This window comes from Stenotrophomonas sp. INTA L402-1, from assembly GCF_059295135.1.
The window spans coordinates 1-57,671 of record NZ_JCAFWP010000005.1 but is presented as its reverse complement, the minus strand read 5'-3'; the positions used below and the strand labels follow the sequence as shown (position 1 = coordinate 57,671).

Genomic DNA, 57,671 nt, shown 5'->3' with positions numbered 1-57,671 from the left:
TACCCAGGCGGAGCGCTCGACCACGCGGCGCTTCGGCGGCAGTGGGCTGGGCCTGGCGATCTGCCGCGAGCTGGCGATCTCGATGGGGGCGGAGCTGCAGCTGCGCAGCTCGCCCGGGAAGGGCACCACGGTGTGGCTGGATCTGGACCTGGATGCCTGTGAGGCACCCGTGGCCGCGCCCGCGGCGGCGGGTGCGGACGAGCGTCCATTGCCGGCGGCGCGCGTGCTGATGGCTGAAGACCATCCCACCAACCTGCATCTGCTGGAGCAGCACCTGTGCGCGCTCGGGCTGCAGGTCCACGCCTGTACCGATGGACGGTCGGCGCTTGAAGCATGGCAGGCGCAGCCGTTCGACCTGGTCATCACCGACTGCCACATGCCGGGCATGGATGGCTTCGCGCTGGCACGGGCGATCCGTGCCGATGCCTGCCCCTCGCGTGCGCAGGTGCCGATCATCGCGCTCACCGCCAGCGTGATGGAAAGCACCCGCGAAGCCTGTCGTGCAGCTGGCATCGACCACTTCCTGGCCAAGCCGGTGGAGCCGCACGCACTGCGGGCACTGTTGGCGGCACTGCTGGTACCGGACTCAGTGGGCCAGTAGCCGCACGATGCTGGCGGCGGCATCGCGGCCTTCGGCCACGGCGGTCACCACCAGGTCAGCACCGCGCACCGCGTCACCACCGGCGAACAGGCGCGGATGCGCGGTCTGGAATGGCAGGCGGTCCTTGCCGCCGGCCACGATGCGTCCGTTGGACTGGCCTTCCACGCCCAGCTCGCCCAGCCACGCCGGCACGCTCGGCGAGAAGCCGAAGGCGATGATCACCACGTCCGCTTCCAGCAGCGATTCACTGCCTTCGATCGGCACGGCGTTCTGGCGGCCGTTGGCATCGGGCTCGCCCAGCCGGGTTTCCACCACGGTCACGCCGATCACTTCATCGTCGGCGCCGGCTTCGATCGACAGCGGCTGCCGGTTGAACAGGAAGCGCACGCCTTCTTCGCGGGCATTGGCCACTTCGCGCGCGCTGCCGGGCATGTTGGCTTCGTCGCGGCGATAGGCACAGGTGACCTTGGCCGCGCCCAGCCGCACCGCGCTGCGCACGCAGTCCATGCCGGTATCGCCGCCACCGAGCACCACCACGCGCTTGCCGTTGAGGTCGGGCAGGGCAATGGTGTCTTCCCAGCCGGCAATCGGCCGACCCTTCGGGTCATCGCCGCCCACAATGCGGCTGTTCTGTACCAGGAACGGCAGGGCCGGCAGCACGCCCTTCAGGTCCTGGCCGTCGAGGCCGCCATCGGTGTAGCGGTAGGCGCCGGTGCCGACGAACACCGCATCGTGGGTCTCCAGCAGCTGCTGCACGCTCAGGTCACGGCCGATCTCGACGCCAAGGCGGAACTGCACGCCCATGCCCTCCAGCACTTCGCGGCGGCGGTGGATCACGTCCTTGTCCAGCTTGAAGCTGGGAATACCGAACTGCAGCAGGCCGCCGATCTGCTCATAGCGGTCGTAGACCACGGCGGCAATGCCAGCGCGGGCGAGGCGATCGGCGCAGGCCAGGCCGGCCGGACCGGCGCCGATCACCGCTACGCTGTGGCCGCTGGGCTGCACCGCGCCCAGATCCGGGCGCCAGCCGCTGGCCAGCGCGGTATCGACGATGTACTTCTCCACCGCACCGATGGTGACCGCGCCGAACTCCTCCAGCGTGCAGCTGCCCTCGCACAGGCGATCCTGCGGGCAGACCCGGCCGCACACTTCCGGCAGCGGGTTGGTGCTGTGGCATAGCGTGGCGGCTTCATGGATGCGGTTCTCCTGCACCAGCTGCAGCCACTGCGGAATGGCGTTGTGCACCGGGCACTTCCAGCTGCAGTAGGGGTTGCCGCAGTCCAGGCAACGGCCGGCCTGGTACTGGGCGTCCTCCTTGCCGAACTTGCCATACAGCTCGCCCCAGTCGCCGGACGTGCGCAGTTCCACCGGAATGCGCTGCGGCATGGTGCGGGGCAGGTCGAGGAACTGGAAGGCGTGCTTGCGGCTCATGGCGGGCTCTGTGGTGTTTTGCGGTTGCCGGCCAGCGGCCGGCACTACGTGATCCTGGGATGCCGGCCAGCGGCCGGCACTACCGTTACGCAGCGCGTCGCAGGGTTTCGGTCAGCGACTCGATGCTGGCGGCCTTCGGTTTGACCAGCCAGAACTTGCCGATGTAGTCGCGGAACTCGTCCAGGATCTGCTGCGCCCAGATGCTGCCGGTCAGCTCGCGATGGCGGCCGATCAGGCGGTGCAGGTGCTGGCGGTAGTTCTCGAAGCCTTCGGCGGAGACGCGATGGATGTCGATCAGTTCGTGGTTGTAGCGGTCGACGAAATCGCGGTCGACGTCCAGCACGTAGGCCAGGCCACCGGTGAAACCGGCACCGAAGTTCAGGCCGACCTTGCCCAGCACCAGCACCACGCCATCAGTCATGTACTCGCAGCAGTGGTCACCGGCGCCTTCCACCACCGCCAGCGCGCCGGAATTGCGCACGGCGAAACGTTCGCCGGCACGACCGGCAGCGAACAGTTCGCCGCCGGTGGCGCCGTACAGGCAGGTGTTGCCGATGATGGCGGTGCTGCGTGCCTCGAAGCGCGCGCCGCGCGGCGGACGCACCACCAGGCGGCCGCCGGCCATGCCCTTGCCGACGTAGTCGTTGGCTTCGCCTTCCACTTCCAGATGCAGGCCGCCGACGTTGAACGCGCCGAAGCTCTGCCCGGCACTGCCGCGGAAGCGCAGTTCCAGCGGTGATTCGGCCATGCCCTGGTTGCCATGCGCGCGTGCCACCGCACCGGCCAGGCGGGTGCCGATGCTGCGGTCGGTGTTGTGGATCAGGAAGCGGTGTTCGCCGCCGCGCTTGTGCTCGATGGCATCGGCCAGCAGGCCATCCATCTGCGTGGCCAGGCTGTCTGGCGATTCGTACAGGCGCTGCGCGGCACAGTGGCTGCCTTCGTAGCGGCTGTCGGCCAGCAGGCGCGACAGGTCCACGCGCACGCCGTCGCGCGGCGCCGCCTCGATCTGCCGCAGCAGGTCGGTGCGGCCCACAATCTCTTCCAGCGAACGCGCGCCCAGGTAGGACAGCCAGCCGCGCACTTCCTCGGCCAGCAGGCGGAAGAAGTTCTCCACGCGCTCGGGCTGGCCGGTGAAGTGGTTCTCGCGCAGGCGCTCATCCTGGGTGGCCACGCCGGTGGCGCAGTTGTTGAGGTGGCAGATGCGCAGGTACTTGCAGCCCAGCACGATCATCGGCGCGGTGCCGAAGCCGAAGCTGTCCGCGCCCAGCAGTGCGGCCTTGACCACGTCCAGGCCGGTCTTCAGGCCGCCATCGGTCTGCAGCAACGTGCGCCCGCGCAGGTCGTTGGCCAGCAGTGCCTGGTGTGCTTCGGCAATGCCCAGTTCCCACGGCACGCCGGCATAGCGGATCGAGCTGACCGGTGACGCGCCGGTGCCGCCATCGTGTCCGGAAATGGTGATCAGGTCGGCGCCGGCCTTGACCACGCCCGCAGCGATCGTGCCGACACCGGCATGGCTGACCAGCTTCACCGACACCAGCGCGGTCGGGTTGACCTGCTTGAGGTCGTAGATCAGCTGCGCCAGGTCTTCGATGGAATAGATGTCGTGATGCGGCGGCGGCGAGATCAGGCCGATGCCCGGCTTGGCATAGCGCAGCCGCGCGATCAGTTCGTTGACTTTATGGCCGGGCAGCTGGCCGCCTTCACCGGGCTTGGCGCCCTGCGCGACCTTGATCTGCAGCACTTCGGCGTTGACCAGGTATTCGGCGGTGACGCCGAAGCGGCCCGAGGCCACCTGCTTGATCTTGCTGCGCCGCGCGGTGCCATAGCGTGCGGGATCTTCGCCGCCTTCGCCGGAATTGCTGCGGCCGCCCAGGCGGTTCATGGCGATGGCCAGCGCTTCATGCGCTTCCGGAGAGAGGGCGCCGAGACTGATGGCGGCAGTGTCGAAGCGCGGGAACAGTTCGCTGGCCGGAGCCACGTCATCCAGCGCTGTCGGCGCAGCGGCCGGTACCAGTTCCAGCAGGTCGCGAAGCGCCGACGGCGGCCGTGCATGCACCGCATCGCAGTACTGCTGCCACGCACGTGGGTCGCCACTGCGCGCCGCGCGCTGCAGGGTGGTCACCACGTCCGGGTTGTACATGTGGTACTCGCCGCCGTGCACGTACTTCAGCAGGCCGCCGACGTCCACGCCCTGCTGTGCATCCCAGGCCTGGGCGCACAGTTCGCGGGCGTCGGCATCCAGCCGCGCGAAGCCGGCGCCACCGATGCGCGAGGCGGTATCGGGGAAGCACAGATCCACGACTTCCGGTTCCAGGCCGATGATCTCGAACAGCTGCGCGCCCCGGTAGCTGGCCACCGTGCAGATGCCCATCTTCGAGATGATCTTGGACAGGCCCTTGTAGACGCCCTTGCGGTAGCGACGGCCGATCTGCGACTGCTCACCGCCCTTGCTGAGCTTGAGGATGCCGCGGCGGCCGAGGTCGAACAGGGTCTGGTAGGCCAGGTACGGATACACCGCGGTGGCACCGAAGCCGAGCAGGCAGGCCATGTGGTGCGGATCGCGTGCGGTGCCGGTTTCGACGATCAGGTTCACGTCGCAACGCAGGCCCAGCCGCGACAGGTGGTGGTGGACGGCACTAGTGGCCAGCAGCGCATGCACCATCGGACGCCCGGCCACCGGGTAGCGGTCGGACAACAGCAGCATCACCATGCCATCGCGCGCGGCCTGTTCGGCTTCGGCGCAGATGCGTTCGATGCCGGCACGCAGGCCCTCGTCCTCGCCGTAGGACAGGTCGAGCAGGCGGTTGGCCTGCACGTACTGGTCCATCTTCAGCAGCTGGCGCAGCTTGCGCTGGCTCAGCACCGGCGAGTTGAGGATGACGTGGTTCACCGTCTCCGGGCCGGCATGGAAGATGTTGGTCTCCCTGCCGAGCTGGGTGGACAGCGACATCGCGCAGTCTTCGCGCAGCGGATCGATCGGCGGGTTGGTGACCTGCGCGAAGGCCTGCCGGAAATAGTCGTACAGCGGACGACTGCGCTGGCTCAGCACCGCCATCGGCGTGTCGTCGCCCATCGAGCCGGTGGCTTCCTGCTCGGTCTCGGCCAAGGGCCGCAGCACCTGCTCCACTTCCTCGCTGCTGAGCTGGTACAGCTTGTGGTAGCTGCGCAGAGTACCTTCGTCGAAGGGCTCTTCCACCAGCGAGGGGTCGATCAGTTCGGTCTGCAGGTAGGTCACGCCCTGCTGCAGCCATTGCTTGTACGGCGCGCGACCGCGGTTGATGCGGTCCACCGCATCGGAATCGAGGAGGTCGCCGCGCTTGAGATCGATGGCGATCATCTCGCCCGGGCCGAGCTTGCCCTTGCGCACCACGCGCTCGGTCGGCACTTCCCACACGCCCGCTTCGGAGGCGACCAGGAAATGGCGGTCGGCAGTCAGCATCCAGCGCGCCGGGCGCAGGCCGTTGCGGTCGAGGGTACATACGGCGTAGCGGCTGTCACAGGCAACGATGCCGGCCGGGCCGTCCCACGGCTCGCTGTTGAGGCCGTGGAATTCGTAGAACGCGGCCAGGTCCGGGTCCTTGAATTCCAGCGACTGCGTAGCCGGCGGCACCAGGATGCGCAGGGCCTGGATCAGCTCCATGCCACCGGCGACCATCAGTTCCAGCATGTTGTCCAGGCTCTGCGAATCGGAGCCATGCATGGAGATGACCGGGTCGAATTCACCGATGTCGAAGCGCGGCGTCTTCCACACCTTGCTGCGCGCCTGGGCCCAGCGCCGGTTGCCTTCGATGGTGTTGATCTCGCCGTTGTGGGCGAGCATGCGGAACGGGTGCGCCAGCGGCCAGCGCGGCAGCGTGTTGGTGGAGAAGCGCTGGTGGAACACGATCGCGCTGGAGGCCAGCTCGCGGCGCTGCAGGTCCGGGAAGAAGCGGCTGAGCTTGTCCGGCAGCACCATGCCCTTGTAGCTGATCGCATCCGGAGTGAGGGTGGTGACGTAGAAGTCGGCGTGTTCGCGCAGCTGCTGTTCGCTGCGGCGACGGGCCAGGAACAGCGCCAGCGCGAAGCCGGCATCGTCCTGGCCGATGCCGGCGTCGACGAACACCTGCTCGATGCGCGGCAGCGTGTCGCGCGCCAGCTGGCCGCAGACGCTGTCATCGGTGGGCACCTCGCGCCAGCCGGCGACCTTGCAGCCGACCGCTTCCACCTGCGCCTGCAGCTGCGCGCGGCAGGCCTGCGCCGCGTCGGCGTCGTGCGGCAGGAACACCAGGCCGGCGGCGAAACGCGCAGCGACCGCGATGCCGGCTTCGCTGGCCAGCAGTTTCAGGAACGCATCGGGGCGGCGCAGCAGCAGGCCGCAGCCATCGCCGGTCAGGCCATCGGCGGCGACACCGCCACGATGGGTCATGCGCGAAAGCGCGGCGATGGCGGTATCAACCAACAGGCGCGATGGTTGATCGTCGAGCTGGGCGACCATGCCAAATCCACAGGCATCGCGCTCGGAACGCGGGTCGTAAAGCCCTTGGCGGTTGCGGGGGGCCATCTCTACCTCGATGCGGAATGAATTGAACGGGGACACTCAAGCCCGCTCAATCCCTGGAGCGCATCGTGAGGCCACCGGATGCCTCGACTAGATCACAGGTTGCTGCAACGCCGCAATACACGGTTGCAGGTGCAACAGAACGCGCCGGCAACCCAGTGCCGGCGCGGGGCCGGACTCAGCCGCAGCGCGCGCCGCTGACGGCGCCCTTGGCGTCCACTTCGATGTTCAGGCGGTCGCCGAGGAACTCCATCGTGGCCACGTCGTTGGGCTTGAGCACGCGCACCTGGTTGGCGCCGGCATCTTCCTGCGCCTGCTTGCCCAGCGCGTCGGTGTAGGTCTGGCCGACCAGGCTCTGCACCTGGCTGGCATCGCAGGTGCCGACCGGCGGAGCCTCGGTGGCCTTGCCGGCTTCGTCGGCCGGCGCCTTGGCGGCTTCGGCGGCCTGCTGGGCGTGGGCCGTGGCCGAATCCTGTTCATCCAGCGCCGGTGCCTGGCAGGCGGTCAGCGCCAGCACGGCCGGCAGCAACAGGGCGGAGAGCGAACGGGCGCGAATCGGGAACGACATCATGACTCCGGAAGGGGTTGTGAAGACCCGAGCATAGCGGCGAACCGGCCCTCACGTGTTTGTCTTGTGTTATCGACAGGATCGCGGCAGGGCGACGGCGACACTGCGGGCATGTCAGCCACCTCAACCCCCGAACGCCAGGCCGCCCGCGCCGCCGGCCTGCGCTATGTCGATGACACCCAGCCGGGCATCAGCCGGCGCCGCGCCGGCAAGGGCTTCAGCTACCGCGATGCCGATGGCCGCGCGCTGCGTGATGCCACCACCCTGCAGCGCATCCGTGCGCTGGCGATTCCGCCGGCCTACACCGCGGTGTGGATCTGCGCCCACGCCAACGGCCACCTGCAGGCCACCGGCCGCGATGCACGCGGACGCAAGCAGTACCGCTACCACGCCGACTGGGCCAAGGAGCGCGACGCCGGCAAGTTCGACCGCATCATCGCCTTTGGCGAGGCCTTGCCCACGCTGCGGCGGCGGTTGTCGCGGGATCTCAAGCGACCTGGGTTTCCGCAGGAAAAGGTGCTGGCCATGGTGGTGGCGCTGTTGGCGGACACCCTGGTTCGGGTCGGCAATGAAACCTATGCACAACAGAACCGTTCGTTCGGACTGACCACGCTCCGCAACCGCCATCTGGAACTGCTGCGCGGCGGCCGGGTGCGCATGCGCTTCCGCGGCAAGTCCGGGCAGCTGCAGGAGGTGACCGTGGGCGACCGCAGGCTGGGACTGCTGGTGCGGCGCCTGCAGCAGCTGCCGGGGCAGGCGCTGTTCCAGTACCGCGATGACGACGGTGCGCTGCAGCCGGTGGATTCCGGCGCGGTGAACGACTACCTGCGCGAGGTGATGGGCGAGGACTTCACTGCCAAGGATTTCCGCACCTGGGGTGGCACGGTGGCGGCGGTGCAGGCGTTTGCCGCCACCGAACTGCCGGAACCGGCCAGCCAGCGTGCCCTGGCCCAGGCGCAGCGCGCGGTGGTGTGCGAGGTGGCGTCGCTGTTGGGAAATACCCCGGCGGTGTGCCGCAAGGCCTACATCGACCCGTGCGTGTTCGCCGGCTGGGAGCGCGGCGAACTGGCGAAGCTGGCCGGCCTGCGTGGGCCGCGGCAGTGGGAACAGGCCACCCTGCGCGTGCTGCGCAGGGCGCGCCGGCTCAGCCGCAGTAGATTGCGGTGATGTTGTTGGTGCGGCCCTTTTCGATGGTCAGGCGGTCGCCGCCTTCGCTGGCCGGCGGCACCCGCGGGCCGTCGTGACGCAGCACCCGTACGTGCAGGCTGTCGCTGTCCACGCGTGCACGGGCCACGGTGGCGTCCGACGCGGCCAGGCCGACTGCGCCGCGCACCATGTCGCTGTGGCACTGGCCGGAAATCACGCCGTCGATAGGCTGCACCTGGGCCATCGGCGTGCTGCTGCAGGCGGCGAGGACGAGACAGACGGCGGCGGTGGCGATGGCATGTTTCATGGAGGCGTTCCTTGTGTGGTTGAGTGCAGCGTGCGACGGCGCACGTGGTGGCGGAATGAATACCGTGCACATCGTGGACACGGTGCGCTCACCGCCGCCGACAGCCTGGGTGGAGACACTGAAGGCGCGGCGGATGCCGCCCCCGGTAGTGCCGGCCGCTGGCCGGCAGCCCCTTTCCCTCCCGAGGAGACCTGCATGGCCACCAGCAAGAAGACCCCCGCCCGCCGCAAGGCCTCGCCCAAGGTGCGCAAAGGCAGCACCGCGGCGAAGACCGTTGCCGACTCCGCTCGCCCGCGTGTGGTGAAGACCGCAACCCGCAAGGCGGCGGCCAGCGATCCCCGCGCCGCCCGCGTTGCGGCCCGGCAGCGGCGCCTGCAGGACCAGGAGAAAGCCAAGGACGTGCGCGCAGCGAAAAAGGCCACAAGGAAGACCGCTACCCAGGCCGGTGCACGCCGGCAACCGGAAGCGATGCCGGCGCAGCAGCTGGCCAAGCCCGGGCATGAACACGAACTGGAGCTGGCGCCGCGTTTCCTTGCACCGGACTACGCCGGCAGCGGCAAGCTGCAGGGCATGCGCGCGATCGTCACCGGTGGCGATTCCGGCATTGGCCGTGCGGTGGCGGTGCTGTTCGCACGCGAAGGCGCCGATGTGGCAGTGCTGCACCTGGACGAGGCCGAAGATGCGGACATCACCCGCCAGCACGTGGAGCGCGAAGGCGGCCGCTGCGTGGTGATCGCTGGTGATGTGCGCGATCCGCGCTTCTGCAACAAGGCGGTCAAGCAGGTGGCCAAGGCGTTCGGCGGCATCGACATCCTGGTCAACAATGCCGCGTTCCAGCTGCATTGCGAGCGGCTGGAAGACCTGGAAGACGCGCACCTGCAGGAGACCCTGCAGACCAACATCGGCGGTTACATCCAGATGGCGCGCGCGGTACTGCCGCATCTGGGCGAGGGCGCCAGCATCATCAACACCGGTTCGGAAACCGGCATTTTCGGCAGCAAGGCGCTGATCGATTACTCGGCCACCAAGGGCGCGATCCATGCCTTCACCAAGGCGTTGGCCAGCCAGCTGCTGCCGCGGGGCATCCGGGTCAACTGCGTGGCGCCGGGGCCGGTGTGGACGCCACTGAACCCGGCCGACAAGCAGGCCGAGGACGTCGCCGAGTTCGGCAGGGACAGCGACATGGGCCGGCCTGCACAGCCCGAAGAGCTGTCACCGGCATATGTGTTCCTGGCCTCGCCGGTCTGTGCGAGTTACATCAGCGGGGTGATCCTGCCGGTGATGGGCGGGCCGCGAGGGTGAACAGCACTACTGCGTGGAGTCTGCTGAACGGGGCTTCGCGCAGGTGTGTGGCGTGTGTCAACGGCTGCGCCGGTGCGGTGGGGTAGGCTGGACTCCCATACCGATCACGTTCAGGGAAAGATCATGCCGGAGATGGATATCAACGCAGCGGCCGATGAAGTCGTCGCCCTGTTGCGGCAGAACGACGCCCGTGGCGCGGCCGCCCGCCTGGAGGCCCTCCACAACGGCCAGAGTGCGGTGGTGCAGGAATCGCTGGATCGCTACATAGCGGCGCGGGGCGCCGCCGAGCTTGAGGCGCTGCGACGGAGCGGTGGCGTATCCGCCACCGACGCGACCACGGTCAACCCGATGCTGGATCGCCTGAGCGACGCGACGCGCCCACCGCGCATGCCCGACGCCGCGGAGACTGCGGGCCTGAGCCAGGCCCAGCAGTACGACGTGTATGGCAGCATCGTGGCCCAGCGCGGCAACGCCGCGGCGAACAATGCGATGGCCACGCAGGATCGCGTGGTGCTGGGGCTGCGCGACGAGAACCGCACCACCGAGGCGCGAGGGCGTGGTGTCTACGACGACCGCATCGTGGTGCTGTGGAAGGATGCGCAGGGCCACGGCCATGTGCGCGAGTTCAACCAGGCCACGACAGAACCGACCGCCCAGTACGACGGACACGCCAAGACCACGCCACGCAGCCCTGGCTTCGGCAACGTGGCACCGCGTACCAAGACCGAGGGTGAGGACGTCAACGGCGACCGGGTCAAGGACCTGGGGCGACTGGGCGAAGGCACCACCGAAATGCGCGCGACCACCCACCCGCGCCACGGCCACGCCGATGAGTTCGCGCTGCGTCCCTCGCAGGACGCGATCACCGCAGGCGCCGGCCGTGTGGAGCGCGACAGCAATGGCGACGGCTGGTTCGATGCGCGCGATACCCAGGGCGTGCAGGACCTCAACGACACCTTCAAGATCCACCGCGGCAGCCGGGCAAACACCGATTCGGCGGGATGCCAGACCATCGGCGGCGGCGAGTACGACGACTTCGTGGCGACGGTACGCGGCACGCCCGGGCAGAACCGCTGGCAGTACGTGCTGACCTCGGTCGCACCGGGGCAGGCACGTGAGCTGGGGCAGGACGCCCCGCTTGCTGCCAATGACGACCCCCGCCAGCTCCAGCATCGCGACCATGCCCTGCAGCAGCAGATCAGTACGCGCCTGCAGGCCTTGGGCGGACGCTACGCCGAGCATGCCGATGCCTACAGCCTGGTGATGCTGCGTGAAGCGAAGGCCGCTGGCATCACCCAGGTCGACCAGATCGTGGCCAGCAACCCCAGCGCGGGTCGTGCAGCCGGTGAGACGCTGTTTCTGGTGCAGGGCAGTCCGGGCGATCCTGCGGCGCTGCGCGCAGGGGTCAATGCAGCCGAGGTGCGCGAAACTTCGGTGGAAACCAGCCTGCGCCAGTTGCAGCAGCAATCACGCGACCAGAGCGCACCTGCGCACGTACCCGCACAGCAGCCCGAAGCCCCTGCGATGGGAGGGCGTTGAACCATGATCCGATCCCAGTTGATGCCGAGTGCCTCGCTGTTGCTGCTGCTGGCATGCAGCGCCTGCGCCCCGGCCGGGGAGCGCACCGCGCCGGCGGCACCCACCGCGAAGTCGGCGACGAAACCTGAGGCTCTGCCTACGCAGACGTTGCCCACTGATCACGGATTGCCCGGGTTGCCGGAAGCCTCCGGCAGCGCCCATCCCGGCGGTCGCTACGCTGCGCTGCCCGAACCTGCCAGGCAGGTGCTGGCGCAGTTGAAGTGCAACGTGGAGGGCGCCAGCAAGGTGCAGGTGCTTTCCACTCCCGCGCAGGATGGCCAGCAGGATTTCATGGTCACCGATCGCAGCGGGCCGCGTTTCCGCTACTGGATGCGGTCGTTCTCCGGCCGTGGCGGTACCACCGGGTATCTGGTGCAGCTGCAGGACTGCCCGGCAACCACCACGGGCATGCGCGCCTACATCGCACAGGGAGCCGCACCGCTGCAGGATGTCACCGCGTCGTTGCTGGCGCAGGCCGAGCTGCCCGACGCGGCGACCATGACGGCTTACCAGGACAAGGGCGCGGGTGATCTGTTCGCCTTCATCGGGGCGCTGGACAAGGTGCCGGTGCTGCGCTGGGTGGCCGAAGCAGACCCCGAACAGCCACTGGCCGTCGATGCGCGCAGCTTCGATCATGGCAATGCCATCCACGGCGGTTTCCTGCGCTGGAACCAGGATCACTTCGAAGTGGCCAGGACCGTACCCGCCGCGCTATGGCCCTGCGATGACAGCCCGTTGCTGCCGTGCAAGGGCGACCCGTTCGTGAGCGGGCGTTGAGGCCGCGCGCGCATAGAAATCGGCAATGCGCGGAATGGACTGCTGTGGATTGGCGCCGACCAGATTGGTCAGCACCACCACCGCCACGCCGCGCTCGGGATACACCACGAAGGCCGAGCGTGCGCCCCCGATGCCGCCCACCTGCAGGTCGGGGCTTTCCTGCAGCACCGGCCAGCCGCCTGCCCATGGTCCAGCACGGCCATCGGTGAGGCGCTCTGTGGTCCACATCCTCTTCCGCGTTGCATCCTGAAGCAGGTGCCCGTCGGTCAGCGCGACCAGCCAACGCGCGGTGTCATCGGCGGTGGTGAGGATGCCACCACCGGCCCACAGTGAAGGTGGAATGTCGTAGAACCAGTGCGACAGGCGCGGCGGTGCATCGGCTGCGTCGGTTGCACGCGGGGCCAGGCTGTACATCGTCGCCACATCCGGGATCAGGTCGTAGCTGTCGCCAAAGGTAGTGCGCGCCATGCGCGCGCTGCTGAACTGGCCGGTGGCGAGGAATCGTTCATAGGGCATGCCCGATTGCTGCGCGATGATCCGCGCCAGCAGCACGTAGTTGGTCTGGTTGTATGCGAAGCGCTGGCCGGAGGCCGCCTCCATCGGCAGCGCGGTGACCGCCGCCCACGCTTGGGTTTCGGTACCACCGCCCAGCAGCCCGCTCGCATCGAGGATGTCGGGCAGTCCCGAGGTATGTGCCAGCAGCTGGCGCACACGCACGTCCTGCCAGGTGGCCGGAAGATCATCCAGGTAACGCGAGGCCGGCGCGTCCAGATCCAGCTGCCCCTGCTGGGCCAGCTGCGCGGCGGCCACGCCGGTGAACGCCTTGGTGGCCGAGTTGAGCGGAAAGCGGGTGTCGCGCGAGGCAAGCACACCGTTCTCGACATTGGCCAGACCGTAGGCCTCGGACAACACGATCTGCCCGTCCTTGACCACCGCAATCTGCAATCCCGGGATGCGCTGCTCCAGCATGATCTGGCGGATCAGCTGGCGGGTCTGGTCGTTGGCCTGATCCTGGCTGGCAGAGACGGCGGCGAAGGGCAGGGCAGTGATGAGCATGAGCACGACTCGAAGCGTTGGGCGGAACATGCGGGATTCCGGCGGGGCGTCGAGGATCGGATGCAGCGGGTGCGTAAAAGGTTTAAGCAGTAGCTGCGCTGCGAGGCAGGTATTGGTTGTGTGCGCGGGGCGTGCCTGCTGCGGCTAGCGGATCTGGGAAGGAGACCTTCCGAACTGCCGCTTGAATGCAGCACTGAAGCTGCTGGTATGGGCGTACCCGGCAAGGCTGGCCGCCACGTCCACTGACACCCGCCGCTGCAGCAGCGCATCGTGTGCCCGTTGCAGGCGCAGTGCACGCAGCCAGGCGGCGATGCTGCTGCCGTGCAGCTGCTGGAAGGTGCTTTGCAGGTCGACGGCGTTGGTACCCAGCCTGCGCGCCATCTGGTTGATGGTCAGGCCATCGGCCTCACCGCTCTGCAGCCATTGCTGCAACTGGTCCACGCAGCGCCGCAGATGCGCGCTGGGGGCAGGCGCGTCGCGTTCGGCGATCACGGATCGAACCACGCTTGCCGCGACCTCCAGCGCAAAGCTCTCGCGCTGCAGGCTGGCCAGCAGAGGCGGCTCCGCCGTTTCCGTCCTGAACAACGCTGCGGCCCGCCGCAGCAACGGCGCTGGCGGTTGCCACGCCTGGTTGCGTGCGTGGCTCAGGCGCAGGCGGGTGAGTCCGGCCGATGCAATGCCATCGAGCTGGCGCGCCAGCCATTCCTGGCTGAGGTGCAAGCTGACCTTGGTTTCTTCGCGCCCGGCCTGCCAATGGCGCTGGAATGCTTCTTCCTCCCGCAGATGGACCAGCATCGCCGGGTTCCTCGCCCGCCGGCTGTCCAGGTCCAGGTGCTGGCTGGCAATGACCACCTCGGCCTGGCCTTTCAGCAGGAAGCTGGCGGTGAGGCCTGCCGGCAGTCGATTGTGGCTGCGACCACCGACCATGTCCTGGCTGCGACTGAGATAGAGCACCAGCCCGCTGTCCATCGACTGCACCTGCTGCCAGCCGGCCAGTACCGGCAGTCTGTCGGGAAGGCCCGATTCAAAGTCGACCCGGCCGCCCAGCGCGTGGGCGGCGCTCATCAGTTCGGCGCAGGAATAGACCTGCATGCAAGGCACCTGCGAATGCTGTCGTGCCTAAATTTTCTTTCGTCGCGCCTAAACTTTCAATGGTATTGCAAATTATTCTCATTTGCGGGGGCTCGCTGCCCCTTTCCCCTGTTCAGCAAGAAGGTCGATGGCGATGGGTCTGGTGATCAACGAGGCGGTGGTGCTGCGTGCCGTCTTCCATGGCGCGGTGGATGCGCACCAGATCCGGTACTGGCTGGACCGCGTGCAGGCGCTGATCGATGCCCACCGTCCCTTCTACTTCGTTGCCAGCACCGCGCCCGGTGCCACCTTCTGCGACGATTACCGTGCCCTGCAGGCGATCTGGTACAAGCAGTACAAGGCCGCCTTCCGGCAGTACTGCCGGGGCCTGGTGCGCATCGCCAGCGATGCCGCCGAGCAGCAGCGGCTGGACACTCCGGCGCTGCATGCGGCCTGGGCCGTGCCGTACTTCGTCACCGCCGATGCCGGCGCGGGCATGCGCTGGATTGGCGAGCACCTGGAGCAGGCCGATGCGCACTGAGCGCGCCGCTGCTTCGCCATTCGGCCTGGGTGTGATCGTCGCGCTGTACATGGCGCATGCCTTGCCCCTGTATTTCTACAACGTGGCGGTGCCGGCCATCCTGCGCAGCCAGGGCGTAGATCTACGCTGGATCGGCATGCTGTCGCTGCTGTACCTGCCGTGGGCGCTGAAGTTCCTGTGGGCGCCGCTGGTGGACCGCTGGCATCTGCCGGCCCTCGGTCGCCGCCGCAGCTGGCTGTGGTTGACTCAGCTGTTGTTGCTGGCCGGGATCCTGGTGCTGGCGTTTACCGGCCTGGATCATGGCCTGGTCGTGTTCGTGCTGGTCGGCATGTGGATCTCGAGCATTGCCGCCACCCAGGACATCGCCATCGACGGCTACACCGTGGAGGCGCTGGCGCCGGCCGAGCACCGGTTGGGCAGCATGGCGCAGAGCGTGGGTGTGGCCCTGGGCAGCATGATCGGTGGCGCCGGTGTGCTGTGGCTGTATGAAACCCGCGGCTGGAGCGTGGCCCTGCTGAGCCTGGCCGCGATGAGCGCACTGACCCTGCTGGCAGTGCAGCGGATCAACGAAACGCCGGCCAGGCCCGACGCGCCGCGGCCGAGCATCCTGCGTGCGCTGCGTCGTCGCGAACTGCGCTGGGCGCTGCTGCTGATCGTGCTGTATCGGTTGGTGGAAGCACCCGCAATGGCGATGATCAACCCGCTGCTGGTCGACCAGCAGTTCAGCCTGACCGAGATCGGATTGCTGATCTCGGTGGGCGGTGCCGGTACCGGCATGCTGGCTGCGGTGGGCACCGCCTGGCTGCTCAAGCAGCGCCGGGCCGAGCAGTTGCTGATGCACGCTGGCTGGTGGCGCACCGTGTTCTATGTACTGCTGGCGTTGATGCTTTACAGCGGTGCGATGGCGACGTCACGGTGGGGCCTGGGCGCGCTGGTGATCGCGCTGCTGGCACTGCGCTATGTGGCGATGACCAGCCTGTATGCCCTGTTCATGCGGGTCAGTTCGCGTGCCCAGGCCGGCACTGATTTCACCCTGCTCGTGTGCTTCGAACTGCTGGTCAATTTCATCGGCGGTGCATTGTCCGGCTTCCTCGCCAAGGGCCTGGGCTACCCCATCTACTACATCGCGCTGGCGGCAGTTTCGGCGCTCGGGTTGCTGCTGTGCCGGCCGCTGATGCGCCGCTTCGCAGCGCCTATCGATTCCCCCTGATACGCAACGAGGACACCATGCGGCATACCGCAGCAACCCTTCCGCTGGCTGTGCTGGCGATGGCCATCAATGGCCAGCTGGCGGCACAGAATGCGTCCGCTACGTCCGGCACCCGGCAACTGGATGCGGTGAGTGTCACCGCCGTGCGAGGCGCACGCAGCGTGGCCGAGATCGCCGGCACCGTGTATGCCATCGAGCGCGAGCAGATTGCCCAGCAGATCACCGCCGGGCGCAGCACCGCCGACATCCTCGGCCAGCTGGTGCCATCGCTGGCGCCGGCCAGCGGAACCACCAGCAACTACGGCATGACCATGCGTGGCCGCAGCGTGCAGGTGATGATCGATGGCGTACCACTGACCGGCGCGCGCGATGGATCGCGCCAGCTCAACAGCATTTCGCCAACCATGATCGAGCGCATCGAGGTGATCTCCGGTGCCACCGCGCTGTATGGCGCCGGTGCCAGTGGCGGCATCATCAACATCATCACCCTTCAGCCCGGTGAGCAGCCGGTGCAGCTGGCCAGCCAGTTCGGCCTGCGCAGTCCCTCGCATCTGTCCAGTGACACGCTGGCCTGGAACGCAGCGCAGACCATGACCGTGCGCGGCGATCAGTTCAGTGGCGCGTTCGGCTTCGCCTATGGCCGGCAGGGCGCATCGCTGGATGCGCATGGCCGCCGCATCGGTCCGGAGATCGCGCAGACCGATCGGCAGGACACCGAGACCCGCGAACTCAATGCGCGCTTCGATTGGACGCTGACGGACAGCCAGCGGTTGAGCGTCGGCGTACGCTGGTTCGACGATCAACAGGACAGTGATCACGGCCCCGACTATGGCCCGCGCCTGGCCGCGCTGTTCAACCCTGCATTCACGCCCAGCCACCAGGCGCTGCCCGGCCTGCAGCTGGAGGCGCAGCCGCGTACCCGGCACCAGGGAGTGAATGCGCAGTACCGCAACCGCGATGTACTGGGCGGGCAGGAACTGAGCGTGGAAGCCTATTACCGCAACGAGCAGGGACGCTGGTTCCCGTCGGTGTCGACCCTGGTGCATCCGGCACTGCGCGGGGGCTTCGCCTATGTGGCGATGCAGTCCAACACCGAAATCGACGTTTGGGGCCTGCGCAGCGCGCTGCACAAGGATTTCCAAGTTGGTGGCCGCAGCCTGCAGCTGTCATACGGTGTGGACCACGAGCGCGAGCAGGACAGCCAGCGCGGACAGATGTATGACATCAACCGCTTCATCGCCAGCAATGGTCTGGATTACCGACCGACAGCGCAGTACGCGATGGGGCCGGACGTGCGCATGGACACCACCGGACTGTTCCTGCAGGCCGACCATTCGCTCGGCGAGCGCTTCAGCGTGCAGGCAGGCGTGCGCCACCAGATCCTGCGCAACCGCGTCGAGGATTCACTTCCCTACACCGAAGCGATCACCGCCGACGCCGTTGCGGGGTACACGCCGCGCCTGCTGCAGGGTGGCCGCGTGCGCCACGCGCAGACCCTGTTCAATGCCGGCGTGGTGTACCGGCTGGACGCATCGCAACAGCTTTTCGCGAACTTCTCGCAGGGATTCAGCCTGCCCGATACGCAGCGCATGCTGCGCGATGTGCCGGCGAGCTTCGTCATCGACAGCCGCAACGTCGGCCCGATCAAGGTCGACAGCTATGAGCTGGGCTGGCGCCGCAGCGATGCCTCGCTGCAGAGCGCAGTGACCGCGTTCTACAACCGCTCGGACAAGACCGTGCAGTTCAACCGTGACTACAGCGTGTCGGTGGCCGATACCGATGAGCGGGTGTGGGGCGTGGAGGCCAACCTGCGTTACACGCCGACCACGCAACTGGAGCTGGGCGCCAGCCTCGCCAGCACCCGGGGCCAGTACCGCGATGCTGCCGGACGTTGGCGTGAGCTCAATGCGTTCCGCGTTTCACCCTTGAAGGCCGGTGTGCATGGGCAGTGGCGCTTTGCCAATGACAGCCTGCTGCGATTGCAGGGACAAGTGGTGGGCGGGACCGATCGTGCCTGGCGCGATGCGCCGCTCGCAGCGATCAGTCCCAGCATTCGCGCTACCCCGGCGGCGAAGATCCACGGCTATGCGGTGTTCGACCTGATCGGCGAAGTACCACTGGCAGGCGGCCGCTTCAGCGCGGGCATCTACAACCTGGCCGATCGTGACTACCGCACGGTCTATGGCCAGCAGGCCGAGGCGACCTACGGAAAGATGTCCAGCCTGCCGGCGGCAGGGCGGACCTTCTCGATCGGGTACCGGGTGGAGTACTGAGCCGGACGGCGTCCCCCTACCGTTCGTCGGCCCATGACTTCCGGGGGGTTGACTACAGTTGTCGTCACGCAGAAAGTGGCGACACGTGTAGTCAAGGGAGTGGTGTCATGCGTGGCAAGACGATCGGGGACCAGGAGCTGGCCCTGCTGCAGTACATCGATGAACATGCGCCGGCCAGCGTCGGCGAGGTCGCCAGTGGCTACGGCGAGGCCCGTGGCCTGGCCCGGTCCACCGTGCTGACGATGATGGAGCGGCTGCGGGCGAAGGGGTATCTTCGTCGCCAGCAGCAGGACGGCGTCTACCGCTACCAGGCCACCCGTGGCCCGGAAAGCGTGCTGCAGGGTGCAGTGGCCCAGTTCGTCGACAACACGCTGCAGGGCTCGGTGTCGCCGTTCGTGGCCTACCTGTCGCAGCGCCAGCAGGTCAGCGACAACGAGCTGGCCGAGCTGGAAGCGCTGGTCGCCGAACTCCAATCGCGCCGCCACGAGGGCTGAGCCATGGACACCACGATGCTGATCCCGTTGTTGGAACGGCTGGGCTGGACCAGCCTGCAGACCGTGCTGCTGGTGGCCCTGGTGTACGGCGTGTGCCGCGCGCTGCCGTCGCTGTCGGCGGCCACCCGCTGCCGCCTGTGGTGGCTGGTGTCGCTGCAGGCCGTGCTCGGCCTGTTCTGGAGCCAACCGCTGCAGCTGGCCTGGCTGCCGGCACCGCAGGCGGTGGCGATGACCGCCACTGACGTTGCCGCAGATCTGGTCTACCCGCTGGCGCCGGAAGCCTCGGCGCAGCTGCTGGCGACGATGCCGGTGCCTGCGGCGGACGTGCCGGCAGTTGCGTGGTGGGCCGTTGCACTGGCTGCGCTGTGGGCATCCGGTGCGCTGCTGATGGCGCTGCGTACCTTTGGTGAATGGCGCCGCTGCCGCGCGCTGCTGGCCGCCGCCTATCCCTGCGAGGACGAAGCGCTGGTGCAGGCCCTGCAACTGGCCTCCGATGCGCACGGCGTGCGTCCTGCGCCGCGGTTGTGGATGAGCACGCAGGTGGATGCACCGCAGCTGGTCGGGCCGTTCCGCCCGGTGCTGCTGCTGCCGGCCGGCGACAATGCCCTGCAGGGTGACGCGCTGGATCTGGCACTGACGCATGAACTGCAGCACCTGCAGCGGCGTGACCTGCAGTGGGGCCTGCTGCCTGCACTGGCCCAGCACCTGTTCTTCTTCCACCCGCTGCTGCGCCTGTCGGTGCGCGAATATGCACAGGCCCGCGAAGAAGCGGTGGATGCGGCCGTGGTTGGCCAGCACGGCGCCAGCCGCCAGGCTTATGGCCGCCTGCTGCTGCAGCTGGGCGTGGCACCGCAGCCGCACCTGGGTGTGGCAAGTGCTGCACCGAACACCACCAGCCTCAAGCGTCGCCTGCTCTCGCTGCAGCCGCGCCGGGCCTGCCCGCGCATTCTGGCGATGGCGTTGACCGCTGTCGTCGTTGTGGTGGGCGTGGCACCGATGCGGCTGGTGGCGGCGCCAGTGCCGCCGGCACCGCCGGCGCCTCCGGCTGCACCGAAGGCCGTGGTGCCGCCACCGCCGAAGGCTCCGAACGCGCCGCCCGCAGCGCCTTCGGCCGCGCGCGTTCCGGCCGTGCCGGTGGCGCCCGCGCCGCCTGCCGAGCCGGCCGATGTCGAGGCGCTGTCAGGCCCGGACGATGCCGATGTGGCGGTCGACGTGGATGTCGATGTGGATACCGACATGCACGGTGAGCATTCGAATTCCCACACCACCTCCATCACCACCTACGGGCGCCTGGATCTCGGCAAGTCGCCGTTGCAGGCCTACGTGCTGGTCGATGGTGATTCGACCTTCGCCAATGGCGGCATCGACGATGTAACGGTGGCCCGCAGGCAGCTCGGCAAGGGGCCGGCGCTGTGGTTCCGCCAGGGCGACAAGCGCTATGTGGTGCGCGACCCGATGCTGATCCAGACCCTGCAGCGCGCCTACAGCGGCGCCGCAGACCTCGGTCGCCAGCAGAGCGAACTGGGCCGCCAACAGAGTGCGCTGGGTCGCGAGCAGGGCGAACTCGGCAGGCAGATGGGTGAGATGGGCCGCCTGCAGGGTGAGGAGTCACGCCGCCTTGCGCTGGCCGCCGCTGAGGTAGCGCGCAGCGCGATGGCTGCCCACGACATCAACCGTGAGGCCGCCGCAGAAGCCGCGAAGGCGGCGCGTGGTGCGACCAGCGATATGGCCGTTGCGCGTGAGGCTGCACGCGAGGCCGCTGCCGAGGCACGTCGTGCGATGCAGGAAGCCCGCAGCGAGGCCGCGCAATCCGGCCGCACCCGTGACATGCAGCGCCTGGCCAGCCAGCAGTCTGAACTGGCCAGCCGACAGGCGGCACTGGGCAGCCAACAGGCCGCGTTGGGCGAGCGTCAGGCACGCGTGCATGCGCAGGCATCGCAGCAGGCACAGCAGGTGATCGCGCGCGCACTGGCCAGCGGCAAGGCCGAGCGCCTCTGAGCGGTAGTGCCGGCCGCTGGCCGGCAATGTGGGGTGCCGGCCAGCGGTCGGCACTTCCTTGGGAACATCAACCGCAGCTGGCGCGCTCGATGCGGTTCTGCGCATCCACCTGCACGGTCACGCGGTCCTGGCGGAAGTCCATGGTCACCGCCATGCCCGGCTTGACCACCCGTGCACCGCGCGCGCCGCTGTCAGCCACCAGTTTCTTGATCGTGGCTTCGTCGGCGGTCTTGCCGGTGAAGGCCTCCAGCGCCTCCGGCCTGCATTCGTGTGCGGTATCGGCCACGGGCGCCGGCGCGGGATCATGGGTGGTGCTGCTGCCGGCGTGACTGCAGGCGGCCAAGGGCAGGATGGCGAGCAGGACCAGGGGGTTGAGGCGCATCGTCGGGCTCCAGGCGTGGATGGTGGCGGCAGTGTCACCGCTGCCACCGTCAGGCCGCGTCAACGCCTACTGCCCGACCAGCGCCAGGGTTTCGCGTTCACGTTGTTCTTCCCGTACCAGCCGCTGCAGCAGCAGGGCCAGGGTCACCACGTCCTGGTGGTTGTGGTCGGCCACCAGGCGCAGGTTCACCGCGTCGCCGCCGCGCAGGAAGCGCAGCCATGCGCCGGGCGCTTCCGAGCCGGGCAGGTCATCCTCGCGCACCACGCGCAGCAGCTGGCGTTCGATGGTGGACAGCTTGCAGTTCTCCCACGTGCCGCGATAGCGGCGGCGGGTCGGATAGAGCAGGTCGACGTGATCCAGCGCTGTGATCGGGCACCGCTGGCGGGCCAGTCGGTAGCGCGCCTTCAACAGGGGCGCATCGTAGCTGCGGCCGTTGTAGCTGCAGAACACGGTGGACGGCTGCAGCCAGCTGGCGAAGGTGGCCAGCATCGCGTCCTCGGCGGCCATCGTCGACATCAACAATTGGCGGATGCGCAGGCCTTCACCGCGTTGCGGGCACATATGCCAGTCGGCGGCACCGATCATGAAGGCGCGGGTGCCGGTGCCGCCGGCCAGGCCTGTGGTTTCGGTATCGAAGAACAGCAGGTCGCGCGCGGCCACGTGCTCGCCATCGCGGCGGGCGAAATCCAGCGACAGCGGTTGCGCCGGAATCGCCTGCGGCTGCAGCGACTCGATCAGGAACAGGCCCGGTGCGATTTCCTCGCCGGGCAGCTGACGATCCTGCGCGCTGGCCCGTGCAGGTGCAGGGCCGCCTCGCGTGCGCAGGCCGAGCAGGCGATGCAGGCTGCCCACTTCCGGCCGACGCAGCGGTGCGGGTGCCGGTGTGGAGGCCGCTGCACCGGTCGGCTTGTGGCGGATTTCCTGTTCGACCCAGGCGAACACCGAACGCTCGGCCGGTGGTTGCCGCGCATCGTTGGCGGCAACCGGTGCCGCAGGTGATGCGGGCGGCGGCTCGGGCGCAGCCGGCGTGACTGCCTTCGGGTCACCGGCCTGCTTCCGCAGCAGGCGCAGCTTGTCCAGGCTCAGGCTCACGGGGCCAGCAGCTCCATCGGGTCGCGGGTGGTCACCACCACGTCGGGCACGTGCTGGCAGGCCTCGGCATCGAACAGGTCCAGCACACGCAGCGCCAGCGCGCGCGGCGAGGTGTCATCCTCTTCCTGCGCGGCCAGCACCGGGCCGACACAGGCCGGGCAGCCGGCCTTGCAGTCGCAGCGCTGCACCAGTTCGCGCGCGCGCTGCACCAGTTCGGCCTGGCGCTGCCACAGCGGCTCGCTGAGGCCGACGCCGCCGGGGAAGTTGTCGTACAGGTAGACGGTGGGCACGAACTCCTGCAGCAGCTCCACCACACCAGGATCACCTTCGCTGCCGCGCAGTTGACCACGGCCGCTCTGGTCGGCGATCGCGAACCAGGAACCATCGCCGTTGCCCACCGACTTCTGCAGGTCGCGCGCATCGGCCATCACCGCCACGGTGGCGACGATGTGCAGCGCATAGGCGGCGCCGAGGAAGCCATCCAGCGCATCCTGCTTGCTGGCGAAGGCGCGCAGCAGCAGTGCCTGCGGTAGCTGCCACCACACCGCAGTGGTGTGCAGTTCCTGGTCGGGCAGGTTCACCGGGCCGTAGCCGATGTTCTCGTGGGTGTAGTAGCGGATCTTCTTGTAGCCGGCCACGCGGCGCACCACGTGCACCTCGCCATGATGCGAATCGCCACGCCCGGCCACGCCACCATCGAAGCGGTCCAGCACCTTGAGCTTGGTGAAGTCGATGCTGTCGGTGTAGTAATCCACATGCGTGCGGGTGACATAGGCCTTGCGGCCGTCCCAGTCGAGCGTCTCCACCTGGTAGGGCGTGGACTGCACCATGTGGATGGCGCCTTCGTACAGGGTGAGTGCGGCGGCGGAATAGTCGACTTCGGCGATGATCTGCTGGCGGCCATCGCTGCGATCGACCACCACGAAGTTGCCATCGGCCACCGCACGCAGGCTGACCGCGTTGGCCGGGTAACTGTCGGCGATCCATTCCCAGCGTTCGCCCTCGCGGTGGATCACTTCTGTCTCTGCCAGCGCTTCCAGGAACACTTCCGGGTCGATCGGGCCGAAGCCATCGCCGACCCGGAACGGCAGCTCGAACGCCGCGCAGCGGATGTGGTCGAACAGGATCAACGGCTGGTCCGGCGCAATGCGCGCGTGTTCGGGCGAGGCCTCGGCGAAGAAGTCCGGATGCCGCACCACGTACTGGTCCAGCGGCTGCGAACTGGCCACCATCACCCCCAGCGCCAGCTGCTGACGGCGGCCGGCACGGCCGAAGCGCTGCCAGGTGGCGGCCACGCTGCCGGGGTAGCCGTTGAGGATGACCACGTCCAGGCTGCCGATATCCACGCCCAGCTCCAGCGCCGAGGTGCTGACGATGCCGTCGATGTTGCCCGCGCGCATCGCACGCTCGGTCTCGCGGCGTTCGGTGGGCAGGTAGCCGCCACGGTAGGCGCGGATGCGCGGCGGCTTGCGCGGGTCGTGGTCGAAGATGTCCTTCAGGTACTTGGTCAGCACCTCGACCATCAAGCGGGTCTGCGCGAACACCAGGGTCTTCAGCCCGGACTTGATCGCAATGCGTGCGATGCGGTTGCTCTGCGAGCGTGCCGAGGCGCGCAGGCCCAGGTCCGGATTGATCACCGGCGGGTTCCACAGCAGCACCTGCTTGGGCCCGCTGGGCGCGCCGGATTCGGTGATGGCGGTGACCGGTGCCTCGATCAGCGCCTCGGCATGGGCCTGCGGGTTGCCGATGGTGGCCGAGCACAGGATGAACTGCGGTTGCACGCCGTAGAACGCGCAGATGCGCTTGAGCCGGCGCAGCACGTTGGTGACGTGACTGCCGAATACGCCGCGATAGGTGTGCACCTCGTCGATGACGATGTAGCGCAGGTTCTCGAAGAACTGCGCCCACTTGGTGTGATGCGGCAGGATCGCCTGGTGCAGCATGTCCGGGTTGGACACCACGATGTCGCCGTGCAGGCGGATGGCCTGGCGCGCATCGCCCGGGGTGTCGCCATCGAAGGTGAAGGCCTTCACCCCGAGGTCGCCGGCACGGTTGAGCTCCAGCAGCTCGGCCACCTGGTCCTGGGCCAGCGCCTTGGTCGGGAACAGGTACAGCGCCTTGGCCTTGTCCTGCATCGCTGCGCTGACCACCGGCAGGGTGTAGCACAGCGACTTGCCGCTGGCGGTGGGGGTGACGATGGCCACATGCTCGCCACGCTGGCTGGCCTCCCAGGCCTCGGCCTGGTGGCTGTAGAGCTGCTCGATGCCACGTGCCTTCAGCGCTGCAGCCAGGGCAGGCGGCACTGAATCGGGCAGCGGCGCGTAGCGACCCTCGCGGCCGGGGATGGCGAAGCTGCCGGTGATACGGTCCTGGTAGCGGCGCTGCAGGCGCGCACTGAGCAGGGCGCCGTCGCGGGCCGGCAGGCCATCACGGGTGGCGAGCTTCTGCTCGGCATCGGCGGTGCGCTTGGCGAGTTCGTAAGCCATGGAAGATGGAGCCGGGACGTTTTTCGAGGGGTCACATGGCACCACATTCACGTCTCAGGATGTGAGACACCGCACACGGAGCGCGTGAATCGTTCAGTGCTCGCGTCCCGTGGTGTCGCCGCATCTCCCCTGGCTGAACAGCTGCCAGTGCAGCAACGAAATCTGAAGCCCGTATCCGTATCCTTGGGTGCTGGACGCAACCAACAGGGTGGATGGCTGTGGCACGACGTGGAACGCAGGGAGCACTCCTGGCCAGCATGCTGCTGGCCGGTATCGCGCAGGCGCAGCAGGCCACGCCGGTAGCGGTGCCCAACCCAGCGCCCGAACCTCCTGCAGATGCGCTGGCGGCAACCACCGCGCCGATCTCCACCACCCTGCCGCAGGACAACGTCACCACCCTTGGCGAAGTGCGTGCGCTCAAGCCCGAAGACGAGCCGCTGGATCTGTACCGTTTCAAGAATCCGGTGAAGTTCGGCGACAACCGCTTCAGTCGCGACTGGAGCGAGCCGCCGTCGCCGGAGCAGGTCAGCATGGGCGGTGGCTACATCATGATGGGCGTGGTCAAGGGCGTGCTGGCGGCCGGCAGGGGCTTGAACAAGCTCACCGGAGGGCCGGACCAGATCCAGGCCGCGACCGCACGGCCACCGCCGGAACTCAGTGCCGAACAGCGGCAGCGTGCGCTGCGGTTCTCCCAGGAGCAGGATGCCGGTGATGCATCGCCGGTGAAGTAGGCCGGTATATCCTGCCGGCTCCCCCACCGGTAGTGCTGCCATGTTCCTGCGTTCGATCTGCCTGATGGCGGCATTGCTGCCGGCGTCCGCCTTCGCGGATGGCATCGCCGGTGATGGCGCCTGCCGCAATGGCGCGTTTCCCTCTGAACAGAGCCGGTTCGCTCTGGCGCGGGTGGTCGATGCGCCCCGTCTGTACCTGCTTGGCGACATGGACGGCTGCCCGGCGAAGGGCGAACCGGCCTGCCGACAGCGCAGCTATGTGGTCAATGGCGATACCGTGGTGACCGGGCGTGATCTTGGCCGCTACCGCTGCGCGTTCTTCCCGAACAAGGTGGGTGGCAGTGCTGGCTGGGTGGACCGCAGCAAGCTGCAGGCGTTGCCGGTGGTCGTGCCGTCGCTACAGGATTGGGCGGGCAACTGGAAGGACGGCGACAACGGCCTGCGCATCACCGTGCAGGGTGGGCAACTGCATGTGGAGGGTGATGCCTACTGGCCCTCCGCCAACCCCACGCCGGAGCAGCGCCCCTACGGGCCGAACATGGGCCAGGTGGAAGCGCGCGCGGCGCCGCATGGTGCCGATGTCGAGTTTGTAGAGGACACCTGCAAGGTGCGCGTGCATTCGCTGGGGGAGGTGCTGATCGTGGCCGACAACAGCGAATGCGGTGGCATGAACGTGCGCTTCAATGGCGTGTACCGGCGCGTAGGCACGCGTTGAAAAGCGCCAACCAAGGTTGGCATCTACCGGGGCAACCGGGCAGTAGATCCACGCCATGCGTGGATGATGCTTGCGATCCAATTGGTGGGGTCAGAGCCCTTTCGCGGGCGAAAGGGATCCGACCCCGGGATCAGCGCCGTCGTTCCAGCCACCACAGCAGCGATGCGCACAGCACGAACGCCAGCCACCAGGGCCAGCGCGAGCCCGGTACGGGCTGCATCACCAACGCGTTCGCCGACGTACTGGAGGCCAACGCCTGAGTAGTCGCATCGATCATCGCCTGCCGATGCAGTGCGGGTGCATCCTTCGGGTCGAACACATAGCGCCAGACGGTGCTGTCGCCATGCTGCAGGCGCTGCCAGCCTGCCTCACGGGGCCACCAGCCGACGCAGCGCAGCGCCGACGTCGCGCCATCGACGATCAGGGGTACATCGTCGCCACGCTTGTTGAAGACCTGCAGCGGTGCCTGCACACCGCACAGCGCCTGTCGTTCGCCTGCCCAGCCGATCGGTTGCGGTGACCACAGCGCATCAGCGCTGCCCTGTGCACGTGCCAGCGTGGCCACCACGCCGCTCCACAGTTCGCCGTGGCGGTCGTCGCGCCCGGCCAGTACCCAGCGCCAGCTGTCGGTGATTGGCAGCAGGCCGATGCGGCCCTTGCCGACCGCGCGCCAGCCACCGATGGCGTTGCCAGCACGATCGTGCTGCAGCGCGCCGTCGCCGGGCACCTGCAGTGCCAGTACTTCCAGCGCGGGCAGGGCGGCGTTGTGCGAGCTGCGGTCGGCCTCTTCGCCGTAGCCGGTCGGCAGCGTACCCGCGGCGAGCGGGCCACGCCGTGCGGCGAGGATCGCGCTGTCGCCATCGCCGGGAAGTTCGAGGGCGTGGCTGCTGCCATCGCCTTGCACCGGTAGACCAAGATCCTGCAGGCGCTGGCGAGCGCTGGCCGAAGGTGCGCCCGCACTGCGTACCAGCACGCCCAGTCCATCGCGCAGCGCCTGGCGCATGGCGGCCAGCTGGCCTGCACTCAATGCGGCCAGGCTGCGCTCGTCCAGCAGCAGCAGATCGCTGCGCGTGAGCGATGCTGCATCGATCGACACCGCGCCATCACCGACGCTGAGTCCGGCCCCGGTATCCGCCTGCACCTGCACACGGATGCCGGCATCGGCCGCCCAACGCCGCAGGTACTTCAGCTCTGGACCCGGCGCGCTGGCGCGCACCAGCAGGCGCAGCGGTGCGGCCGGCAGGGTCTGCTGCGGCACCGGTACGCTATCCACCACATGCCCGTCGGCATCGAGCAGGCGCAGCTGGAACACGCTGCGGCCCTCGGCGCGGGCGATGCCACTCAGCTGCACGCGGCCGTCTTCGGCAACGTCCGTGCGATCGACCACGCCGTCGGCCGGGTCGAGCAGCTCTGCTTTCGCCTTGGCCGCGCCACGCGCCTGTGCCTGGACTTCAAAACGGGCACCGGGAGCGACATCGGCTGGTGGTTGCAGTGCGATCCAGCCGCGCGGCTCCGGTGTGGCCTGCCAACGTACATCCGGTGGCAGCAGCGCGTCACGGTCCCGTGCCGCCAGGCCAGCACCGACCAGCGTCAGCGTGGCGGCCGGATGCTGGCGCAGCGCGGTGGCCAGGTCGGGTACGCGCTGTGCGCCGGGCACATCGGCAGCTTCCGGCAACAGCAACAGCGGGCCTTCGCTGGCCGGGAGTGCGCCGGCCTTGCCGGCATCGGTTCCGAGCACGACCAGCCCGCCTGCGGGTTGCTGGCGGGTGGGCGGTACCAGGCAGAAATACAGCAGCGCGGCGACGATGATCTGCAGTGCGATCACGATCCACCGGCGGCCAGGGTGCGCGGTGTTTCCACGCAGCTGGCGCAAGCTGGCGATGACCACGATCAGGGCGAGTGCCAGCGCAATCCACAGGTTCACAGCGGAGGCGTTCATGGCTGCGCCTCCAGCGCGTCGAGGTAGCGCTGGCCCATCGCATCGGCGGCACTGCGCCGCATCGCCTGCGGCAGCGGACGCTGCAGCGCCCGCCACAACTGTGCGCGCAGGCGCTGGCGACAGTCGCTGCAGTCGGGCTCGATGCGCAGCTGCTCGATGGCCGCAGCCAGATCGAGTGCATCGGGCAGGTAGGCCGCGTTGCGCTGCTGCCAGGTCGCGAGCGCGTCCAGATCCGGCGCGCCGGTGTCGTCGCCGAGACGCTGCCAGGCTTCGACGATGGCCGGATCGGGCGGGGTGCGGGCGGCCAGCGGCAGTTCACGACTGGCCAGCCCGGCACGGTCACCGCCGAGGCGGCGGCCTTCATCGATCGGTGGCAGCTCCGGTCCGACACGGGCCAGATAGATGCGCTCGGCCTGCTGCACCTGCTTGATGAAGCCCAATGCCTTGTAGGCGAAGGGTAATGCCTGCTCCGGTCGGCCCTGGCGCAGCTCGCCTTCGGCCGACCACATCTGGTCAAGCGCCGCCTTCAGCGTGGCACGGGTCTGCGGATCGAGCAGGGTGGCCGCCTCGGCATGGTCATGGGTGTGGCCGTACTCGGAGAGCACGTCGGTGGCGCTGCCGAACACCGGCGGCGTATCGGCATTGGTCGCCTTGCCACCGTGATCGTGGTCATGCTCATCGTGCGCTCCGGCCTCGGCGCCATGGTCGTGATCGTGATCGTCGTCGTGATCGTGGTCGTCTGCGGCGGGCGTATCGCTGGTGGGCAGGTCGCTGGTCGGCGGTGGCTTCGGCGCACCTTCGCTTTCCTCACCCAGGAACTGGCCGTAGCGCAGGCGCAGGATGCGCTGGTCGACACCGATCGCATCGCTGCGCTTCACGAAATCCTCGGCGGCGAGAGTGCGGCGCTGCCGGATCAGCGCTTCGGCATCGATGATGATCTGCCGCTGGCTGCGGAAGTAGGCCGGCAGGGTCTTCTTGATGCGGCCTTCCAGCTCTGCACCGAGTGCGACTTCGGCGCTGGGCAGGCGCAGGATCACGCTGCTGCTGCGTCCGGTCTGCGGCGTGGGCGCATGGTTGTCGCGCACCTCCAGCTGGGCGATGACATCGTTGCCCGGTTGTGCGCCCAGCGCAGCCAGATCAAGGGTGTGGGCGAAACGCCGCGCGGTGGCTTCGCCGCTGCCGGCAAGCGTGACGCTGCGCTTCACGAAGGTGATGTTCTCACCGCTGCCCTGGGTGGTGGTGATCGACAGCGTTGCCTGCGCCGCGACACCGTAATCGTCGCTGGCCTCGAAGCGCAGCGCCCATTGCCGTTGCCCGGGCGTGCCCAGCACCAGGCTGGCGGCCGGCTCCAGCACGCGCACGCTGGGCGCGCGGTCGGCCACAACATCCAGCCGGTACAGGCGGGCTTCGGCCAGCGCCGGTTCGCTCACCACGCGGTACAGCACCGGCGTGCGCGCCACATCCTGTGCCTGCCACTGCCCATCGCGCTCGCTCAGCGGCAGCCGTCGACCATCGTGGAACTGCAGCCATGCCTTGGCCGGTGCGTGGTCGAAGCGCAACGACCACGACAGCCGGCTGTCGGCGGCGACCTTGGCATCCAGCGTGCTCTGCGTCAGCGTGGCTTGCCCGGTGTAAGCCGGTGCGTCGATGCGCAGGCGACTGGACTGCAGTTGCAGCGGGCCTGCGGACGCCGTGCTGCCGGTCGTGGCGGAATGAACGGCTGCCGGGTCTGGGTTCGAACGCGGCCAGCCGAACGCGAGCAGGGCAACGGCCAAGCCACCGATCCAGCACAGCATCACCGCCAGGTGCGGCCAACGCGGACGCAGCTCCGGCATCGCGCGTTCAAGCGTGGCCAGCACATGCACACGCTGGCGCTGCTGCAGCGGATTGAGCGTGGTGGCGTCGGCGAACAGCAGGTCGGCGCTGTCCTCGCTGGCACCGCTGCCATCGAGCTGGCGCTGCAGCCACTGGCGGTCCAGCTGGCGGGCACGTGCAGTGGCGAAGGCCGCGCAGGCGAGCAGGCTGACCGTGGCGACCACGCAGGCGATATCGAAACCGGACAGCCGCAGTGCGAGCGCCGTCGCAGCCAGCGCCCACGGCAGGCCCAGCAGCAGGGTGATGGCGGCGCGGCGACGACGCGCACGTTGCCAGGCATGCTGCAGCGTCTTCATGCGATCGCCCTGCGCCGCGCGCTGCTGGCCATCCAGCGTTCCAGTGCGAACAGCAGCACGATTGCCAGCAGAAGCCACGCCGTGGGCTCACGCACCGGCGATGCTGCGGCGGGCAGTGCAATCTGGCGCGGCGCCTGGTCCTGTGCATCGCCCACGCGTGGCGACGGCGGCGGCTGCAGGGCCAGCAGCAGGGAACGCGGCAGCTGTGGATCGCGCAGCGCGGTGTTGCTGGCGGCATCCCAATCACCCGGTAGTGACAGCAGGCGGCCAAGGCCGACACGTTGCTGCCACAACAGCGGCACGCCTTCGGCGCTGCGCAGCAGGACCTGGGCTTCCGTGGCGGGCTTGGCGGCGATCAGCACACTGCCGCCATCTTGCAGCCACGCCTGCCAGTTCGCCGGCAGTGCGTCGTTGCGGCTCCATACGCCGATCTCGCCGCGTTCGGGCAGGGCATCCGCCACCAGAGGAGCGAGCGGCGCCTGCACGCCCCACGCGCGCTGCAGTGCATTCAACCAGTGCTGGGCAGCGGCCGAAGCATCGCTGTGCACGCGCAGGCGCGGCGACGTTGCGGCACGCGGTTGCGCAGTGACCGGCATCGGCTGCGTGTGCCATTGCACCTCACGCGACAGCTGCAGGCGGGCGCCATCCAGGCCGGGCAGGGGATCGGGAACGTGCACGGTCAACGCGGTGCCCGCTGGCAGCTGCGCATCCAGTTCGCGCAGCAGGCTGGGCAGGGATGCGCTGGCTGCGGGGGGCGCCTGATCAATGGCCGGGAAGCCGGGCGCCAGCCAGTGCCAGTTGCGATCCGCAGCGGTGCCGCGCAGTGCGGCGGCATCCAGCCCCGGGGCCACCACCGTCCATGCACTGGGGGCCGGCACGGGGCCGGTCAACGCAGGCCGTGCCAACAGCAAAGCCAGCGCGGCAAGCAACAGCAGGCGCACCAGCAGCAATGGCCAGTCATCGAAGCGGATGCGCTGGCGTGGCCGGATCTGTGCGCGCAGCCAGCGCAGCGCGGCGAAATCCAGCGGTGTGTACGGATGGCGGCGGGCGAGGTGGATCAGCAGCGGCAGCAGCCATGCGGCGAGCGCGGCCAGACCCAATGGGAACAGCAGGGTCATGCACCGCCCCCACGGCCAAACAGCGCCTGCAGTGGTTGGTCCAGGGGCTGGTCGAGCCAGCCGGTGGCGCTGGCGATGCCGCTGGCCTGCAGGCGCGACCGCAATGCGTTTCGTGCGTCAGCGAAGTGCTGCAGGTAGTCGCTGCGGATCGCCGCGCCATCGCCCAGCAGTTCCTCGCCGGTCTCCGGGTCGCGGAAGCGGTGGCCGGCGTCGAATGGGAAGTCGCGCTCGTCGGCAGTCAGGATCTGCAGCAGGGCCAGTTCACGGCGCGCGCTGGCCAGTTGTTCCAGCAGCACGATGCCGGCTTCATCAAAGCCATCGCCAATGGCCAGCAGCATGTCGCCGGGGCGTACGCGTTCCCACAGCGGGCGTAGTCGATCCGCCGATGGCCAGCCGCCGCGCGCCTGCAGCGCATGAAGTTGAAGGTGCACGCGGTCACGTTGGCGTGCGCCGCTCGCTGCGGGCACCAGCTGCAGCCCATCGCCATTGATCGCCAGCAGGCCGAAACGGTCGCCTTGCTGCAGGGCCAGCTCGACCAGGCAGGCGGCAACGCCGCGCATATGATCCAGGCGCGTGCGTTCCGGCGCGGCGCGATCTGCCTGGCCGGCCGAGGCGGTCGCATCGAGCAGCAGCCAGACCGTGATCGGGCTTTCGCGTTCGGATTCGCGCACGAAGAAGCGGTCCGAGCGTGCATACAGCTTCCAGTCGATCTGGCGCAGTTCGTCACCCGGCTCGTAGGCCCGGTACTGGGCGAACTCCAGGCCGGCACCACGGCTGCGGCTGGCGTGCTGGCCAATGCCGCTCGCACCGCTGGCCAGGCGCGGCCGCAACCGCAGCAGGCGCAGGCGCGCGCGCAGTTCGGGTGGCAGGGTCAACGACGTACCAGCGTTCACGCGTGGATCAACCCGGGAACGGCACGGCCTGCAGCAGGGCGGCGACCACGTCGTCGGCACGCTTCTGCTCGGCCTCGGCGGCGAACGACAGCAGCAGGCGATGGCGCATCACCGGTGCGGCCAGTGCCTGGACATCCTCGCGGGTGGCGGCGAAACGGCCCTGCAGCAATGCGCGTGCCTTCGCCGCCAGCACCAGCGACTGCCCGGCGCGCGGGCCGGCACCCCATTTCACCCACTGGTTGATCGCCGCCGGTGCGCCTTCGCCTGGGCGGCTGGCGCGCACCAGGCGGGTGATCCAGGCCAGCACATCAGGGCTGACATGCACCTGGCGTACTGCGGCCTGCAGCGCGATCACCGCTTCGGCATCCATCACCTTCGGCACCGCGTCGGTGGCACCGCCGGTGGTCTGTTCCAGGATCTGCCGCTCTTCGTCCTCGCTCGGGTAATCCACCAGCACGTGCAGCAGGAAGCGGTCGAGCTGTGCCTCCGGCAGCGGGTAGGTACCGGCCTGCTCGATCGGGTTCTGCGTAGCCAGCACGAAGAATGGCGCGGGCAATGCGTAGGTGGTGCCGGCGTAGCTGACCGTGCGTTCCTGCATCGCTTCCAGCAGCGCGGCCTGGGTCTTGGGCGGGGTGCGGTTGAGTTCGTCTGCGAGCAGCAGGTGGGTGAAGATCGGGCCCTGCTGGAAACGGAAGTGGCGATGGCCGGTGCCGTGGTCTTCCTCCAGCAGCTCGGTGCCGAGGATGTCGCTGGGCATCAGGTCCGGGGTGAACTGCACGCGCCGGAACTGCAGTTCCAGCGCCTGCCCGAGCGAGCGCACCAGCAGGGTCTTGCCGAGCCCGGGCGCACCTTCCAGCAGGCAGTGTCCGCCGGCCAGCAGGCCGATCAACAGCTGCTCGACCACGGTGTTCTGGCCCACCACGGCGCGTGCAAGCGCGGCGCGCAGCGCATCCAGACGCGGCAGCAGGGAATCGAGGTCGGGGGAAGTCATGGTCGTGCAGGTCCTATCAATTGTTCAACGCGTACATCACGATGTTGACGCCGAAGCGGGTGTTGTCTTCGGCCAGGAAGCGCTTGTTGCGCCAGTCGTAGTCCCACTCGCAGCCGTAGTCCTTGTTGCTGTAGAGCAGGCCCAGGCGGCCGTCGACCTCGATGCCTTTCAGGTAGTCGTGTACCAGGTCATCGCCCCAGCCGTTGAGTTCGAAGCTGGTGGCGGGCGGGCCATCGGGGAAGCGGAAGAAGCTGCGGTACAGCGGGTGGCTGTTGGGCAGCTTCTGCAGTGCCTTGGGACCAAACAGGCGACCCATCTGCGCCTCGAACGAGGTGGCGAACAGGCCGTCGATATCGTGGTTGCAGTCGTCGACGAAGACGAAGCCGCCATTGCGCACATAGCGCACGAAGTTCTGCCGCTCGGCGGCGTTGAACTCCACCAGCGTGTGCCCGGCCAGGTAGCAGAACGGCGCTTCCAGCATGCGTGGGTCGGCCAGCGCCACCACGTGCTCCTGCGGATCCACGCGCAGCGAGGTGTAGTCAATCAGCGAGGTGATCAGGTTGGACGGCATGCGCGCGTCCACGTCCCAGTCGCCGGAGTCGTACTGCAGGCGGGTGAACCAGAAGTCGTAGCGCGAACTGCGCGGGCCTGACTGCGCCAAGGCCGGCAGCACCGCCGCCGAAGCGGCAGCGGCCAACCAGCGCAGGCAGGCCCGGCGATCCATCAGACCGCGTCGGACAGCGAGGTGAAGGTGAAATCGCGCAGCTTCATCGGCGGGATCATCATCACGTAGCTGGATTCATCACCGGCCACGCGCACCGGCTTGCCCAGCTCTTCGATGTTGTTGAGCATGATCACTGGCGATTCGTTGAAGCGGAAGTTCTTCACCGGGTGCTTGATCTGGCCGTTCTCGATGTAGAAGGTGCCGTCGCGGGTCAGGCCGGTCAGCAGCACGGTCTGCGGATCGACCATGCGGATGTACCAGGTACGGGTGACCAGGATGCCCTTCTGGGTGCCGCGCACCAGCTCGGCGGTGCTCTTGTCGCCACCGCTCATCAGCAGGTTGCCCGGCGTTGCCTTGGCGGTCTTGCCCTGCTTCTGCGCCCAGAAGCGCGAGTAGTCCAGGTTGGCGATCTTGCCGTTCTCGATGATGGCCATGCGCTCGCGTGGCATGCCTTCGCCGTCCCACGGCAGCACCGGTGCGTCCGGATGCCACGGATCGGCAATCATGGTCACGCGCGGGTCGTAGACCTGCTCGCCCAGTTTGTTGCCACCGCCCTTCTTCGACAGGAAGCTGCGGCCTTCATCGGCCGAGCGTGCGCTGAAGAAGTTCATCATGAAGCTGATCAGGCCCGCGGCCGCGGCCGGTTCCAGGATCACCGTGTACTTGCCCGGCTCCAGCGCCTTGGCTTCGGCCGATTCGGTGGCCTTGCGCATGGCGATGCGGATGTCCTGGTCGGCCTTGAAGTCGGCGGCATCCTTCAGGTTGCGGCCGACCCAGCCCGAACCGCGGCCATCTTCGGTACGCACGGTGCAGGTGTAATCGAAGTTGGTGGTGCGCTGGTAGGCGAAGTTGCCGTTGCTGTTGGCGGTGGCCTGGAAGCCCTGGCCGTCCTCGAGGAAGCCGGCGGCGATCAGGCCGTGGCCACGGCACGGGGCGATCGAATCGGCGGCGACCTTGGCGCGGAAGGCAGGATCGATCGCTGCAGTGGATTCGCTGAAGGTCGGGCTGGCGCGATAGCTCTGCTTGCCGATGGCCGGCATGAACTCCGGGTTCTCCGGCGCCAGGCGCGCCAGGTCTTCGGCGCGGCGTACCACGCGCTCCAGCGCGGCATCGTCGAACTCGTTGATCGATGCGGTACCGACGCGCTTGCCGAAGGCAACGGTGACCGCCAGCTCGGTGTTGTCGACGATGCCGCTGGTGGAGACATTGTTCAGCGCGAAACGGATGTTGCCGCTGATCGCGCCGGCCAGCACGGCGGTGCATTCGTCGGCCTTGGACAGGGCGATGACCTTGTCGAGGATGGCCTTGGCCTGGGCTTCGGTGAAGATACTCATGGTGTAAGGGCTCCTGACCGATCAGCCGAGGCTGCGTGCGGTGTTGATGACGTTGATGCCGTTGAAGCGCGCGGTGGACGAACCGTGCGAGACCGCCGAGACCTGGCCCGGCTGGCCCTTGCCGTCGAAGAACGAACCGCCCAGGCGGTAGTCGCGCTCGTCGGCGACGGCGGTGCAGGCATTCCAGAACTCCGGCGTGCGGATCTGGTAGGCCACGTCTTCCAGCATGCGGGTGATCTGGCCGTTCTTGATCTCGTAGAACAGCTGGCCGCCGAACTGCGCGTTGTAGCGCTGCTGGTCGATCGAGAACGAACCGTCACCGATGATGTAGATGCCGTTCTCCACGTCCTTGATCAGGTCGGGCACGCTCAGCGGCTTCTTGCCCGGTGCCATCGACACGTTGGCCATGCGCTGGAACTGCACGCTGGACCACGAGTCTGCATAGCAGCAGCCGTCGGACTCGGTCTTGCCGAGGATGTGGGCCTGGTCGCGGATGGTCTGGTAATCCACCAGCTTGCCGTTGCTGATCAGGTCCCAGCGCTTGCACTTCACGCCTTCATCGTCGTACGCCACCGCACCGAGGCTGCCCGGCTGGGTCTTGTCGGCGAAGATGTTGACCAGCTCGCTGCCGTACTGGAAATGCTGTTCGCGCTTGTCCAGGGTGGCGAAGCTGGTGCCGGCGTAGTTGGCTTCGTAGCCGAGCACGCGGTCCAGCTCCAGCGGGTGGCCGATCGACTCATGGATGGTCAGCCAGGTGTGCGACGGGTCGAGCACCAGATCGTACTTGCCCGGCTTCACCGACGGGGCCTTCAGCTTTTCCTGCGCCTGCTTGGCGGCGGCGATGGCATCTTCCTTCATGTTGTAGGAAGAGCTGTAGTTGACCACGCCATTCGGGCTGACCACCTTGCCGGCAGCCGCGCCGTCCAGATACTCGTAGCCCAGGCCCATCGGCGAGGACAGGCCTTCGCGGGTACGGAACTTGCCGCTGGACTTGTCGATGGCGGTGATCGTCATCGGTGCCCAGATGCGGTGCACGTCCTGGTCGATATAGGAACCATCGGTGGAGGCGAAGTACTTCTGCTCGTTGACCAGGAACAGCATCGAATTGACGAAGCTGGCGCCGGCGCCCATCGCCGCAGCGTTGACGTCCAGCAGCAGGCCGACCTTGTCCTTGATCGGCACTTCCATCGCATTCTTGCGGATAGGCGTGCGCCAGCTCACCTCACCCACGCCCGGCGCCTTGGCCAGCTGTACCGGTGCGGTCTGCACGCCGGCATTGGCCTTGGCGATTGCTGCGGCCTGCTGCGCGGCCTTGGCTACATCGGCCGTACCCAGCGCATTGGTGGCGGCGAAGCCCCAGGCACCGTTGACGATCACGCGGATGCCCACGCCGGTGGACTCGGTGTTCACCACGTTCTGCACCTTGTCCTCGCGGGTGATCACGAACTGCCGCAGGTAGCGGCCGATGCGCACGTCGCAGTAGGTGGCGCCGGCGCTGCGCGCAGCCTGCAGCGCGGCGTCGGCCAGGCGCTTCTTCAACGCCGGGTCGAGGCTGGACTGCAGCTGTTCGGCGGCGATCACCTTGCCGAAGAAGGAGGGCACGATCAGCCCGCCCGCGGTAAGCCCGGTCAGGGCAAGGAAGTCACGTCTTTGCAAGGCTGCTCTCCATGTCGAACGATGGGTGGCTCAAGCGCCGAGACTGCGCGCGGTGTTGATGATGTTGATGCCGTTGAAGCGGGTGGTGGACGAACCGTGCGAGACCGCCGAGACCTGGCCGGGCTGGCCCTTGCCGTCGAAGAACGAACCGCCGAGGCGGAAATCGCGCTCGTCGCAGATCGCGGCGCAGGCATTCCAGAATTCCGGCGTACGGATCTGGTAGGCCGCATCCTCGACCATGCCGGTGATCTTTCCGTCCTTGATCTGGTAGTACAGCTGGCCGCCGAACTGCGCGTTGTAGCGCTGCTGATCGATCGAGTACGAACCGCGGCCGTGGATGTAGATGCCGTTCTCCACGTCCTTGATCATGTCCTCGACGCTGAGCGGCTTCCTGCCCGGCGCCAGCGAGACGTTGGCCATGCGCTGGAACTGCACGCTGGACCAGGAGTCGGCATAGCTGCAGCCGTGCGAGGCATTGCGGCCGAGGATATGGGCCTCATCTCGCGTGGCCTGGTAGTCGACCAGGATGCCGTCGCGCACCAGATCCCAGCGCTGGGTCTTCACGCCTTCGTCGTCGTAGCCGACCGCGCCAAGGCTGCCCGGCTGGGTCTTGTCGGCGAAGAAGGAGACGATGTCACTGCCCCAGCGGAAGCCTGCATCGCGCTTGTCCAGCGTGGCGAAGCTGGTGCCGGCGTAGTTGGCTTCGTAGCCGAGCACGCGGTCAAGCTCCAGCGGGTGGCCGACGTTCTCGTGGATGGTCAGGAACAGGTTGGACGGGTCCAGCACCAGGTCGTACTTGCCCGGCTTCACCGATGGCGCCTTCAGCTTCTCGCGCGCGTGGCGGGCGGCGGCGATGGCGTCCTCGACCGGGTCGTAGGAATCGCGGTAGGCGGTGATGCCACCGGGCAGCTGCACCTTGCCGCGCGCATCGCCATCAAGGAACTCGTAGCCCATGCCCATCGGCGAGGACAGGCCGGCACGAGTGCGGAACCTGCCGCTGGCCTTGTCGATGGCGGTGGCAGTGAACGGCAGCCAGATGCGATGGATGTCCTGGTCGATGAACGAGCCGTCGCTGGAGGCGAAGTACTTCTGTTCATTGACCAGGAACAGGGTGGAATTGATGTAGTCGGCGCCCGCGTTCAGCGCGGCGGCGTTGAGTGCCAGCAACAGCTCGACCTTGTCCTGGATCGGCACCGCCATCGCGTTCCTGCGCACTGGGGTCTGCCAGCGCACCTCGCCCACCGACGGCGTCGGTGCCAGCTGCACCGGCCGGGTCTGGATGCCGGCGTTGGCGCGGGCGATCGCTGCGGCCTGCTCGACCGCCGCGCGCACGGCAGCCTCGGTCTGCTGGTGGGTAGCGGCAAAGCCCCAGGCGCCGTTGACGATCACCCGCACGCCGACACCGGACGATTCGCGGTTGGTCACATTGCCGACCTGGTGCTCGCGGGTGATGACCGACTGGTTGAGATAGCGGCCGATGCGCACGTCGCAGTAGCTGGCCTTGGCGGTGCGTGCGGCGGCGAGCGCAACGTCCGCCAGGCGTCTGCGCTGGGCGGTATCGACCGGGGCGAGCAGCTGCTCGGCGGCGATGGCACGGGAATGCGGCAGCAGCAGGCCCGCCAGGCCCAGACCGGAAAAAGCCAGGAACTCACGTCGTTGCACAGCGTTTCTCTCTCTCGCTTGCGTGCGGTTGGCAACGGGCCGGACCGATCACGTCAACTCCTCGACTTTCGCCAGCGCGGCGCGTCCGGGCAAGTGACTGCAGTCATGGTTGGGTGGGTTTCGGCAGGGCTTGCAGCCCTGCACCTGCTCAATGCAACGGCAACGGCAACGGCAACGGCCAAAGCCAGAGCGGCATTCCGTGGGTTGGCGGGGCGGTGTCGGACTGCGGGGACGCCGCAAGTACGTCCCTGTAGGCTTGGCAGCCGCATTCATGCGGCTGACACCCCGCAATCCGACACCGCCCCACCTTCGACAGGTTCACTCGGCTGTTGGTAGGTGTCGACCTTGGTCGACACGTCTGTCAGATATCGAAATGTATCCGGGGTCAGAGCCGTTCTCCTGCGGAAAACGGATCTGACCCCAAGAGCCGTTCCGACAGACCGCAGAAAACTGTCGAAGGCGGGGTGGGTCCGGTTGCGGGGGCGTGAGCGCCATGGATGGCGCGACCGAGCCTCCATGGATGGATTCACGGCGTCCCCCGCAACCGGACCCACCCCGCCATCCCCCAGGAAGCCCGCTGTTGCAGTTGCTTTGGCTGTTGCTGTTGCTCCGGCTCCTGCGGGTGCAGGGCTGCAAGCCCTGCAGACACCCCCTCGTGCACAATGGGGCCGACCCCGCCTGGACACCGTCCCTGATGTCGAGCAAGCCGTATTCAGAAGCCTGCGAGCGCAACCGCGAACCCATCGCCACCGCACTCGACCCGTGGATGGGCGACCGCCATCGGCTGCTGGAGATCGGCAGTGGCACCGGCCAGCACGCGGCGTTCTTCGCCGAGCGCTGGCCCTGGCTGCGCTGGCAGCCCAGCGATCATCCGGACCATCTGCCCGGCATCGAGGCCTGGCGCGCGGAGGCGGCGCTGCTCAATCTGCTGCCGCCGGTGGCACTGCAGGTGGAACTACCCCCGGCGCCGGGCCTGTCGTTGCCCGAGGGCAGCACGTTCGATGCCGCATTCAGTGCCAACACGTTGCACATCATGGGCTGGGAGCATGTGCAGGCGCTGTTCGCCGCGCTGCCGTCGGTGCTGCGGCATGGTGCGCTGCTGGCGGTGTACGGCCCGTTCAACTACGGCGGTCGCTACACCAGCGACAGCAACGCGCAGTTCGATGCCTGGCTGAAGGCGCGTGATCCACGCAGCGGCATCCGCGATGTGGAAGCGGTGCAGGCGCTGGCGGCGGACAACGGCTTCACCCGCCTGGGTGATGTGGCGATGCCGGCCAACAACCGGTTGCTGCTGTGGCGGCTGGGGTGATCAGGCGTCCGGCGACATGCTGGAAAGGCGTGCCGCCGCAGCGCGCAGCCCGTTGAAAATGGGTTCGGACACGTTTACGGGGAAATCACTTGGGAGCTGACGCGTGACCTGCTCGATGGCGGGTTCGACGGCTGCGATCAGCGCTTCGATCCACGGCTCCGCACCATCAGCGACACCACAGGCGCGTGCGGTTTCGTTCCAATGGCGTCGTCGCACAAGGTGCAGCTTCCGGTGGCGATTCTTGCCCTGGACGGACATGGCGAGCTGTGCATTCCGCGGGTCGAGCTGGTTTGGCCCCCTACCCAGGATGGGATGCACCGACAATACGTCGTAGACGGGTGTCAGGCGGAAGCGTCCACCGGCTTCGAGGTAAACACTGAAGTTCTTGGCATGTCCATCGGTTGCAGCCAACATCCAGAAAAGAATCTGCGTCTTGAAGAAGGTCGCCCGATCCTCGAAATGCTCGGATTGTCGAAGCAGATCCATGATGGTCACGATGCCTGGGCCGCCATCGGATTCATACTTCCTGGCAGCGGGCAGACCGAAGACCTGGCACATGTCTTCCTGCGGCAGCCGCAGCCACCACCGGCGATCCGCAGAAAGGCGGCGGTCGAATCGCTCCACAATAAGCGCGCGTTCGTCCTTGAAGCGTCCCATCTGCGTATTCGCAACGGGGATTCCAAAGGCGGAAAGCAGTTGCATGCAAAGCCATTCGTTCTCGACGGATTGGTGCATGTCCGCCCGCATGTTGCCCACAATGCCAAGCGGCAGCTTGAAGATATGGGTGGATGGGGTACTGCCGGTAGGAATGCACCACTGGCCAGCATGCAGCAGAAGTCCCGTCTTCTCCTGCGCACCGGCGATGGATATGCGGAACGCATCATCACTGGTGGGTGCGCCAGGCAGGTTCCCTGTCGTCACCTGACGCAGGATCGCAGCGACGCCTGATTCGTCCAACGCTTCGCACGTAATCTGCTGGATGTCCCCCGGTGTATGCGAAAGCGGCAGCAGTTGCGCTGCGCCGACGCAATCCCGGCCAATGGCTTCGAGAAGATCGAATGTGTCGCTGCTGCGCGTGGAGAACCTGTCGCGGATCCGGTTGCGGATGACACCGTTGTCGGGAAGAAGGTTGTCGAAGTAGTTGTTGACGACATTACCCCGATGGCTCTCGCCCTCCGGGAGCAGGGGCAGTGAGAGTGACATCGGCCGGGACTGGGCGGAGCTGATCCACGAGTCGACGTACGAAAGCCGGGAAGAGCCGCTCCGGACATCATCCCAGAGCGCGACCTCGACACCATTCATCCAGACCCGCAGCGTACCCATGGCTCACCACTCCAACGTTGACGTTGTCTCCGGGGGACTTCGCTGCTGCAATCTGACTTCCAGACCCAGCACTGCCCAGACCCGCATCAGCCGTTCGAAGCTTGCCGATGCCGGGTCGCGCTCCAATGCGCCTACTGCCTGGCGGCTTATGCCGAGCTGTGCCGCCAACTGCGCCTGGCTCAGGCCCGCCTGGCGCCTGAACGCACGCATCAGCGGTGCCAGTTGTTGAGGTGTCCTCACCGTGTGCAGCGGCCTGTCCATATCGGCAGTCCCCGAGAAAGTGACCGTACGCGAGCGTGTACGCAAGGGATAGGTTGCATTACGACAAGCAACCTATCTCTTTCCTTCGCTGGAGGCAACCTATCGATTGCTATCTCAGTATGCAATCAATAGGTTGCTTTTGCGCCGTCAGCGGCGCTCAAGCCACCTGCACGATATGCAGCGCCTTCGGGTTTCGCCACTGCGCCAGCAGGGCGGCTTCGCGCGCCTTGGCCTGCTCGAAATGCGCTTCCTTGACGTGGCCGAAGCCGCGGATGTGCTCGGGCACGCTGGCGATTTCCACCGCCAGTGCCAGGCGGCCGTCTTCCAGGCCGTCCAGCAGCAGCTGCACGGTGGCCTCGTAGTCACCGATCAGCTTGCGCTCCATGCGGCGTTCCTCGGTGCGGCCGAACACATCAAGTCGGCCGCCACGCAGGAACTTCAGCTTGGCCAGCAGGCCGAAGGCCTTGAACATCCAAGGGCCATATTCCTTCTTCAGCAACCGGCCCTGCTCGTCCTTCTTGGCGAACAGCGGCGGTGCCAGGTGGAAGCGCAGCTGGTAATCGCCCTCGAACTGCTGCTGCAGGCGGCGCTGGAAGTCACCGCTGGTGTACAGGCGGGCCACTTCGTACTCGTCCTTGTAGGCCATCAGCTTGAACAGGTAGCGGGCCACGGTCTCGGTCAATGCAGTGGAACCGCCGATGCGGTCGGCTTCGGCGGCGCGCACGCGCTCGACCAGGCTGCGATAGCGGTTGGCGTAGGCGTCGTCCTGGTACTCGACCAGGAAGGCCGCGCGGCGCTCGATCATTTCGTCCAGCGAGCGCGACAGGCGGGCGTCGTCCAGCGGCAGGAACGCCACGTCGCCACCGTGCGAGGGCAGGCCACGCAGTTCGCGCTCGTCGCCGGTATTGCGCGGTGCCGCGGTGGCACCCCATTCGTTGCCTTCCCACTCACCCGGCGGCAGCGGATGCAGCGGCCCCGGGGTGGTTTCGGTATCGGTGTGGCGGTTGCGCACCAGGCCAGCAGCCTGCTGCACGGCCTGCGGATCGACCACGGCCAGGCGGCCCCAGGCGAAGGCCTGCTGGTTCATCGCTACGGCCGCGCCGTTGAGTTCGATGGCGCGCATCAGCGACTCGAACGACAGCGGTACCAGGCCCTGCTGCCACGCATAGCCGAGGATGAACAGGTTGGCGGCGATCGCATCGCCGAGCAGCGCGGTGGCCAGCTGGGTGGCATCCAGCAGCAGCGGTTCCTCGCCACCCAGCGCCACGCGCACACCGGCCACGATGTCGGCGGCGGGGAACTGCATGTCCGGGCGGGTGGTGAAGGTACCGGGCATCGCTTCGTAGGTGTTCAGCACCACCTGCGAACGGCCGGCACGCACCTTCGACAGGGCCCAGTAGTCGTTGACCACCACCATGTCGCAGCCCACCACCAGGTCGGCTTCGCCGGCGGCGATGCGCACGGCGTGGATGTCTTCAGGGCGACGGGCAATGCGGATATGCGTGGTCACCGCGCCGCCCTTCTGTGCCAGGCCGGTCTGGTCGAGCACGGTCGCACCCTTGCCTTCCAGGTGGCCGGCCATGCCCAGCAGCGCGCCGATGGTCACCACGCCGGTACCGCCGACGCCGGTGATCAGGATGTTCCAGGGCTGTTCGAGGGTGCCGCGGATGGCCGGTGCCGGCAGGTTGTCCAGCAGGGTGGAAGCATCGCGCTTGCTGCCCTTGCGCGGCTGGCCACCGTGCACGGTGACGAAGCTCGGGCAGAAACCGTTCACGCAGGAATAGTCCTTGTTGCAGTTGGACTGATCGATCTCGCGCTTGCGCCCGAACTCGGTTTCCTTCGGCAGCACCGACACGCAGAAGCTCTTCTTGCCGCAGTCGCCACAGCCTTCGCAGACCAGCGAATTGATCAGCACGCGCTTCTGCGGATCTTCCAGCTTGCCGCGCTTGCGGCGGCGGCGCTTCTCGGTGGCGCAGGTCTGTTCGTAGATCAGGATCGAAACACCCTTCACCTCGCGCAGGCGCTTCTGCACCTCATCCAGCTCGCTGCGGTCGTGGAACTCGACGTCGCTGGGGAAGTGCTCGCGCTGGCCGGTCCACTTGCCGATGTTGTCCGACAGCACCACGATGGTGTGGATGCCTTCGGCGCGCATCTGCTTTGCGATGTCGGGCACGCTCAGCGGGCCGTCCACCGGCTGGCCGCCGGTCATCGCCACCGCGTCGTTGTAGAGGATCTTGTAGGTGATGTTGACGCCGGCGGCGACCGCCTGGCGGATCGCCAGCGAGCCGCTGTGGAAATAGGTGCCGTCGCCCAGATTCTGGAATACGTGCGGGGTGTCGGTGAACGGCGCCTGCCCGGCCCAGGTCACGCCTTCGCCGCCCATGTGAGTGAAGGTGTCGGTGCTGCGGTCCATCCAGGTCACCATGTAGTGGCAACCGATGCCGGCCAGCGCCCGCGAGCCTTCCGGCACCTGGGTGGAGGTGTTGTGCGGGCAGCCCGAGCAGTAGTGCGGTACGCGCGGGAAGCTGGCGCGCGGCAACGCAAGCTCGGCTTCCTTCTCCTGCATCCACTGCAGGCGCTGCTCGATCGATTCGTTGTTGAAGAACTTCTGGATGCGGCGACCGATCACGCCGGCGATGGTGGCCGGCGTCAGCTCACCGGTGGACGGCAGGATCCATTCGCCGCTTTCATCGTACTTGCCGACGATGGACGGGCGCTGGCCCCAGCTGGCCGGCCAGTTGAAGAACTGTTCCTTCATCTGGCGCTCGATGAAGGCACGCTTCTCCTCCACCACGATGATGTCTTCCAGGCCCTGCGCGAAGCGCGCGATGCCCTGCGGTTCCAGCGGCCAGGTCATGCCGACCTTGTACACGCGGATGCCGATGTCGGCGCACGCGACTTCATCCAGGCCCAGGTATTCCAGCGCCTGCAGCACGTCCAGGTAGCTCTTGCCGGTGGTGACGATGCCCAGCCGCGCGCGTGGGGCATCCATCACCACCTTGTCGATGCCGTTGGCACGGGCGAACGCTTGTGCAGCCTTCACCGCATAGCGGTGCAGGCGCATCTCCTGGTCCAGCGGCGGGTCCGGCCAGCGGATGTTGAGGCCAGCCGACGGCATCTCGAAATCTTCCGGCAGCACGATGCGGCGCGCCATCGGATCGACCTCCACCGAGGCCGAGGATTCCACCGTCTCGGCGATGGTCTTGAAGCCGACCCAGCGCCCGGTGTAACGGCTCATTGCCCAGCCGAGCAGGCCCATGTCGAGGATGTCCTGCACGCCGGCCGGGTTCAGCACCGGCATCATCGCGCTGACGAACTCGTCTTCGCTGCCGTGCGGCAGGGTCGAGCTGCGGCAGGCATGGTCGTCGGCCGCCAGTGCCAGCACGCCACCATAACGCGAGGTGCCGGCTGCATTGGCGTGCTTGAACACGTCGCCGCAACGGTCCACACCCGGGCCCTTGCCGTACCACATGCCGAACACGCCCTGCACGTTGGCGCCGGGGAACAGGTTGGTCTGCTGCGTGCCCCACACCATGGTGGCGCCCAGGTCCTCGTTCAGGCCCGGGGTGAACTTCACCTTGGCTGCTTCAAGGTGCTTGCGCGCGCGCCACAGCTCCAGGTCGAAGCCACCCAGCGGGCTGCCACGGTAGCCGCTGACAAAGCCGGCGCTGTCGATGCCTTCGGCGGCGTCGCGCAGCCGCTGCATCAGCGGCAGCCGCACCAGCGCCTGCACGCCACTCAGGTAGATCCGCCCCTCGCTGCGGGTGTACTTGTGGTCGAGCGTGTAATCACGGTCGAGCAGGTCGGCGGACGAGGGCGAAGTGAGTTGCGCGGTACTGGTCATGGCTGGCCCGGTAGGATCGGCTGGCACCGGCCGCGTGCAGGCACGCGACGGGAAAGGCGCGAATTGTAGCAGCGGGGCCGCGAGGCCCCGGCACTCGCGCCCGCGGCGGTGCTGGGGTTAGGATCGGGGAGAGAGAGGGAGGCTGCAGTTGCGGCCTGGGGAGAAGGGATGTCAGTTCCAGGAAAGATCCTGGCCAGCGTGCTGCTGGCCTCGGGAGTGGCCACTGCGTGGGCCGCGCCGGCCGTGCCGGCACCACAGGAGTTCTACTTCGACAACGATCTGGCGGCCACGCCGATGGTGGCGGTGCAGGGCGAGGGCGATGAGCTGGTGGCCCAGCTGGTCAAGCTGCGTGAGCGCGGCCGCCGCGCGGTGGAAGCGACGGTGCAGCTGGCATCGGTGGCCGGTGCGCAGGGCCGGGGCGAGCTGGCCGAGCAGCTGTATGGCGAGGCGATGAAAGAGGCGCCGGCACAGAGCAGCAGTGGCCGCAGCGTGCGCTGGAACTACGGTTGGGACCTGCTGCGCCAGGGCAAGCCGGAGGCGGCGCTGGAACAGTGGCTGGTATCGGCCAGCAACGCCCGTACGAAGCCCACCTGGGTGCCACCGACCTATGCGTTGGCATTGTGGCGGATGGGGCAGAAGCAGGAGGCGGTGCAGTGGTATGCGGCTGCGGTACGCACCGAGCCGACGCAGTGGAGTACCACGGCCAACTATGGGCAGCTGCTGCCGCAGTGGCGTGAGGATGAGCGCGCGTCGCTGGCCGAGGTGCAGCAGGCCTGGGCGGCCGCACCGCCTGCCTGGCCCTGAGGGAAGGGGTTCGGCCGGGTTGCACCCGGCACCCGCAGAGGCAACAGCTGAAGCAACAGCAACAGCCGAAGCAACAGCGGGCTTCCTGCGGGATGGCGGGGCACTGTGGGTTTGCGGGGCCGCCGTAAACCCGTCCATGGGGGCTTGGTCGCCGCATCCATGCGGCTCACACCCCGCAAACCCACAGTGCCCCGCCTTCGACAGATTCCGGCAGCTGTTGGTAGGTGTCGACCTTGGTCGACACGGTAGATCCACGCCATGCGTGGATGAATCTGTATCGGAATCGACTATTCGATATCTGATCGAAATGCAGCCGAGTGTGGGCTCGGCTCAGCAAAGAGCGGCCGGCCAAGCGCGGCTTTTGATGTTCACAGTCAACCAGCCGCCACGAGGGGCTGCGCCGTTCGCTGGAAACCCCTCAGTCGTCCGCGGAAACCGTCCGTCCCGACGCCCACGCACGCAGTGCTTCTACCCGCTCTGCCATCAGCACCGACAGCGGTCGGGTGGCGCGGATCTCGGTCATCAGCAGCTCGGTGTCCAGCGGCCGGCCCTCGGCATGCGCCGCATACAGGCCAGCCACGATCGCCTGCTCGATCTCGGCGCCGGAAAAACCACTGGCGGCCGCCGCCAGCGCGGGCAGCGCGAAGTCGTCGGCGTTGAGCTGGCGCCGGCCCAGGTGCAGCCGCAGCAGTTCCACGCGCACGTCGGGCGAGGGCAGATCGACGAAGAAGATCTCGTCGAAGCGGCCCTTGCGCAGCAGCTCGGCGGGCAGCTCGTGCACCTGGTTGGCGGTGGCGACGATGAACACCGGCGCTTTGCGTTCGGCCATCCAGGTCAGCAGGTAACCGAGCACGCGGCGTGACACGCCGCCGTCCTCGCCTCCGCTGGCCAGGCCCTTCTCGATCTCGTCCATCCACAGCACGCAGGGCGCGAGTTGTTCGGCCGAGGCCAGTGCCTGGCGCAGGTTGGCTTCGGTCTCGCCGTGGTACTTGTTGTACAGCGCGCCCACGTCCAGGCGCAGCAGGGGCACGCCGAAGCCGGCGGCGGTGGCCTTGGCCAGCATCGACTTGCCGCAGCCCTGCACGCCCAGCAACAGCATGCCGCGCGGCGGGTCCAGCCCGGCCGGCGCCGAGCCGGCGATGAAGGCGACCCGGCGCTGGTTGATCCAGCGCTTGAGCCGGTTCGCTCCGGCCACGTCGCCGAAGCGCGCGCTGTCATGTTCGAAGAACAGGTGGCCGCTGCGGTTGAGCAGCTCGAACTTCAGACGCGCCAGCTGCGGCAGGTCGTCGTCGCGCAGTGCGCCGTCGGCGTAGATCAGCTGGCGCGCGATGCGCCGGGCATCGACCAGGCTCAGGCCCTGCAGGTTCTTCAGGATCTTCTTGACCGCTTCGCTGTCGACTTCAACCCGCCGACCGCCATGCTCGCGTGCATAGGCGTCGGCCTCCTCGCGCAGCATCTTCAACAGGGCGTTGGCATCGGGCAGGCGCGGGTTGAAGCGCACCGCCAGCGCTTCCAGCTCGGCCGGCAGCTCGACCTTGGCGCCGATCAGCACCAGCACGTGCGGCTCGCTGTGGCGGCGCTGGATCAGGTCGCGCAGTGCGCGCTGGTGGCTGGCATAGCCCAGGTAGGGGTGGAAATCGAGCAGCAGGTAGACCCCGCGCTGGTCGGCCTGGCGGATCATCTGCAGGGCCGCGCTGGCATCGGGCGGCCCGACCGCCGGGTCCTCGCTGTCCAGATCGATGCGGCGCAGGCCCTCGGTGATCGACCAGCGGTGCAGGGCCCGCCAGACGTGCATCAGCGTCTGCCGGAACAGCTCGACGATGCGACCCTCGTCCTGGGTCTCGATGACGATCAGTGGGGTATTGGCGCGGATCAACGCGCTCAGATCCTGCAGTTCGCTCATGCCGGTTCGATCCTTCGGGGGCGCCACGATAGCAAAGGCGATGGCCGCTGGTTCAGCACGACGCTACCTACCGTCACCATCACCGGTGTACGCTCGGGGCACGTACCCGGAAGCGAGGCTGGCATGAAGACGATCCTGGTGGCCGGTTCCAAGGGCGGGGTGGGCAAGACCACCGTCGCCACCCACCTGGCCGCGTACGCGGCATTGCAGGGCAAGGCCACGGTGATTGCCGATGCCGACCCGCAGGGTTCCAGCACCCGCTGGGCACAACGCCGTGCCGGGCTGGAAAGCGCGGTGCTCCCCATCGACGTGTACCGGAAGAAGCAGTGGGCGCAGAAGCTGCCCGACGGCACCGACACCGTCATCATCGATGCGCCGGCCGGTGCCCTGGCTGACGATATTCCCCATTTCCTCGACGCTGCCGACGCGGTGGTGGTACCGGTGCTGCCCTCGGCGCTGGACATCGAAGCGATCGTCGGCTTCCTCAACAGCCTGGCCCAGAACCCGCGCGTGCACAGCCGCAAGCTGCCGGTGGGGCTGGTGCTCAACCGTACCAAACCATGGACCCAGACCTCGCAGCAGGCGCTGCAGATGCTGGGTGAATGGCCGTACCCGGTGGTCGCGCAGCTGCGCGACAGCCAGAGCTATGTGGTCATGACCGGCCTGGGCCGCAGCCTGTTCGACTACCGCTCGGCCCAGGTGCGCGAGCACCAGGCCGACTGGGAGCCGCTGTTGTCCTGGCTGAAGCTTTGATGCCTGCGTCACTCTTTCTGCTGCATCCTCTTCTTCATGGAAACCCGCGATGCGTGAACTGATCCTGCTGCGCCATGCCCATGCCGAACCGGCTACCCCCGGCCAGGCCGACCTCGACCGGCCGTTGTCGCCGGTGGGGCTCGCCGAAGCCGAAGCCGCCGGCAAGTGGCTGAAGGAGAACAACCTGCTGCCGGACTGCGTGCTGTGCTCACCGGCGCGGCGCACCCGGGAGACCCTGGAAGCCGTGCTCGGCACCATCGGCTATGTCGAGAAGCGCCTGGAAGACCGCATCTACGAGGCCACCCCCGGCACCCTGGCGGCGCTGGTGGACGACCGCCGTGACCTCGACCGGGTGCTGATCGTCGGCCACAACCCCGGCCTGGAGCGCCTGGTGGCGTTGATGACGGAAGGCACCAGCAGCGACTATCGCGGCATGCCGCCGGCCGGCATTGCCGTGCTCGGCTTCCCGCGCGAGGCCTCGATCGAGCCGGGCGTGGCCAGCCTGAACGCGTTCTGGTGGCCGTGATCCAATGAGCCTGGCGCGGCGCAGCCGCTTTCTGCTGCCCGTGCTGCTGGCTTCCGGCGCGGCCTGGGCTGCCGCGCCACCGCCAACGCCCTTGCCGCCGGTGGTCGCTGAAGCGCACCGGGTCCTGCACCTGGATACCCAGCGCTCGCAGATCGGTTTCGAGGTGCGCACCCGCTTCGGGCAGCGCATCGAAGGCCTGTTCCCGCACTTCGAGGGTCGCATCGAGATCCTCTCCGACGGCCGCCACCAGGTGCACCTGAAGATGTTCACGCGCTCGGTCGAGATCCCCGGCAAGGCGCGCTACACCGGCTGGATGCGCGGCGAGGAGTTCTTCGACGCAGGCCGCCACCCGGTGGTCGAGTTCGACTCGCTGCCGTACTGGCCGGAGACCGTGGAAGACGGGGGCGACATCAACGGGCGGCTGACCCTGCGCGGGATCAGCCACCCCGAGACACTGAAGGTCGAGAAGGCGGATTGCGCCCGACCCGGCTATGATTGCGACGTCGTCAGCCGCGGTACCGTGCAGCGAGGCCGGTATGGAATGGACAGCTGGCAGCTTGCCTTGAGTGACCGAGTGACCTTCGTATTGCGAGCGCGCCTGAGCGAGGCGCCGAAACCGTGAACCTCCTGCTGCGTGTACTGGCGCTGGCAACCGTGTTGCTGGGCAGCGGTTGTGCATCGCTGTCCAATGCCGAGCGCGACCGCGCCGAAGCGATCGCCGTGCAGGCGCGCTCGATCCAGGTCGACTGCCAGCGCGCCGACCGCTGCGCACAGGATTCGCCGCTGCGGGCGTTGGCCGGCCGGGCGTTCACCGAATCCACCCCGGAGCAGCCGCGCCACTACGCCACCCTGCTGGACGAGGGGGAGGGCGCCCTGGTGGCGCGCCTGAACCTGCTGCGCAGTGCCACCCGCAGCATCGACCTGCAGACCTACATCTTCGACAAGGACGACAGCGCGCGGCTGGTCATCGACGAACTGCTGGCCGCGTCGCGGCGCGGGGTGAAGGTGCGGGTGCTGATCGACCAGCTCTCGGCGATCTCCGACCTGCAGATCCTCGGCGCATTGTCCGGTGCCCACCAGAATTTCCAGCTGAGGGTCTACAACCCGACCTTCGGCAAGGCCCGGCTGAACTACTTCGATTACGCCGGCAGCGTGCTGTGCTGCTTCCGTCGCTTCAACCAGCGCATGCACAACAAGCTGCTGGTGATCGACGATGCGATCGGCGTGGTCGGCGGCCGCAACTACCAGGACGACTATTACGACTGGGATCGCGAGTACAACTTCCGCGATCGCGACGTCATGATCGCCGGCCCGGAAGCGCGGGCGATGGCGGCCAACTTCGATGCGTTCTGGCGCGCCAAGCGCAGCGTGCCGGCCGAGCGCCTGAATGACGTGGGCCGCACCCTGCTGCGCGAAGGCGTGCCGGTGCTGCCGCCCGCCACGTTCCGCCGCCCGGAGCGGGTGCAGCGGGTCAGCGCTGAAGCCAATGACATGGAGTTCGTCACCCGTTCCTTCGTGGATACCGCGCTGCCGGTGGCCTCGGTGCGCTACGTCGCCGACCTGCCGCGCAAGCACCGCCGCGAGAAGGCCGATGCCCCGCTGGCCGGCCAGCACGTGACCGAGCCGCAGCTGGATGCACTGATCGCCGGCGCGCAGAAGGAAGTGATCCTGCAGACGCCGTACCTGGTGCTGTCCAAGCCGGCGCAGAAGCTGTTCCGCGAGCTGCGCAAGCGCCCGCAGCCGCCGCGCGTGGTGGTGTCCAGCAACAGCCTGGCGGCCACCGACAACCCGATCGTGTATGCGCTGTCGTACAAGTACAAGCGGCGCAACATGCGCGAACTGGGCTTCAACATCTTCGAATACAAGCCGTTCCCGCTGGATGCACCGGTCGACTACCGCAACCTGCTGCCCGACCCGATCGCCGCGCCCGGAGGCGACGACGACGGCGGGCGCAATCCGCTGATCGGCGGCAGCGCCGCTGGCAGCAATGCCGGTGGTGGCAGCGACGGGGATCTGGCCGCGCCCCGCAAGCAGGTGGCGGTGCATCATCCGCGTACCGGCAGTGCCTACCAGAACGCGCGCGAACGTCGCCGCGCCGCCGGCAGCGAGGTGGAAACGCGCCTGCTGCGCACCGAGACGCGTCCGTCGTTCCTGGGCAGCAAGGCGGTCAACAAGCCGTTGCCGGTCACCCGCAAGGGCGCCCGCATGGGCCTGCACGCCAAGTCGCTGGTGGTCGATCGCCGCATCGGCGTGGTCGGCACCCACAACTTCGATCCGCGCAGCGAGAACTACAACACCGAAGGCGCGGTGATCATCGACGATCCGGTGTTTGCCGAGCAGCTGGCCGAGAGCATCCTGCGCGATACCCATCCGCAGAACTCGTGGACAGTGGCGCCGCGGGCCAAGCCGCCAGTGCTGTCGGGCCTGAACTACAGCGTCGGCAAAGCCTCCGAAGCGCTGCCGATCCTCGACTTCTGGCCGTGGCGCTACGCCACCGACTACGAGTTCAAGCCCGGTCCGGACTGCCCGCAGCCGCTGCCACGGCAGGACCCGGCGTTCCACAACTGCTACGTCGCCGTCGGCGACTTCCCCGAAGTCAACGTCGGCCCGAAGTGGCTGCTGGTACGCATGCTGACTGCATTCGGCGCCGGCCTCGTTCCCATCCTCTGAAGGTGCCCGCATGACCCAGGTATTCCGCGAAGCCGTTTCCATCGAGCAGCTCAACGCGCTCAGCCGCAACACGGCGATCGAATCCCTCGGCATCGTCTTCAGCGCTGCGGGCGAAGACTGGCTGCAGGCCACCATGCCGGTGGACGAGCGCACCCGGCAGCCGTACGGCATCCTGCACGGCGGTGCCTCGGTGGTGCTGGCCGAGACCCTGGGCAGCAGCGCCGGCAACCTGTGCGTGGATACCGGCAAGCAGATCTGCGTGGGCCTGGAAATCAACGCCAACCACGTGCGCGCCGTGCGCTCGGGCACGGTCACCGGGACCGCCCGCGCGCTGCACGTCGGCCGCAGCACCCAGCTGTGGGAGATCCGCATCGAAGACGAGCAGGGCCGGCTGGTGTGCATCTCTCGGCTGACCCTGGCGGTGGTGGCCGCCGGCCACGGTTGAGCCCCCGGCGGGCGTGTTGACGGCGGCAGAACCCAGCGTTCCCCGCCGATTGCCCCGGTCAATGGCGGTTATGGCCTAAATCGGCTGGCAGCTGCTGCGGCGCTCCGGTATCGTGCGCGGATGACTTCCCCCACTCCGGCCCCCCGTGGCGGCGTGGCGCGTGTGTGCCGTTACCTGTACCGCGTACCGCTGCTGTTGGTCCACATCACCGTGTTCCTGCCGCTGATCCTGATCGGCATGCTCCCGCCGTGGGGCGAGCTGCGCGTGGGCGAGGATACCTTCGGGGCGAAGGTGGTGAACTGGTGGCAGGGCGGCCTGATGTGGATCTTCGGCTTCCGCCTGTCACGGGTGGGCCAGCCCTTGCCCGGTGCCGTGCTGTTCGTCGCCAACCACGTCAGCTGGGTCGACATCTCCATCCTGCACAGCCAGCGCATGATGGGCTTCGTCGCCAAGCGCGAAATCGCAAGCTGGCCGCTGGTCGGTTGGCTCGCCGCGCGCGGGCAGACCATCTTCCACCAGCGCGGCAACACCGAATCGCTCGGTGGCGTGATGCAGGTGATGGCCGATCGCCTGCGTGCCGGCAAGGCAGTAGGCGTGTTCCCGGAAGGGCGCACCCGCGGTGGCCATGAAGTGGGGCCGTTCCATGCCCGCATCTTCCAGGCCGCGGTCGAAACCGGTGTTCCGGTGCAGCCTGTGGCGCTGGTCTATGGGTTCAAGGGTGACGCACAGACCATCGTGGCATTCGGCCCGGGCGAGAGTTTCGCCGCCAATTTCCTGCGCCTGCTGGGTGAGCCGGCGCGGCATACCGAAGTGCATTTCCTGGAGCCGATCGGTACCCAGGACCTGGAAGGCCGTCGACGCATCGCGGAAACCTCGCGCGCGCGCATCGTGGCGGCCATGAGCACCGGCTGAGGGCACGGTGGCCCTGGTCCCGCCACCCGTCCTGGACGCCGGTACACCGACGTTGCATGCGACTGACTACCAGCCGCCGCGCTGGCTGCGCAATCCGCACCTGCAGTCGATGCTCAGCTCCAGCCGCATGCGCCTGCAGCGCGGCCTGCTGCTGCTGGCCGCCACCGGTGCGGTCAGCGAAGAGCTGATCCTCGACGGCGGTGATGGCGTGCGCCTGCAGGGCTGGCACAGCCATGTCGAAGGCCGCGAACCGAAGGGCATGGCCCTGCTGCTGCATGGCTGGGAGGGCAGTGCCGAATCCAGTTACATGCGCATGGCTGCCGCGCGCATGATCGAACAGGGTTTCGATGTGGTGCGGCTGAACTTCCGCGACCATGGCAACACCCACCATCTGAACCCCGGCATCTTCCACTCCAACCTGATCGATGAAGTGGTGCATGCCGCGGGTGACATCGCCCAGCGCTGGCCGCAGCTGCCGCTGGTGGCCGCCGGCTATTCGCTGGGTGGCAACTTCGTGCTGCGCCTGGCCCTGCGCGCGCCGGCTGCCGGCGTGCCGCTGCTGCGGGTGGCCTCGGTGTGCCCGGTGCTGGACCCGGGGCTGACGATGGAGAGCATCGAAAACGGCCCGGCGATGTACGACTGGTACTTCCGCCGCAAATGGGCCGGCTCGCTGCGCCGCAAGCGCGATCTGTTTCCCGAGCTGAGCGACTGCGACGACCGCGTGCTGAAGCTGGACATCCGTGCACTGACTGCCTGGCTGGTCGAACGGCACACCACCTTCGGCTCGCTGCAGGCCTATTTCGATGGCTATTCGATTGCCGGTGACCGCCTGTCCACCCTGCAGGTGCCGGCCGACATCCTGATGGCGCAGGACGACCCGGTGATCCCGTACGCGACTTTCAGCGATTGGCAGCTGCCGCGCCAGGCGCACCTGGAAACCGCCTGCTGGGGAGGCCACTGCGGCTTCCTGGAAAACTGGCGGGGTGACGGCTTCTCCGAGCGCTGGGTGGCGCAGCGCCTGCAGCGGGTGCTGGCGGGCTGAACCGGCACCGGTGCGTGGACCGCTACAATGCGGGTTTGCACTTGAACCGGACCGCCATGCAAGACCAGATCATCCAAGCGTTGCGCCAGAACCAGGCCGACCAGGCCGTGCAGCTGGCCCAGGCGTGGACCCGTGATGAACCCGGCCAGGCCGAAGCCCACCGCTGGCTGGCGCTTGCGCTGCAGCAGCAGGGCAAGGCCGAGGATGCGATGGAGGCGCTGCAGCAGGCGTTGCAGCTGGCCCCCGATGATGCCCAGCTGCACCTGCAGCACGCTGGCCTGCTGCTCGCCCTGCGCCAGTACCAGGGCGCTGACGAAGCGCTGGCACGTACCACCGGGCTTGACCCGAACTCATTCGCCGCCTACCTGATGCAGGCGCACCTGGCGATCGGCCGCAACGACTTCGATGAAGCCCAGCGCCTGTCCACGCTGGCCTCGCGCGTAGAGCCGGACCACCCGGAACTGCTGACCATCGACGGCATGATCGCGCTGCGCCGCGACGACCCGGATCGTGCGCTGACGCTGCTGTCGGCGGCCAACCAGGCGCAGCCCAACGACACCCGCGTGCTGTACGCACTGGGCTTCGCCTACCTGGGCAAGGACATGCTTGCCTTCGCCGAGCAGGCGTTCCGCCGCGTGCTGGAACTGAACCCGGCCATCAGCTCGCTGCATGGCCTGGTAGTGCAGTTGGCGCTGCGCCAGGGCAACCTGGAGGCGGCTGCCGAAGCGATGCAGATCGCGCTTCAGCAGGAAGGCATGGATACGCCGTCGATGCGTCGCCTGGCCGGTGAACTGTCGCTGCGCGGCGGCCAGCCGCTGCAGGCGCTGGACCATCTGCTGCCGTTGCTGGAATCGATCCCCGACGACCGCCAGGTGCTGCAGCTGCTGCTGATGTCCTGGCAGCGCCTGGGCCGCGAAGACGAGGCCCGCGCGCGCCTGGACGCGGCCCTGGAACAGCATCCGCAGCTGCATGACCTGTGGCTGGCACGCCTGGCCGTGGAAGAAGTCGGCAGCCCGACCGCCGCGGCGACCGTGGAGCGCTGGATGGACGCGATGCCGGGTCATCTGCCGGCACTGGAAGCACGCCTGCGCCTGCATGACATGGTGGGCGAACACGAACAGGCCGAAGCCATCGCCGAACGTATCGTCAGCCTCGAACCGGGCCGCGTCAGTGGCGAATCACGCCTGGTCGAAGGCCTGCTGCAGCGTGATCCGGTTGCCGCGATCGCGCGCGTGCAGGCGCTGATCGACAGGGCGCCGGACGGCCATCGCGCCGACCTGCGTACCTGGCTGGGTGAAATCCAGGACCGCGCTGGCCAGCCGGAACAGGCGCTGCAGACGTGGATGGCGCTGCAGGCCGACCAGGCACCGCAGCGCCTGCCGCTTCCACCGCAGGCCAAGGCGCCGCCGAGCTGGCCGGAGAAGGGCGAGATCGACAGTGATGCCAGCTCCGCGCCGATCTTCCTGTGGGGTGCGCCGGGTTCGGGTGTGGAGCGGGTTGCGACCGGCCTGGCGGCCGCCAGCCCGGTGCTGCGCAGTGACCGCTACACCAGCAATCCGCCGGATGATGCATTCCAGAACTACCACACGCTGCAGGACCTCGCCTCCGGCGTGCTGACCCCGGAGCGGCTGGTGCAGCGCTGGCGCGAGCAGCTGCCGGCGCGTGGCCTGCAGGGCGATGCCGTCATCGACTGGCTGCTGTGGTGGGACAACGCCCTGCTGTGGGCGCTGCGCCCGCAGCTGCCGCAGGGACGACTGGTGCTCGTGCTGCGTGACCCGCGCGACATGCTGCTGGACTGGGTGGCCTACGGCGCTGCCGCTCCGCTGGCGATGACCTCGCTGGCTGAAGCCAGCGAATGGCTGGCGCGCGGGCTGGCGCAGGTTGCCACCCTGCATGAGGAAGAACTGTATCCGCACGTGCTGCTGCGCATCGACCAGATCGGCAATGATCCGCACGCGATGGCCGAGCTGCTGGGACGCCTGTTCGAGCGGCAGATGCCGCCGGCCGCACAGCTGGGCGCACCGCGCTTCCCGCCGGGCCACTGGCGCAACTACCGCGACGTGATGAGCGCCGCCTTTGCCAAGCTCACCCCGATTGCGGTGCGCCTGGGTTACCCGGAAGAGTAAGGAGAAGCCGATGCAACTGAGCAGCCACAGCCTGACCAACGGCGCGCCGATCGACCGCGCGTTCGCCGCCGGCGATGCCACCGGCTTCGCGCCGGACCGCAATCCGCACCTGGCCTGGAACGGCGCACCGGAAGGCACGCGTTCGTTCCTGCTGGTGTGCGTGGACCCGGATGTGCCGACCGTTGCGGAAACGGTCGGCCGCAGCGACATGACCGTGCCGCGCGACCAGCCGCGCTGCGACTTCGTGCACTGGGTGATGGCCGATATTCCGGCCTCGGTGCAGGAGATCGCCGCCGGCAGCTGCAGCGATGGCTTCGTGGTGAAGGGCAAGACCGCACCGGCTGGCCCGGCGGGCAGCCGCCAGGGCCTGAACGACTTCACCGGCTGGTTTGCGGGCAACCCGGACATGGCCGGCGATTATCTGGGCTATGACGGCCCGTATCCGCCGTTCAACGACGAACGCGTGCACCGCTATTTCTTCCGCGTGTTCGCGCTGGATGTGGCCTCGCTGGAGCTTCCGGCGCGCTTCACCGCCGCCGACGCATATCGCGCCATGCACGGCCACGTGCTGGCCGAAGCCGCACTGCATGGCACCTACACGTTGAACCCGGCGCTGGGCTGAGCGGCACGATGGGGAGAGCCGGCCGCTGGCCGGCTTTGCTTCTGTGGCGTCGAGCCATGCTCGACTCACCGTGAAAGCAGTCGAGATCCTATGTTCGCGGTCAAGCCTGCTGGAAGCAGGCTTGACCCACCTTCAGCATGGCCGGATCGAAGTCCCGGCCGCTTTTGAAGACACCCCAGGCGATCCTGGCCAGCTTTCTGGCCAGGATGTTGAAGACGGCGGTGCTGGGGTGACCGCGTTTTGACAGCTCGTCGTAGAGCGGTTGCCCCCGACGACACCGCTTGAGCCCCATGGCGGCCATGTAGAGCATCTGGCGCAGCACTGGCGCGCCCTGTTTGGACAGCCGA

Annotated in this window: 45 protein-coding genes and 1 pseudogene (1 of these 46 running past the window's edge); 23 read left to right on the top strand and 23 right to left on the bottom strand. The window is 67.8% G+C overall.

The genetic code is table 11. The annotated features are described in order from the left end of the window. Positions 1–601: the 3' portion of an ATP-binding protein gene (locus tag AC5O77_RS05600; protein WP_478057862.1), read on the top strand. The gene continues 1,808 nt to the left of window position 1, outside the view; 601 of the gene's 2,409 nt are visible here — the last part of the coding sequence; the start codon falls outside the window, past its left edge; it ends in the stop codon at positions 599–601. Here AC5O77_RS05600 and AC5O77_RS05595 read toward each other — a convergent pair. The 3 genes from AC5O77_RS05595 to AC5O77_RS05585 all read right to left on the bottom strand — a co-directional run bounded on the left by AC5O77_RS05595 (position 587) and on the right by AC5O77_RS05585 (position 7,137). After that, positions 587–2,032 (bottom strand): FAD-dependent oxidoreductase, encoded by a 1,446-nt coding sequence (locus AC5O77_RS05595; RefSeq protein ID WP_478057824.1) that lies wholly within the window; start codon positions 2,030–2,032, stop codon positions 587–589. The two genes, AC5O77_RS05600 and AC5O77_RS05595, sit on opposite strands and share 15 nt — an antisense overlap. 85 nt (positions 2,033–2,117) lie before the next feature. Then, complete coding sequence (gltB, locus tag AC5O77_RS05590; RefSeq protein WP_478057823.1) at positions 2,118–6,572, bottom strand: glutamate synthase large subunit; 4,455 nt, start codon at positions 6,570–6,572, stop codon at positions 2,118–2,120. A gap of 175 nt (positions 6,573–6,747) precedes the next feature. Beyond that, on the bottom strand, positions 6,748–7,137 hold the full coding sequence (locus AC5O77_RS05585) for an I78 family peptidase inhibitor (RefSeq protein WP_004133799.1): 390 nt from the start codon (positions 7,135–7,137) through the stop codon (positions 6,748–6,750). A 111-nt stretch (positions 7,138–7,248) separates the two neighbouring features. On the opposite strand from AC5O77_RS05585, the gene AC5O77_RS05580 reads away from it, so the two are divergent. Next, a complete protein-coding gene (locus tag AC5O77_RS05580; RefSeq protein WP_478057822.1) occupies positions 7,249–8,304 on the top strand; it encodes a DNA topoisomerase IB in 1,056 nt (351 codons plus the stop codon). On the opposite strand, the gene AC5O77_RS05575 is transcribed toward AC5O77_RS05580, so the two are convergent. After that, positions 8,282–8,590: a putative periplasmic lipoprotein gene (locus AC5O77_RS05575; protein WP_087921080.1), complete on the bottom strand. Its 309-nt coding sequence runs from the start codon at positions 8,588–8,590 to the stop codon at positions 8,282–8,284. The genes AC5O77_RS05580 and AC5O77_RS05575 overlap by 23 nt on opposite strands. A gap of 195 nt (positions 8,591–8,785) precedes the next feature. Between AC5O77_RS05575 and AC5O77_RS05570 the strand changes: the two genes are divergently transcribed. The 3 genes from AC5O77_RS05570 to AC5O77_RS05560 all read left to right on the top strand — a co-directional run bounded on the left by AC5O77_RS05570 (position 8,786) and on the right by AC5O77_RS05560 (position 12,247). Next, on the top strand, positions 8,786–9,892 hold the full coding sequence (locus tag AC5O77_RS05570; protein ID WP_478057821.1) for an SDR family oxidoreductase: 1,107 nt from the start codon (positions 8,786–8,788) through the stop codon (positions 9,890–9,892). 123 nt (positions 9,893–10,015) lie between these two features. After that, positions 10,016–11,431, top strand: a complete 1,416-nt coding sequence (locus AC5O77_RS05565; RefSeq protein ID WP_494506558.1) for an XVIPCD domain-containing protein — start codon at positions 10,016–10,018, stop codon at positions 11,429–11,431. A gap of 3 nt (positions 11,432–11,434) precedes the next feature. Beyond that, a complete protein-coding gene (locus AC5O77_RS05560; RefSeq protein WP_478057819.1) occupies positions 11,435–12,247 on the top strand; it encodes a hypothetical protein in 813 nt (270 codons plus the stop codon). On the opposite strand, the gene AC5O77_RS05555 is transcribed toward AC5O77_RS05560, so the two are convergent. Together AC5O77_RS05555 and AC5O77_RS05550 are read right to left on the bottom strand one after the other, a co-directional pair. Continuing rightward, a complete protein-coding gene (locus AC5O77_RS05555; RefSeq protein ID WP_478057818.1) occupies positions 12,182–13,303 on the bottom strand; it encodes a serine hydrolase domain-containing protein in 1,122 nt (373 codons plus the stop codon). The genes AC5O77_RS05560 and AC5O77_RS05555 overlap by 66 nt on opposite strands. Positions 13,304–13,447: 144 nt before the next feature. Next, on the bottom strand, positions 13,448–14,395 hold the full coding sequence (locus AC5O77_RS05550) for a helix-turn-helix transcriptional regulator (protein ID WP_065724036.1): 948 nt from the start codon (positions 14,393–14,395) through the stop codon (positions 13,448–13,450). Positions 14,396–14,522: 127 nt separating this feature from the next. On the opposite strand from AC5O77_RS05550, the gene AC5O77_RS05545 reads away from it, so the two are divergent. The 5 genes from AC5O77_RS05545 (at position 14,523) to AC5O77_RS05525 (ending at position 20,890) form a co-directional block, all read left to right on the top strand. Then, positions 14,523–14,915, top strand: a complete 393-nt coding sequence (locus AC5O77_RS05545) for a hypothetical protein (protein WP_478057817.1) — start codon at positions 14,523–14,525, stop codon at positions 14,913–14,915. After that, the gene (locus AC5O77_RS05540) at positions 14,905–16,125 is read left to right on the top strand and encodes an MFS transporter (protein ID WP_478057816.1); all 1,221 of its coding nucleotides are present in this window, start codon (positions 14,905–14,907) and stop codon (positions 16,123–16,125) included. The genes AC5O77_RS05545 and AC5O77_RS05540 overlap by 11 nt, the downstream gene beginning before the upstream one ends. A 17-nt stretch (positions 16,126–16,142) precedes the next feature. Then, positions 16,143–18,398 (top strand): TonB-dependent receptor, encoded by a 2,256-nt coding sequence (locus AC5O77_RS05535; RefSeq protein WP_478057815.1) that lies wholly within the window; start codon positions 16,143–16,145, stop codon positions 18,396–18,398. Between the two features lie 107 nt (positions 18,399–18,505). Further along, positions 18,506–18,892 carry a BlaI/MecI/CopY family transcriptional regulator gene (locus AC5O77_RS05530; protein ID WP_004133922.1) on the top strand — a complete coding sequence of 129 codons (387 nt, stop codon included), beginning with the start codon at positions 18,506–18,508 and terminating at the stop codon, positions 18,890–18,892. Between the two features lie 3 nt (positions 18,893–18,895). Beyond that, positions 18,896–20,890: a M56 family metallopeptidase gene (locus AC5O77_RS05525; protein WP_478057814.1), complete on the top strand. Its 1,995-nt coding sequence runs from the start codon at positions 18,896–18,898 to the stop codon at positions 20,888–20,890. 67 nt (positions 20,891–20,957) lie between these two features. Here AC5O77_RS05525 and AC5O77_RS05520 read toward each other — a convergent pair whose 3' ends face one another. The 3 genes from AC5O77_RS05520 to AC5O77_RS05510 form a co-directional block, all read right to left on the bottom strand. Further along, entirely contained in the window at positions 20,958–21,272 is a 315-nt protein-coding gene (locus tag AC5O77_RS05520; protein WP_125893021.1) for an I78 family peptidase inhibitor, read from the bottom strand. A gap of 66 nt (positions 21,273–21,338) precedes the next feature. Beyond that, positions 21,339–22,364, bottom strand: a complete 1,026-nt coding sequence (locus tag AC5O77_RS05515; RefSeq protein ID WP_478057813.1) for a ribonuclease H-like domain-containing protein — start codon at positions 22,362–22,364, stop codon at positions 21,339–21,341. Continuing rightward, entirely contained in the window at positions 22,361–24,850 is a 2,490-nt protein-coding gene (locus tag AC5O77_RS05510) for a DEAD/DEAH box helicase (protein WP_478057812.1), read from the bottom strand. The genes AC5O77_RS05515 and AC5O77_RS05510 overlap by 4 nt, the downstream gene beginning before the upstream one ends. 212 nt (positions 24,851–25,062) lie before the next feature. On the opposite strand from AC5O77_RS05510, the gene AC5O77_RS05505 reads away from it, so the two are divergent. Then, positions 25,063–25,581, top strand: coding sequence for a hypothetical protein (locus tag AC5O77_RS05505; RefSeq protein WP_197585114.1), 519 nt, complete (start codon positions 25,063–25,065; stop codon positions 25,579–25,581). A 40-nt stretch (positions 25,582–25,621) separates the two neighbouring features. Continuing rightward, complete coding sequence (locus AC5O77_RS05500; protein ID WP_478057811.1) at positions 25,622–26,296, top strand: hypothetical protein; 675 nt, start codon at positions 25,622–25,624, stop codon at positions 26,294–26,296. A gap of 130 nt (positions 26,297–26,426) precedes the next feature. Here the strand turns inward: AC5O77_RS05500 and AC5O77_RS05495 are convergent, their stop codons facing one another. From AC5O77_RS05495 to AC5O77_RS05455, 9 genes are read right to left on the bottom strand one after another with little or no spacing between them, the layout of a single operon-like run. Beyond that, positions 26,427–28,235, bottom strand: coding sequence for a hypothetical protein (locus AC5O77_RS05495; protein WP_494506557.1), 1,809 nt, complete (start codon positions 28,233–28,235; stop codon positions 26,427–26,429). Next, positions 28,232–30,406, bottom strand: coding sequence for a hypothetical protein (locus AC5O77_RS05490; protein ID WP_494506556.1), 2,175 nt, complete (start codon positions 30,404–30,406; stop codon positions 28,232–28,234). The genes AC5O77_RS05495 and AC5O77_RS05490 overlap by 4 nt, the downstream gene beginning before the upstream one ends. Beyond that, the gene (locus AC5O77_RS05485) at positions 30,403–31,524 is read right to left on the bottom strand and encodes a BatA domain-containing protein (protein WP_317218492.1); all 1,122 of its coding nucleotides are present in this window, start codon (positions 31,522–31,524) and stop codon (positions 30,403–30,405) included. Before AC5O77_RS05485 ends, AC5O77_RS05490 begins: the two co-directional genes overlap by 4 nt. After that, the gene (locus AC5O77_RS05480) at positions 31,521–32,417 is read right to left on the bottom strand and encodes a DUF58 domain-containing protein (protein ID WP_478057808.1); all 897 of its coding nucleotides are present in this window, start codon (positions 32,415–32,417) and stop codon (positions 31,521–31,523) included. Before AC5O77_RS05480 ends, AC5O77_RS05485 begins: the two co-directional genes overlap by 4 nt. Before the next feature lie 7 nt (positions 32,418–32,424). Beyond that, positions 32,425–33,408 (bottom strand): AAA family ATPase, encoded by a 984-nt coding sequence (locus AC5O77_RS05475; RefSeq protein ID WP_279913122.1) that lies wholly within the window; start codon positions 33,406–33,408, stop codon positions 32,425–32,427. A gap of 16 nt (positions 33,409–33,424) precedes the next feature. Then, positions 33,425–34,132 carry a DUF4159 domain-containing protein gene (locus tag AC5O77_RS05470; protein ID WP_317218494.1) on the bottom strand — a complete coding sequence of 236 codons (708 nt, stop codon included), beginning with the start codon at positions 34,130–34,132 and terminating at the stop codon, positions 33,425–33,427. Continuing rightward, on the bottom strand, positions 34,132–35,466 hold the full coding sequence (locus AC5O77_RS05465) for a TldD/PmbA family protein (protein WP_019336350.1): 1,335 nt from the start codon (positions 35,464–35,466) through the stop codon (positions 34,132–34,134). Before AC5O77_RS05465 ends, AC5O77_RS05470 begins: the two co-directional genes overlap by 1 nt. Before the next feature lie 21 nt (positions 35,467–35,487). Beyond that, positions 35,488–37,122: a TldD/PmbA family protein gene (locus AC5O77_RS05460; protein WP_317218495.1), complete on the bottom strand. Its 1,635-nt coding sequence runs from the start codon at positions 37,120–37,122 to the stop codon at positions 35,488–35,490. Positions 37,123–37,152: 30 nt separating this feature from the next. Continuing rightward, the gene (locus AC5O77_RS05455; RefSeq protein ID WP_478057807.1) at positions 37,153–38,784 is read right to left on the bottom strand and encodes a TldD/PmbA family protein; all 1,632 of its coding nucleotides are present in this window, start codon (positions 38,782–38,784) and stop codon (positions 37,153–37,155) included. Between the two features lie 694 nt (positions 38,785–39,478). Between AC5O77_RS05455 and AC5O77_RS05450 the strand changes: the two genes are divergently transcribed. Beyond that, positions 39,479–40,093, top strand: a complete 615-nt coding sequence (locus AC5O77_RS05450) for a DUF938 domain-containing protein (protein WP_049462868.1) — start codon at positions 39,479–39,481, stop codon at positions 40,091–40,093. Here AC5O77_RS05450 and AC5O77_RS05445 read toward each other — a convergent pair whose 3' ends face one another. The 3 genes from AC5O77_RS05445 to AC5O77_RS05435 all read right to left on the bottom strand — a co-directional run bounded on the left by AC5O77_RS05445 (position 40,094) and on the right by AC5O77_RS05435 (position 45,521). Further along, on the bottom strand, positions 40,094–41,416 hold the full coding sequence (locus AC5O77_RS05445; RefSeq protein ID WP_478057806.1) for a type II toxin-antitoxin system HipA family toxin: 1,323 nt from the start codon (positions 41,414–41,416) through the stop codon (positions 40,094–40,096). Between the two features lie 3 nt (positions 41,417–41,419). Beyond that, positions 41,420–41,677, bottom strand: a complete 258-nt coding sequence (locus tag AC5O77_RS05440; protein ID WP_004134030.1) for a helix-turn-helix domain-containing protein — start codon at positions 41,675–41,677, stop codon at positions 41,420–41,422. Between the two features lie 157 nt (positions 41,678–41,834). Continuing rightward, positions 41,835–45,521 carry an indolepyruvate ferredoxin oxidoreductase family protein gene (locus tag AC5O77_RS05435; protein WP_478057805.1) on the bottom strand — a complete coding sequence of 1,229 codons (3,687 nt, stop codon included), beginning with the start codon at positions 45,519–45,521 and terminating at the stop codon, positions 41,835–41,837. Between the two features lie 168 nt (positions 45,522–45,689). Between AC5O77_RS05435 and AC5O77_RS05430 the strand changes: the two genes are divergently transcribed. Further along, a complete protein-coding gene (locus AC5O77_RS05430) occupies positions 45,690–46,325 on the top strand; it encodes a tetratricopeptide repeat protein (RefSeq protein WP_032128715.1) in 636 nt (211 codons plus the stop codon). A 418-nt stretch (positions 46,326–46,743) separates the two neighbouring features. Here AC5O77_RS05430 and AC5O77_RS05425 read toward each other — a convergent pair whose 3' ends face one another. Further along, complete coding sequence (locus AC5O77_RS05425; protein WP_478057804.1) at positions 46,744–48,228, bottom strand: AAA family ATPase; 1,485 nt, start codon at positions 48,226–48,228, stop codon at positions 46,744–46,746. Positions 48,229–48,351: 123 nt separating this feature from the next. On the opposite strand from AC5O77_RS05425, the gene AC5O77_RS05420 reads away from it, so the two are divergent. The 9 genes from AC5O77_RS05420 (at position 48,352) to AC5O77_RS05380 (ending at position 57,324) form a co-directional block, all read left to right on the top strand. Then, positions 48,352–48,981: a nucleotide-binding protein gene (locus AC5O77_RS05420; RefSeq protein ID WP_010487235.1), complete on the top strand. Its 630-nt coding sequence runs from the start codon at positions 48,352–48,354 to the stop codon at positions 48,979–48,981. 49 nt (positions 48,982–49,030) lie between these two features. Next, positions 49,031–49,507: a SixA phosphatase family protein gene (locus AC5O77_RS05415; RefSeq protein WP_005407539.1), complete on the top strand. Its 477-nt coding sequence runs from the start codon at positions 49,031–49,033 to the stop codon at positions 49,505–49,507. Positions 49,508–49,511: 4 nt separating this feature from the next. Further along, a complete protein-coding gene (locus AC5O77_RS05410) occupies positions 49,512–50,129 on the top strand; it encodes a YceI family protein (protein ID WP_032128717.1) in 618 nt (205 codons plus the stop codon). Next, positions 50,126–52,177 carry a phospholipase D family protein gene (locus tag AC5O77_RS05405; RefSeq protein WP_049462234.1) on the top strand — a complete coding sequence of 684 codons (2,052 nt, stop codon included), beginning with the start codon at positions 50,126–50,128 and terminating at the stop codon, positions 52,175–52,177. The genes AC5O77_RS05410 and AC5O77_RS05405 overlap by 4 nt, the downstream gene beginning before the upstream one ends. Before the next feature lie 10 nt (positions 52,178–52,187). Beyond that, positions 52,188–52,622 (top strand): hotdog fold thioesterase, encoded by a 435-nt coding sequence (locus AC5O77_RS05400; RefSeq protein WP_032128719.1) that lies wholly within the window; start codon positions 52,188–52,190, stop codon positions 52,620–52,622. A 120-nt stretch (positions 52,623–52,742) separates the two neighbouring features. After that, positions 52,743–53,534 (top strand): lysophospholipid acyltransferase family protein, encoded by a 792-nt coding sequence (locus AC5O77_RS05395; RefSeq protein WP_032128720.1) that lies wholly within the window; start codon positions 52,743–52,745, stop codon positions 53,532–53,534. A gap of 52 nt (positions 53,535–53,586) precedes the next feature. Further along, positions 53,587–54,576, top strand: a complete 990-nt coding sequence (locus AC5O77_RS05390) for a YheT family hydrolase (RefSeq protein WP_050509830.1) — start codon at positions 53,587–53,589, stop codon at positions 54,574–54,576. Between the two features lie 56 nt (positions 54,577–54,632). Next, positions 54,633–56,702 carry a tetratricopeptide repeat protein gene (locus AC5O77_RS05385; RefSeq protein WP_032128722.1) on the top strand — a complete coding sequence of 690 codons (2,070 nt, stop codon included), beginning with the start codon at positions 54,633–54,635 and terminating at the stop codon, positions 56,700–56,702. A 10-nt stretch (positions 56,703–56,712) separates the two neighbouring features. Then, the gene (locus tag AC5O77_RS05380) at positions 56,713–57,324 is read left to right on the top strand and encodes a YbhB/YbcL family Raf kinase inhibitor-like protein (protein ID WP_049423164.1); all 612 of its coding nucleotides are present in this window, start codon (positions 56,713–56,715) and stop codon (positions 57,322–57,324) included. Positions 57,325–57,424: 100 nt separating this feature from the next. Here the strand turns inward: AC5O77_RS05380 and AC5O77_RS05375 are convergent. Then, positions 57,425–57,671 (bottom strand): annotated as a pseudogene (locus AC5O77_RS05375) (IS110 family transposase); the annotation flags it as partial.

Coding starts and splice junctions, on each gene's coding strand:
- AC5O77_RS05430 (WP_032128715.1), top strand. CDS start 45,690: ATGTCAGTTCCAGGAAAGATCCTGGCCAGCGTGCTGCTGGCCTCGGGA.
- AC5O77_RS05525 (WP_478057814.1), top strand. CDS start 18,896: ATGGACACCACGATGCTGATCCCGTTGTTGGAACGGCTGGGCTGGACC.
- AC5O77_RS05505 (WP_197585114.1), top strand. CDS start 25,063: ATGGCTGTGGCACGACGTGGAACGCAGGGAGCACTCCTGGCCAGCATG.
- AC5O77_RS05530 (WP_004133922.1), top strand. CDS start 18,506: ATGCGTGGCAAGACGATCGGGGACCAGGAGCTGGCCCTGCTGCAGTAC.
- AC5O77_RS05470 (WP_317218494.1), bottom strand. CDS start 34,132: ATGGATCGCCGGGCCTGCCTGCGCTGGTTGGCCGCTGCCGCTTCGGCG.
- AC5O77_RS05385 (WP_032128722.1), top strand. CDS start 54,633: ATGCAAGACCAGATCATCCAAGCGTTGCGCCAGAACCAGGCCGACCAG.
- AC5O77_RS05495 (WP_494506557.1), bottom strand. CDS start 28,235: ATGAACGCCTCCGCTGTGAACCTGTGGATTGCGCTGGCACTCGCCCTG.
- AC5O77_RS05585 (WP_004133799.1), bottom strand. CDS start 7,137: ATGTCGTTCCCGATTCGCGCCCGTTCGCTCTCCGCCCTGTTGCTGCCG.
- AC5O77_RS05565 (WP_494506558.1), top strand. CDS start 10,016: ATGCCGGAGATGGATATCAACGCAGCGGCCGATGAAGTCGTCGCCCTG.
- AC5O77_RS05420 (WP_010487235.1), top strand. CDS start 48,352: ATGAAGACGATCCTGGTGGCCGGTTCCAAGGGCGGGGTGGGCAAGACC.
- AC5O77_RS05445 (WP_478057806.1), bottom strand. CDS start 41,416: ATGGGTACGCTGCGGGTCTGGATGAATGGTGTCGAGGTCGCGCTCTGG.
- AC5O77_RS05540 (WP_478057816.1), top strand. CDS start 14,905: ATGCGCACTGAGCGCGCCGCTGCTTCGCCATTCGGCCTGGGTGTGATC.
- AC5O77_RS05395 (WP_032128720.1), top strand. CDS start 52,743: ATGACTTCCCCCACTCCGGCCCCCCGTGGCGGCGTGGCGCGTGTGTGC.
- AC5O77_RS05550 (WP_065724036.1), bottom strand. CDS start 14,395: ATGCAGGTCTATTCCTGCGCCGAACTGATGAGCGCCGCCCACGCGCTG.
- AC5O77_RS05560 (WP_478057819.1), top strand. CDS start 11,435: ATGATCCGATCCCAGTTGATGCCGAGTGCCTCGCTGTTGCTGCTGCTG.
- AC5O77_RS05475 (WP_279913122.1), bottom strand. CDS start 33,408: ATGACTTCCCCCGACCTCGATTCCCTGCTGCCGCGTCTGGATGCGCTG.
- AC5O77_RS05555 (WP_478057818.1), bottom strand. CDS start 13,303: ATGCTCATCACTGCCCTGCCCTTCGCCGCCGTCTCTGCCAGCCAGGAT.
- AC5O77_RS05595 (WP_478057824.1), bottom strand. CDS start 2,032: ATGAGCCGCAAGCACGCCTTCCAGTTCCTCGACCTGCCCCGCACCATG.
- AC5O77_RS05490 (WP_494506556.1), bottom strand. CDS start 30,406: ATGAAGACGCTGCAGCATGCCTGGCAACGTGCGCGTCGTCGCCGCGCC.
- AC5O77_RS05425 (WP_478057804.1), bottom strand. CDS start 48,228: ATGAGCGAACTGCAGGATCTGAGCGCGTTGATCCGCGCCAATACCCCA.
- gltB (WP_478057823.1), bottom strand. CDS start 6,572: ATGGCCCCCCGCAACCGCCAAGGGCTTTACGACCCGCGTTCCGAGCGC.
- AC5O77_RS05535 (WP_478057815.1), top strand. CDS start 16,143: ATGCGGCATACCGCAGCAACCCTTCCGCTGGCTGTGCTGGCGATGGCC.
- AC5O77_RS05485 (WP_317218492.1), bottom strand. CDS start 31,524: ATGACCCTGCTGTTCCCATTGGGTCTGGCCGCGCTCGCCGCATGGCTG.
- AC5O77_RS05570 (WP_478057821.1), top strand. CDS start 8,786: ATGGCCACCAGCAAGAAGACCCCCGCCCGCCGCAAGGCCTCGCCCAAG.
- AC5O77_RS05520 (WP_125893021.1), bottom strand. CDS start 21,272: ATGCGCCTCAACCCCCTGGTCCTGCTCGCCATCCTGCCCTTGGCCGCC.
- AC5O77_RS05380 (WP_049423164.1), top strand. CDS start 56,713: ATGCAACTGAGCAGCCACAGCCTGACCAACGGCGCGCCGATCGACCGC.
- AC5O77_RS05465 (WP_019336350.1), bottom strand. CDS start 35,466: ATGAGTATCTTCACCGAAGCCCAGGCCAAGGCCATCCTCGACAAGGTC.
- AC5O77_RS05400 (WP_032128719.1), top strand. CDS start 52,188: ATGACCCAGGTATTCCGCGAAGCCGTTTCCATCGAGCAGCTCAACGCG.
- AC5O77_RS05410 (WP_032128717.1), top strand. CDS start 49,512: ATGAGCCTGGCGCGGCGCAGCCGCTTTCTGCTGCCCGTGCTGCTGGCT.
- AC5O77_RS05415 (WP_005407539.1), top strand. CDS start 49,031: ATGCGTGAACTGATCCTGCTGCGCCATGCCCATGCCGAACCGGCTACC.
- AC5O77_RS05580 (WP_478057822.1), top strand. CDS start 7,249: ATGTCAGCCACCTCAACCCCCGAACGCCAGGCCGCCCGCGCCGCCGGC.
- AC5O77_RS05440 (WP_004134030.1), bottom strand. CDS start 41,677: ATGGACAGGCCGCTGCACACGGTGAGGACACCTCAACAACTGGCACCG.
- AC5O77_RS05545 (WP_478057817.1), top strand. CDS start 14,523: ATGGCGATGGGTCTGGTGATCAACGAGGCGGTGGTGCTGCGTGCCGTC.
- AC5O77_RS05500 (WP_478057811.1), top strand. CDS start 25,622: ATGTTCCTGCGTTCGATCTGCCTGATGGCGGCATTGCTGCCGGCGTCC.
- AC5O77_RS05450 (WP_049462868.1), top strand. CDS start 39,479: ATGTCGAGCAAGCCGTATTCAGAAGCCTGCGAGCGCAACCGCGAACCC.
- AC5O77_RS05510 (WP_478057812.1), bottom strand. CDS start 24,850: ATGGCTTACGAACTCGCCAAGCGCACCGCCGATGCCGAGCAGAAGCTC.
- AC5O77_RS05435 (WP_478057805.1), bottom strand. CDS start 45,521: ATGACCAGTACCGCGCAACTCACTTCGCCCTCGTCCGCCGACCTGCTC.
- AC5O77_RS05575 (WP_087921080.1), bottom strand. CDS start 8,590: ATGAAACATGCCATCGCCACCGCCGCCGTCTGTCTCGTCCTCGCCGCC.